A 55,235-nucleotide genomic window follows, 5' to 3' on the forward strand; every position below is an offset into this window, starting at 1 on the left:
GACGTCGAGCGAGGGGGTTCGAGGGCAACTCTTAATTCCGGTCCCGCGCAAGACAACGTAGTTACATGGGTTTGCCGCCGCTACAGTTACCACCAGCCACGACACTCGCGGCCGCACAGGTCTCGAACATTCCGCTGGACGACACGACGATAACGGTCCTCGGCGTAATCGGAATCATCGTCCTGATCGGTCTCTCGGCGTTCTTCTCCTCGTCAGAGATCGCGATGTTCTCGCTTGCAAAACACCGCGTCGACTCGATGGTCGAAGACGGTGTGCCGGGTGCCGAACGGGTGAAGGCGCTCAAGGACGACCCGCACCGGCTTCTCGTGACCATTCTGGTCGGAAACAACATCGCGAACATCGCGATGTCCTCGATATCGACCGGGCTACTCGTCTTCGTCGGCTTCCAACAGGGCGAGGCGGTCGCGATCGCGACGTTCGGGATAACGGCGGTCGTCCTGCTGTTCGGCGAGAGCGCGCCGAAGTCCTACGCGGTCGAAAACACCGAGTCGTGGTCCCTCCGCATCGCGCGGCCCCTGAAATACGCCGAACTGCTGTTGCTCCCGCTCGTCGTCTTCTTCGACTACCTGACCCGCGTCATCAACAAGGTCACCGGCGGACAAACCGCCATCGAGACGACCTACGTCACCCGGGACGAGATTCAGAACCTCATCGAGACGGGCGAGCGCGAGGGCGTCATCGAGGAGGAAGAACGCGAGATGCTCGACCGCATCTTCCGGTTCAACTCGACCATCGCGAAGGAGGTCATGACCCCGCGCCTCGACATGACCGCCGTCCCGAAGGACGCGACCATCGACGAGGCCATCGAGACGTGCGTGCAGGCCGACCACGAGCGGGTTCCCGTGTACGACGGTAACCTCGACAACATCATCGGCATCGTCAACATCCGGAACCTCGTCCGCGAGAAGTACTACGGCGAACGCGGCGTCGGCATCGCCGACATCGTCTCGCCGACGCTCCACGTCCCCGAGTCGAAGAACGTCGACGAGCTGATGGCCGAGATGCAGGACACGCGGATGCAGATGGTCGTCGTCATCGACGAGTTCGGGACCACGGAGGGGCTCATCACCCTCGAAGACATGGTCGAGGAAATCGTCGGCGACATCCTCGAAGGCGATGAGGAAGAGCCGTTCGAGGAGGTCAGCGAGAACACCTACCTCGTCCGCGGCGAGGTCAACATCGACGAGGTCAACGAGATGCTCGACATCGAACTCCCCGAGGGCGAGGAGTTCGAGACGCTCGCCGGCTTCATCTTCAACCGCGCCGGTCGCCTCGTCGAGGAGGGCGAAGAGATCAGCTACAACGACATCATCATCCGCATCGAACAGGTCGACAACACGCGCATCATGAAAGCGCGCATCCAGACCAACGCGGGCGTCGAAGCCGCCGACGGCGACGAGAACGGCGGCGAGAACGGCGACGAGGAAGCGGAAGTCGAGCCCGACACCTAATCGGGACGGTACCCGGTTCGTCTCGGCGGCCGACCGCACGCGGAACTCGTTTTCGACCCGTCGTCCGCGGGACTCACCCGAGAAGCGTAAACGAGAGGAACACGAGCACCAGCGACGCCAGCGCGAGAAACGCCAGTCCGGTCGCGTCGGCGGTGCCGTCGCCGAGCCGTCGTGCCCGTCCACGAAAGCGAATCGCCAGCGCGAACCCGCCGAGCCCGACGGTACCGAAGGCGAACCCGCGGAGCGAGATACCGGTCACGACCGCCATCGCGACGTGGTAGACGCCGAAGACGGCCCAGAGCGCCGAAACGAGAGTGGCGAGCGCGACGCGGAGCGCACGGACGTTCACACGCCGAGTACGCTCGACACGAGCGTAAAGACGCCGTAGCCCAGTCCGAGCGCGAGGGCGAGCGAGCCGACCCACGCGAGGACCGTGTACAGCATTTTCCGCCCGGAGACGCCCGACCCGCCGGCGGCGTAGCCGGAGCCGATGATGGCGCTGACGATAATCTCGTTGAACGAGACGGGGACGCCGAGCGCGACGGCGGTCTGGGCGATGGCGAACGAGGGAATCATCGCCGCGATGGAGCGCCGCGGCCCGAGCGAAGAGTAGTCCTGCGCGAGCGCCTTAATCATGCGCGGCGCGCCGGTCCACGACCCCGCGAGGAGGCCCAGTCCGCCGCCGACGAGGAGCGCCGGAAGCGGGACCGCGACCGCGTCGAGAAGGGGGACGAGCGGTCCGATGGCGAGGCCGACCTGACTGCCGCCGGCCGAGAACGCCACGAGGCCGCCGAGGACGAGCAGGAACCGCCGCTGGCCGCGGGTCTTGTCGGTCGTCACCCACCGGCCGACCACGGCGGCCGCGCCGAGGGCGACGAGGAGTACGGCGGCGACGAACCAGACGGTCTCGCCGAGGCCGGCCACCCCGGTCAGTTCGACCGCGGCAGCCCGGGCGACCGAGGCCGACCCCGACGCGCCGCCGAGGCCGGCGAACTCCATGTTGGCGACGAGCAGCCCGACGATGCCGGCGAGCGCGGGGACGGTCCACCGCTCGGAGACGCCGTCGGCGCGGAGGAGGCGAGCGGTCGCGTACGACGCGCCGCCGCCGACGAAGGGCGTGAGCACCCACAGCGAGACGATCTGTTGGTACTTCGCCCACGCGGGGTCGCCGCCCATGGCGAGGCCGACGCCGACCACCGCGCCGGTGACGGTGAAGGCGGTGGCGATGGGGTAGCCGGCGAAGACGCCGAGCGCGACGAGCACCGCCGCGGTGAGCAGCGCGACGACCGCGGCCGCGGCGGTCAGCGTGACGCCGCCGATGAGTTCGGTCCCGACCGCGTTGGTGACGTTCGCGCCCTGCAGGAACGCCCCGGCGAAGCCGAGCAGGCCGACGATGAAACCCGCGCGCATCACCGAGATGGCGTTGGCTCCGACGGCGGGCGCGAACGGCGTCGACCCAGACGACCCCGCGCCGATTGCCCACGCCATGAACAGGCTGGCGAGCGCGGCGACGACGAACGTGGCGAGCGTCGCGGCGGCTACCACGGGGCGACCCCCCGGCGGTCGTCGGCGTCGGCCGTTGTCCCGTCCATCAGCGGCGGCGCGCCTCGTCGTACCCCTCGCTCAGTCCCAGAAGCGTCCGGCGGACGAGAAGATACCCGAAGAAGACGAAGAGCAACAGCGCGACGAGCAGCCCGACGAACACGGGATTCCCCGCGAGAAAGTCGACGAGGCCGTCTACGACCAGAGGGTCGGTCATGTGGATGGGTTCGGCGGGCACGAGGTATAGCAATTTCGGCGACGCGTCGTGAAAGAATACGAACACTCATGGGAAGCGGCGAGTAACGCCGATTCGATGGCCGACCTCATCCCCTCCAGCCCGGGCGATTCGGACGACGACCGGGGTGACCGAGACCCGCGAGTCATCGGCCTCGACAGCGACGAGGCCGACGACCTGCTCGGAGCCATCTCCTCGTCGACCGCCCGGTCCGTCCTCGCGTCGCTCCACGAGTCGCCGGCGACGCCCTCCGACCTCGCAACCGAGGTCGACACGTCCCTCCAGAACGTCCAGTACCACCTCGGCAACCTCTCGGAAGCGGGCCTCATCGAAGTGGCGGACACGAGGTACTCCGAGAAGGGCCGCGAGATGAAGGTCTACACGCCCGCCGACCGGGCGCTCGTCGTCGTCGCCGGACGCGAGGACGAGACGAAGGGGCTGAAGGGCGCGCTCACGCGCCTCATCGGCGGCGTCGGCGTCCTCGGCATCGGTGCGGCCGTCGTGAACCGACTCGCCCGAGCCGGGTCGATACTTCCGTTCGGCCTCGGTTCCTCGGCCGGCGGCGCGGACGGCGCCGGCGGGTCCGAAGCCGGCCAGAGCGGCGGGTCGGGGGCCGACCTCAACGCGACCCATCAGGCCGATTCGGCCACCACGACCGCGGCGGCCGAGCGGACGCCGACCGCGACGCGGACGGCCACGGAGACCGCGACGGGGACGGCGACGACGGCTGACGGCGGCGGGTTCAGCATCGCGGAGGCGACGACGACCGCGGACTCGACGTCGCAGACCGCGGAGGCGACCCGGACGGCGGTCGAGTCGACGCCGACGGTGACGGAGGCCGCGCGGACCGCGACGGAGACCGCGGCCGCGACGCCGACGCAGACGCCGATTCCGGACGCGACGACCGCACAGACGGCCACGGAGGCCGCGGTACAGCTCACGAGCGCGAGCGGGTCGAACGGGCTCGCGGGGGCCATCGGGTCGCTCTCGCCGGGGACGCTGTTCTTCCTCGGCGGGGTGACCGTGCTTCTCGCGTGGGTCGCGGTGGGCGTACTGCGTGACTAAAACGGCTGTTTGAGCTTACGGTGCGTATTTGATACCGTCACCCGTAGGAGTGAGTACGAGGTCGCGCACAGCCCCGATGACGACGGGCCCCATCCGTGCCCTGCCCCTCACCCCGTCGTCAGCGCGGCCTCGGACTGCCCCCAACAGACCCTCCCCGGTCTGTTCCCGCTGATTCTTCCGGCCCTCCACCGGGCTCCGCCCCGCTATTCGTCGGGGACGATACGGAACGTCTCGAAGGTGTCGCCGTCGACCGTGACGAGTCGCCCGCGGAGCCCGCCGTCCGGCAGTTCCTCCAGTTCCGCGTGGGCCTTGCGGTTGCCCCGCGGTTGGGCGTGACTCCCCGGGTTGAGGAGCGGAATCGGCCCGGTCCCGTCGAAGCCCGGCCGGTGGCTGTGGCCGAAGATGACCGCGTCGGCACCGCGCTCGCGGCCGAACATCGACAGCGCGGTGTTCCCGCCGCGGCGGGTGTGGGTCACCGCGAACTCGACGCCGCCGTAGGTGACGTTCCGCGCCGCGGGAATCCGGTCGCGAATCTCTGAGCCGTCGTTGTTGCCGTACACCGCGAGGAAGCTGTCGGCCTCGTCGACGAACGCGTCGAGGACGGACTCGCGCATGAAGTCGCCCGCGTGGACGACGAGGTCGGCCTCGCGGACCGCGTCGAGGGTTCGGTTAGTCAGTCGATGACCGTCCGTGCTGTGAGTATCGGAGACGACGACGAGCATGCGCCGGGCTAGGACCCGGAGGGATTGAAACCTACCGACTGCGGCGTCGGGTCGGTCGGGACCGGTCGGGGCCGGTGGGGACCGCCGCGGTCGGCGAGCAGTGTCCCGGTTCCGCGTCGGTAGCTCTATCCGGGCGGGGGGAGTGGCCCACGACATGGCAGGCAGTACGTCCGTCGTCGTCGCCGCGCTCTTCGCGAACGGGGCGATTGCGATTCTCAAGTTCCTCGGCTTCCTCGCGACCGGGAGTCCCTCCATGCTCTCCGAAACGTATCACTCCATCTCCGACACCGGCAACCAGGTGTTTCTCCTCATCGGCATCCGCGACAGCAAGCGCGGCGAGACGCAGTCCCATCCCTTCGGTCACGGGAAATCGCAGTTCTTCTACTCGTTTCTCGTCTCCGTGATGCTGTTCGGCATCGCCGGCTGGGAGTCGGCCAAACACGGCTACGACGCCCTGATGCACCCCGCCCACGGCGGGGGCGGTGAGGCGCTCGTCCTCGCCGGCTTCGAAATCGAGCCCGTGTGGGTCAACGTCGCCATCCTCCTCGGGGCGATTGCCTTCGAGAGCTACGCCTTCCTGAAGGCGCACGCCGAACTCCGCCGGCAGATAGAGGAGTACGAGTGGACCGGCCTCGTCGAGGCCTTCCGGCAGACGAGCGACGTGACGACGCTCACGGCGTTCACCGAGGACACCGTCGCGCTCACCGGCGCGGTGCTCGCGCTCGTCGGCATCGGCCTCACCGAGTTCACGGGCAACGAAATGTTCGACGCCGCCGCGGCGCTCCTCATCGGGATACTGCTCATGGGCTTCGCCATCGCGCTCGCGTGGGAGAACAAGCGCCTCCTCATCGGCGAGAGCGTCCCCGTGGACGAGGAACAGGCCCTCCGCGACATCGTCAAAGACGACCCGCGGGTCGTCCACGTCGATCACTTCCGCGCGAGCTACGTCGGCCCGGAGAAACTGCTCGTCGCCCTCGACGTGAGCTTCGACCCCGAACTCGACACCGAGGAGCTGGACGACCACATCACCGAAATCGAGTCCGAACTCAGGGCGGCCGACGACCGGGTGCACTTCGTCTACATCGAACCCGAGTTGTAATCCGAACGACCGAGTGGGCCGCCGCCAGCCGACCGCGACTCACGGCGGCCTCCCGCGGTTCCGTGACCTACCGCGATTCGACCGCGTCGGCGACGAGGTCGACCGCCTTCTCCACGTCCGCCCGCGAGACGTTCAGGTTCGTCGTGAACCGAGTGTGGTACTCGCCGAACGTGCCGCCGAGAACGTCTACGTCCTCGCACAGTTCGACGAACTCGTCGGCCGTCAGCCCCGCGCCCTCGGAGTCGACGACGACGATGTTCGTCTCGGGCGTCGGCACCGACAGCCCGGAGACGGCGTCGAGGCCCTCGGCGAGGACCGTCGCGTTCTCGTGGTCGTCGGCGAGGCGGTCGACGTTGTCGAGCGCGACGAGCCCCGGCGCGGCGATGAGACCGGCCTGTCGCATGCCGCCGCCGAACTGCTTTCTGACGCGGACGGCCTCCTCGATGAACGCCTCGGAACCGGCGAGCATCGAGCCGACGGGCGCGCCGAGCCCCTTCGAGAGACAGAACATCACCGTGTCGACGCGCTCGACCATCGCCTTCGGGTCCTCGTCGAGGGCGACGCAGGCGTTGAACAGGCGCGCGCCGTCGAGGTGGACCGGAATTCCGAGGTCGTGCGCCGCCTCGGCCGCGGCGTCGATATCGGCTTTCGGGACCGCGACGCCGCCGCGGGCGTTGTGGGTGTTTTCGAGGCAGAGGACGCCCGTGCCGGCGACGTGAAGCGACTCCTCGCGGGCGTGGTCGCGGACCTGTTCGGGCGTCGGCGCGGCGCGCTCGCCGGCGTCGTAGGCGCGGACCTGCAGGCCCGACAGCTGGGCGAAGCCGCCGACCTCCCACTTGTAGACGTGCGCCTTCGCGTCCACGAGCGCCTCCTGACCGGGGTCGGCGTGGACGCGGGCGGCGATCTGGTTGCCCATCGTCCCCGACGGCACGAACAGCGCGGCCTCCTTGCCGACCAGCTCGGCGGCGCGCGCTTCGAGTTCGTTCACGGTCGGGTCGTCGCCGTACACGTCGTCGCCGACGGCGGCGTCGCGGGCGGCCTCGCGCATCTCGTCGGACGGGAGCGTGACGGTGTCGCTTCGGAGGTCTATCATGCGCGGAGAGACCCCGCCGACGGAGAAATAAACGGTGGTCCGTCGGGCGACCGCCGCCGGTCGCAATATTTGCGCTTCGAAAGGTGTTTGCCCCGGGGACACACACGACGCGGTATGGACCCGCGCATCCGCGAGCACGCACAGACCATCGTCGACCACTCCACGAGCGTCGAGGCCGGCGACAACGTCGTCGTCTCCGCGCCCGCGGTGGCCGAGGACCTCGTCACGGCCGTCCACGAACTGCTCGGCGACCGGGGCGCGAACGTCGTCGCGATGGACGCGAACCCGCGGTTCACCCGCGCGTTCCTCCGCGCCGGCGACGACGACTACGAGACGCCCGCGCACGTGCTTGCGCTCTACGAGGAGACCGACGTCATCATCCGCGTCCGCGGCGAGACGAACGCGACCGAGCAGAGCGACGTGCCGCCGGAGACGAACGCCGCGTACAAGCGCGCCTACAAGCCCGTGCAGGGCGAGATGCTCTCGAAGCGCTGGTGTCTCACCCAGTTCCCCGCGAAGGGGAGCGCCCAGCTCGCGGGCATGAGCACCGAGGCCTACGAGAACTTCGTCTACGACGCCGTCACCCTCGACTGGGACGCGCAGGGCGAACTCCAACAGCAGTTGGTCGACATCCTCAACGACGGCGACGAGGTCCGCATCAAATCGGGCGACGAGACCGACGTGACGATGAGCATCGCCGGCAACACCGCCGTCAACGACACGGCCGAGCACAACCTCCCCGGCGGCGAGGTGTTCACCGCGCCCGTGAAAGAGTCCGTGAACGGCGAGGTCTACTTCGACCTGCCGCTGTACCGGCAGGGCCGCGAGGTCTCCGGCGTCCGCGTCCGCTTCGAGGACGGCGAGGTCGTCGACTACTCCGCCGAGGGGAACGAGGAGGTCTTAGACGGCGTGTTCGACACCGACGAGGGCGCGCGCTACCTCGGCGAGCTCGGCATCGGCATGAACCGCAGCATCGACCAGTTCACCTACAACATGCTGTTCGACGAGAAGATGGGCGACACCGTCCACATGGCCGTCGGCTCGGCGTACCCCGAGACGGTCGGCGCGGAAAACGAACTCAACGAGAGCGCCGAGCACGTCGACATGATCGTCGACATGTCCGAAGACTCGGTCATCGAAGTCGACGGCGAGGTCGTCCAGCGAAACGGCACGTTCGTCTTCGAAGACGAGTTCTGACCGAGTCGGCGGCTTCGCCCGTTAAGCGGACAACCCGCAACATTTCAGCTCCAGTTTATCGGGCGGTGAATCGACTCGCGTCATCGAGGTTTCCAGTCGAAACGGGAGCCTTCCAGCGGCCGTCGAAAACGGCGCGGAAGCGCGGGCGGAACTCCGGCCGCATCGAGCGAAACTCGGAGTCTCCAGTCGAAGCGGTGCCCTTCCATCTATAGACGGGTGAGTGACAACTATACACACATGCCAGTAGATTTATTTCGACCAGTCGACGAACACGAACCGATGCCAGCGGTTCAGTGTCGAGAGTGTGGGCGCGACGTGGCGGTCCACGAGATAGAGACGGCGACCACGACGACGCCCGACGGTTTCGAGACGCGGTATCGGTGTCCCTACTGCGACTCCGAGATGCGCGACGTAAAAACGCGAATCGTCTGACGGCGTTACTGGTCGAGTTCGAGGTCGAACTGCTCGTTTTCGGAGACTGCGTTGAGCACGACCGACGTGTTGGACTCGCGGATGTCCGCGTCGGTGAGCAGTTTCTTGATCTGGGTGTTCATGCCGTCGGTGTCGCGGAACTTGCCGATGGCGATGATGTCGTAGTCGCCGGTGACCTCGTACACCGAGATCATCTGCTTTTCCGCGCGGAGGCGCTCGGTGATTTCGGGGAGCGCGGAGCCCTCGACTTTCAGTTGGATGACGGCGGTCACGTCGTAGCCGAGCGCGTCGTAGTTGACGCGGGGCGTGTAGCCCTCGATGACGCCCTCGTCTTCGAGGTCTCGCAGGTGGTTCGAGACGGTCGTCACCGACACGTCGAGTTCTTCGGCGAGGCTTCGCAGGCTCGCTCGACCGTCGCCGAGGAGCGCGTTGATGAGCTTCGCGTCGAGGTTTTCGTACGTCATTACATCTACACACCCTCCCGGGGCATTAGAATTTTACGAATATCCAATTCTGTGGCACACCGCGGGGAATTGCATTAAGCGGAAAGGTCTTTATAGTGCGGGTGTTCGAATCGCGTGTTCAGGAAAATGACGGAAGACAACGCACTCACCGACGGCGGCCTGAGCGACGAGGCACAGTCGGTCATCGACGAGATCGAAGAGAAGAATGTCGACTTCCTCCGACTGCAGTTCACCGACATTCTCGGAACGGTCAAGAACGTCTCCATTCCGGCCTCGCAGGCCGAGAAGGCGTTCACCGAGGGGATCTACTTCGACGGTTCCTCCATCGACGGCTTCGTGCGCATCCAGGAGTCCGACATGCGCCTCGAACCCGACCCGTCGACGTTCGCCGTCCTCCCGTGGCGGAAGAAGGAAAACAGCGCCGCCGGGCGTCTCATCTGTGACGTGTTCAACACGTCCACCGGCGAGCCCTTCAGCGGCGACCCGCGCGGCGTCCTCAAGCGCGCGATCGCCCGCGCCGAGGAACTCGGCTATGACGTGAACGTCGCACCCGAACCGGAGTTCTTCCTGTTCGAAGAAGACGAGAACGGCCGCGCGACGACCGTCACGAACGACGCCGGCGGCTACTTCGACCTCGCGCCGAAGGACCTCGCGTCCGACGTGCGCCGCGACATCATCTACGGCCTCGAAAGCATGGGCTTCGACATCGAGGCCTCGCACCACGAGGTCGCCGAGGGCCAACACGAGATTAACTTCACGTACGACGACGCGCTGTCGACGGCCGACAACGTCGCAACCTTCCGGTCCGTCGTCCGCGCCATCGCGTCCGAACACGACCTCCACGCGACGTTCATGCCCAAGCCCATCCCGCGCATCAACGGCTCCGGCATGCACACCCACATCTCGCTGTTCCAGGACGGCGAGAACGCGTTCCACGACGGCGACGACGAGTTCGACCTGAGCGACACGGCAAAGAGCTTCGTCGCGGGTATCCTCAACCACGCGCCCGCAATCACGGCGGTCGCCGACCCGACGGTCAACTCCTACAAGCGCCTCGTCCCCGGCTACGAAGCGCCGGTCTACATCGCGTGGTCCGACCGCAACCGCTCGGCGCTCATCCGCAAGCCGGCCGCCCGCACGCCGGCCGCCTCGCGCATCGAGGCCCGCTTCCCCGACCCGTCCTGTAACCCGTACCTCGCGTTCGCCGCGCTCATCCACGCCGGTCTCGACGGCGTCGAGAAGGGCCTCGACTGCCCCGACCCGGTCCGCGAGAACATCTACGAGTTCGACGAGGAGAAGCGCGAAGAGTACGGCATCGAGACGCTCCCGAAGGACCTCGGCGGCGCGGTCGACGCGCTCGAAGAGGACGAAGTCATCCAGGACGCCCTGGGCGACCACGTCTTCGAGAAGTTCGTCGAAGCCAAGCGCTCCGAGTTCAAGGACTACCTCGTCGACGTCTCCCAGTGGGAGCTCGACCGGTACCTCGAAACGTTCTAACCGTCGCGCGCGCCTAACACGGACTATTTTTTGCCGCCGCCGAACCCGGTAGCTCGCGGACTATTCGGCGAGTGCGCCGGTCCGGAGCAGCCATCATAGACAATAGTTAACACCGGACACATACTACGCTACCCAGTAGACAGATGGCGTCCACACGGAGAACCGACGGCCGGTCGCCCGATGCGGAAACCGCAGACGCGAAGCGCGAGTTCGAGACGGCCCAACGGGTCGCGTTCGAGGCGGAAGGAGTCTCGTTCGAGTCGCGGTACGTCGACCTCGACTCGCCGGCGTGCCGAGTCCACGTCGTCGACGCCGGCGAGCCGAGCGACGAGCCGCCGCTGGTTTTCGTCCACGGCGTGATGAACTTCGGCGCGATGTTCGCCCCGCTGATGGGTCGGCTCGGCGGCGCGCGGATGCTCGCGCTCGACCGCCCCGGTTGGGGCCTGAGCGACGACTTCCGATACGACGCCGACACCCAGCGCCGGGTGGCAGTCGATGTCCTCGACGGGGTGCTCGACGCGCTCGACGTCGACCGCGCGGACGTCGTCGGACATTCGACGGGCGGCTACTGGGGACTCGCGTTCGCGCTCGCGCGCCCCGGCCGAGTCCGCCGACTCGTCGCCGTCGGCGGCGTTCCGGCGTTTCCCGGAACCAGCCCGCCGATTCCGCTTCGGCTGTTCACGCTCCCGATGGTCGCCCGACTGCTCGTCCCGCGGGGACACCCGACCGAGGCGACGGTCGTCGAGCAACTGGCCGCCGTCGGAGAAGACCGGACGATTCGGCGATACCCCGAACTCGTCGCCGCGAGGGTCGCCCACGACCGCAACCCGCGGGCGTCGGCCGTCGGGGTCAGCGAACTTAAGTCGTTCATGACCCTCGGCGGCTGGCGCGCGGGCGCACGGTTGACGCCGTCCGAACTGCGGGCCGTCGAACGGCCGACGACGTTCGTCTGGGGCGACGAAGACTTCCTCGGCACGCCCGAGGCCGTCCGGGAAGCGATCGAATCGATGCCGGACTCGCGGCTCGAAACGCTCGCCTGCGGCCACATTCCGTGGCTCGGCCACCCCGACGCGTGCGCCGACGCCGTCGCCGCCGCTCGGGCGTAGCGCCGCCGAAGTCGGTCGGAGAAGGGACTCAGTCCGCGCGCCGCGCGTTCTCGCCGCCGCCGAATCGGAGTTGCAGACGCGGCGCGAGGAGGATGAACGCGACCACCGCCGCGGTGGCGAGCACCGTCACCGCGACCGGCGCGTCGACCGCGTCCACGCCGACCCAGAGGCCGCCCGCGACGAGGAACGCGACGAGCGCCACCGGCGGCGACAGCGTCGGCAGCGACTCGTGGTCGGCGAGTCGCGTCCAGCCGACGAGGCCGCCGAGCGACCCGCCGAGCGCCGCCGCGGCGTTTTCGGTGTGCCCGGAGAGGCCCGTGGCGAACACCACCGCGAGCGCGAGGACGCTGAGCCCGGCCGCGACGGCGAACAGGCGCGCCGGGTCGAGGTGGCCGGCCGCGTCGGGGTCGTCCGCGGCGGCGACCGAAAAGACCGCCTTCAGGAAGCCGAGGCCGAGGAGGACGCCGACCGCGACGTCGACGCCGTAGTGGACGCCGAGGAAGAGACGCGACAGCGAGACGATGCCGACGACGACCGCCGCGGCGACCAGTCGGCGGCGGCGGTCCCACACGTCGAGAAGCGAGACCGCGGCCCCGTAGACGACGGTCGTCCCGAGGGCGTGGCCGCTCGGAAAGCCGAAGCCGTCGTCCGTCGTGAACGAGACGAACAGGTCCGAAAGCGGCGACGGCCACGCGGGCGCGTCGGCGACGGCCGCGGTCGCCGGTCGCGGCAGGGCGAAGCCGACTTTCAGCGCGGTGACGAGCGCCAGCGACCCGAGCGCGAGGCCGACGAAGGAGGCCGCGGTCCGCCGCGGACGGGCCGTGATTCGGGGGCGACAGAGCCAGTACAGCGACGTGAACGCGACGAAGTAGAACCACTGGTCGCCGAGTTGGGTGACGAGGCCGAACAGGAAGACCAGCGCGTCCGGTGCCTGCGCGAGGGCGTTTTCGCCGAACCCGCGGGTCTGAATCGGGAGTGCGAACCGGAACATCTCAGCCGCGGCGTTCGCGGACCGCGTCGATGGCGCGCCCGGGGACGCCGAGGGCGCTCAGGCCGATGCCGAAGATGACGAACAGGACGTAGAGCCCGAGCGTCGACAGGAAGATGATGAGCATGGCGACGACCGCGATGAGGTCCGACTGGAGGTAGTAGAACGCGCCGAGCGTGAGGACGACGCCGTAGCCGAGCACGAGGTAGGGGCCCCAACCGCGGGCCTTCCCGCGGCGCATCCGGCGGCGGACGTAGCGCTTCAACTCGGCTTCGAGCTTGGGCTTTTCGACCGTCCGGTCGGTCACGTCGTCCTCGAACGCGTCGAGGTCGGCCCGGAGTTCCTCGACCTGCGATTCCAGCTCCTCGATGTCGGGAGCGCCGCGCGGGGAGACGGACGCGCCGGTCTCCGCGTCGCCGGCGTCGTCCGTCCGCGGCCCATCGGTGTCACCTCGGTCGTCGCTCATATCCGTACGAGCGTCATGTCGGCCTCCCGTATGTTGTACCTGCCGGTCCACTCCGGGCGGTCCCCCCGGCGAGTCACGCGGTTCCGCGGGCGGGGCGTCGCCGCCGACCCCCGCGAGGACCGCGTTGACGACCGCGCCCGAAAGCAGGATGAGCCCCGAGAAGTAGAACCACGTCACGAGCAACAGGAGCGTCCCGAGCGCGCCCGCGACCGACGCGCCGGCCACGGACGCGTAGATACCGAAGCCGATGCCGAGGACGGTCCAGCCGACGGCCGCGAAGACGGTCCCCGGCGCGACCTGTCGCGGCGAGAGGTCGGCGTCGGGGAAGACGTAGTACAGCGGGAAGAACGCCGCACAGAGCGTGAGAAGCAACAAGAGCGGCGAGAGCAGTCGGAGGAACGGAACGTCGAGCAGGCCGAGCAGCGCGGTCAGCACCGCGACGCCGATGGTGCCGACGCCGATGCTGGCGAGGGCGATAGCGCCGTCGCGGAGTTGGTCGACCAATCCCCCCGCCTCGGACCCGTAGATGCGCGAGAAGGCGATGTCGAGGCCGCGAAAGAGCTTCAGCGCGCCCCACACCGTCAGCGCGAGGCTCACCGCCCCGACGCTCCCCTGTCCGGTTCGGTCCGTCAGCGCCTCCTCGACGAGGTCCTGTCCGGTCGGGACGAGGTACTGCTCGACGAGCGTCTGGAGCTGCGCCTGCAGCTCCGCGCCGCCGACCGCGGTGGCGACGACGACGCCGAGCACGAGAAGCGGAATCAGCGAGACGAGCGCGTAGTACGAGATGCTGGCCGCGAGAAACGATATCTCCTTCTCCCGAATCGTGTCGACGACCGCCCGCGCGACGGGGACGGCGGTTCGAATCGTGGCGCTCACGTATCCCGGACACGACACGAGAGACAAAGAAGCTACCCGCCGAGACGGCGGGACGGGTCGGTTACGGCGGGGGTCGACGGTCGCCGCTCAGGATACGGGGGCAGGCCGCAGGGTCAGGCTTCGGGGTCGAGCGCGGCGGTCGCCTCGCGTATCTCCGCGACCGTCGCGTCGGTCTTGAACGCGGTGCCGTGGTAGTGGGCGGGCGTGGCGTCGTAGCCGGCGTCGCGGAGCGTTTCGAGGAACGTCTCCATCTTCGAGGCCGACCGACCCCAGAGCTTACAGAGGCGGTGCTGGTCGAAGTGAGTCGGCGCGTCGAGTTCGACCGCGAGCGTGTCGAGGAGCTTGCGGGCGCGCTTGGCGGTGCCGAACTCCTCCGTCACCTCGTCGCGGACGGCCGCGGCGAACGCCGGCTCGGAGACGGGGCCGAGCCAGATGGGACCGGCTTCGAGAATCCGGGTCGAGTCGCAGTTGGCGCACGACTCGGGCGGGTGGGCGATGAGCGAGCGCTCGGCCTCGCGGTGGAGGCAGTCCTCGCAGTGGTAGACGAAGCCGGTCGATTCGAGGAGTTCGTCGGCCTTCGTCGCCCGCTCGTCGAGTTCGAGATACGCCCGCGCGTAGTGGCGCGTCGCGTGCGAGAGAATCGGGACGGCGGCCTTGTCGTAGCGGGCGGCGGTGCGGACCATCGCGCCGAGGAGGGTGCGAAGCCCCATCTCGGGGTGGTAGTCGGTGTTCTGCGGGAGACAGCCGTACTTCCGGATGCCGCTTTTCTGGTGTGCGCCGCACAGCGGGGCGGTGTCCGTGGCGGTGACGCAGACGAGGTCGCGGGTGTTGGCGAAGGCGGGGTCGGCGAAGGGCATCGGCGTGCCGAACGGGTCGAGGTCGACCACGTCGAAGACGGAATCGTACATGAGGGCGTTGGCGTTGCGGTGGACCGCCTCGCCGCCGTTGCCGGCGCGGTCGAGGTTCGACTGGGCGAGTTCGACGGCGTCGGCGTCGAGGTCGGCGCAGGTCACGTCGTAGCCCTCGGCGGCGGCGCGGACGCCCCGGACGCCCGAGGCGGCCATCGCGTCGAGGTAGCTCTCGGCGCGGGGTTCGCGCTCGCGGAAGGCGCGGAGGACGGCCGCGGTGATGTCTCGGTTCAACTCCTGTGTGGGGTTGTAGAAGACATCGTCGCCGGTCCCCGCTGACGCCCCGTCGCGGGCGTCGGGAACCTCGATTTCGACGCCTCCCTCGCTCACGTGCATACCCGCAGTCGCCCGCGCGGGCGGAAACCGGTTGCGATGCGAGTGGGCGACGCGATTGCGGCGGTCGGTCCATCCCGCGGCATCGAATGCGTTTTCACCGCCACCGACGAAGTCGCCGGCGTGGACTCGGCCGACGACTGGCGAGCGGCCCTCGAAGCGGCCGGGCGGCTCTCGCCGAACATCGTGCAGGCCATCGTCGACGCCCACGGCGACCGGGGCGTCACGGCCATCGAGGCCGTCTCCGAGCGGCGGGTAAAGCGCTACCGCGACTTCGACGTGGTCGTCGGCTACGACGACGAGTACGTGGTCGAAGACCGGGGCTGTACCTGCAAGGACTCCCAGTACAACCTCGACCCCGACGAGGGCGAGCGCTGCTGGCACGTCCTCGCGGTCGACGTGGCCGAGGCGCTCGGCGAACTCGACCACCACGACATGTGGTACTCGGACGTGCGGGAATTTCTGTAATCACACTTCTCAACGACGCGCCCGTTCGGCCCGTCTCCGCGCCGCGGGAACGACCACAATCCTTTCCGAACCGCGCCGCGAACCTCGGCCCAACGGATGGCTGATTTCGACCTCTCTATCGACGAAAAACGGGTGTACGCGGACAAGTCCGGCAAGCAGACGGCGTACGTCGCCGCGGGCGTCGGGGTCGTGACCGTCGACGTCTCCGACGACCTCGTCGGCGGCTTCCGCATCGACCGCCGGTGTACCGCGCGGGACGCCGCCGGGTCGCCCGGGGAAGTCGCCGTCGCCACCGACGAGGACGTACTGCTCGTGCAGGGCGACGACTACCACGAACTCGACTTCGGCCCCGCGACGGCCGTCGGCTTCCACCGAAATCGCGTCGTCGCCGCCGACGGGGACGGCCGCGCGGCTCGCTTCGACGAGACCGGGTGGACCGACCTCGGCGAAGTCGGGGCGGTCCGCGCCCTCGACGGAAGTCTCGTCGCGGCCGACGACGGCGTCTACCGCGTCGGCGACGACGGCGTCTCGCACGTCGGCCTCGACAGCGTAAACGACGTGTCCGACCCCGCGGGCCGCCTCGGCGGGACCGAGGGAACCCCGCTCGCCGCGACCGACTCGGGGCTGTACGCGCTCGGTAACGGCTGGATGGACGCGCTCGACGGGGCGTTTTCGGCGGTCGCGTCGATGCCGGACGGCCGCGCCCACGCGGTCGGCCCGGACGGCGTCGTCGCGCGCGACGAGGAGTCGGGGTCGTGGGACGACGCGCCGATTCCGCCGGACGAGACGGTCGTCGCGCTCGCTCACGACGCCCGCGCCGCCTACGCCGTCACCGACGCGGGGAGCTTCTGCGTTCGACTGACCGGGGGCGACTGGCGGACGCAGGTGCTCGGGTTGGACGCGGTCGGCGTCGCGGTTCGCTGACACGCGACGGGGCTGAACGCAACGAAAAGCGGTTTTACCCCCCACGAGAGACGAACGGGTATGCTCGTACCCGGCGCATCCTCGCAGGCACTCGCGGCCGCGCTCGCCGACGAACTCGGCGAGTCGCTCGCGGCCGTCGAGTACGACCGCTTCCCCGACGGCGAGACGCTGGCGGCGGTCCCCGGTTTCGACGCCGACGCCGCCACCATCGTCGCCAGCACCGCCAGCAACGACGCCTACGTCGAACTGCTCCAACTGCAGGACGCCGTCCGCGAGGCCGGCGCGTCGGCGGTCACGACGGTCATCCCGTACATGGGCTACGCCCGACAGGACAAGGCGTTCGAGGCCGGCCACCCGGTTTCGGCCCGCGCGGTCGCCCGCGCCGTCAGCACGACGACCGACCGCGTCGTGCTCGTCAACCCCCACGAGGACGCCGTCTCGGAGTTCTTCGACGCGCCCGTCGACATCGTCGACGCCGCCGGGCGACTCGCCGAACCGCTCCCCGAACTCGACGACCCGCTGTTTCTGTCGCCCGACTCGGGGGCCATCGGCATCGCAGAGACCGTCCGCGACGCCTACGGCGAGGGCGAGACCGACTACTTCGAGAAGGTGCGCCACTCCGGGACCGACGTGGAAATCACGCCGAGCGACGCCGACTTCGCGGGCCGCGACGTGGTCATCACCGACGACATCATCGCCACCGGGTCGACCATGAGCGAGGCCGTCGCCGTGCTCGCCGACGGCGGCGCGAAGCGCGTCTTCTGTGCGACCGTCCACCCGCTTCTGGCTCGCAACGCCCGCACGAAACTCGCCCGCGCCGGCATCGAACGCGTCGTCGGCACCGACACCATCGAGCGCGACGTGAGCGAGGTGTCCGTCGCGCCCGCTCTCGCCGCCGAACTCGAACGCTAACGAACCACACACTCTCTCGAAACGGTTTTGCCAGTCCCCGCATCTCGGGATACTATGGGACGCTACGGAAACATCGACTACCCGCGGATGACCAAGACCGGCCTCGGACTGGGGCTCGCGCTGTTCCTGTTCGGCGCGCTCGGCGCGAAAGTCGCCCTCGCCGTGAGCGGCGGTCCCATCCCCGGCTGGGAGCGCACGCTGTTTTTCGACGCCGAGTGGCTCGGCATCGCGCTGGTGCTGTTCTCGCCGATTATCTTCGGCATCGTGCTCCCCCTGACGGAGTAGATGGCCGACGCCGACCCGCGGTTCCCCGACGCCGACGAGACGCTCGTCCTCGAACCCGACTGCGCGCGCTGTCCGGCGCTCGTCGACTGCCGAAACCGCATCTCGTGGGGCGTCGGCCCCGCGGACGCGACGGTGATGGTCGTCGGCGAAGCGCCCGGCGCGGGCAACCCCGACGCCGACCGCTGGCGGGGCGGCAACTGGACCGGGATGTCCTACACGGCCCGGCACTCGGGCCGCCGCATCCGCGAGACGATGGCCGCCGTCGGCTACGAGTCGGGCGTCTTCTACACGAACGCCGTCAAGTGCTTCCCCTCGGACGGCGAAGGGTCGAACCGCGCGCCTACCGCCGCGGAAAAGGCGAACTGCCGCGACCACCTCGTTTCCGAACTCGAAGCCGTCGACCCCGACGTGGTGGTCCCGACCGGCCGCCACGCGACCGAAAGCGTCCTCGCGCTCAACGACGCCTCGCTGGACGGCTTTCTCGACACCGTGCTCGAACCCGTCGAGAGCGAGCGGTTCGGCTACACCGTGATTCCACTTTTGCACCCCTCCTACCGAGACGTGTGGCTGTCGCGTCTCGGCTACGAGTTAGACGAGTATCTGGCCAACTTGGAGGCGTTGCTTCCCGAGCGGTAACCCACCGATTATTGCGCAATTCAATAGACGTATTGCGCAATCTGAGATGGATTGCGCGCAATATCAACTAGTTCGCCGAGGGAACTGCGGGAGGTCGCGCAATCGAGGATCGATTGCACGCGATTGCGTGCAATTGCGTCTCGCACAGAAGCGTTACCCTCCCAATCGACGGGGAGTTGTCGGTGAATTCTCTCTACCGGTGCCGACGGCGAGACAGACGAACCGAGCAGCAGACGAGACGGCACGCACGGACCGGTCCGAACTTTCTTTTTCTCGCCAATCGACGTGCCACGTATGTCCGACTGCATCTTCTGCGCCATCGTCGACGGCGACATCCCCGGCCGAATCGTCCACGAGACCGAGCACACGCTTGCGTTCCTCGATGCCAACCCGCTCGCGCCCGGCCACACGCTCGTCGTGCCGAAGGAACACCACGCCCGCCTCGACGAGGTGCCGGGCGGCGCGGCCGCCGACCTCTTCGCCGCCGTGAACGACCTCGTCCCGCGCGTCGAGGCGGCGGTCGACGCCGACGGGACGAACGTCGGCATCAACAACGGCCCCGCCGCCGGGCAGGAGGTCGACCACGTCCACGTCCACATCGTCCCGCGGTTCGAGGGCGACGGCGGCAGTCCCATCCACGCCGTCGCGGGCGAGCGACCCGACCTCTCCGACGAGGAACTGGACGACATCGAGGCGTCCATCTCGGGCTGAAGCGACCGTTCTCGTTCCCGTCAACCCCGCCTTTCACCGCAAGTGTCGATATGAACACATATATGGCCGCCGCAAGTACCGCCAGTCGTGACAGTCCTCCAATCGTTTCGAACGGCCCTCCAAGTCGTCACCGAGACGCCCGTGCTCGTCGCGTTCGCCCTCGCGTTCGGGGCCATGGGCGCGTTGAACAACGCCTCCGGCCTCGTCAGTGTGGTCGGGACGATTCTGCTCCTGTTCGGCTCACCGGCGCTCATCGGCGCGTTCTACACCGTCATCGACGGCGCGCGACCCGGTTCCGACACCGACCTGCGCGCGTCCACCGCGGCACAGCGCTACTACGTCAGCCTGCTCGGCGCGAGCGTCCTTTCCGGCCTCGTCATCATGATCGTCGCGATGGTCGTCGGCGGCGGCGTCGTCGGCTACATCGGCTTCGACCGGCTCAACGCGGTCCTGAACGGCTCCGCGACCCTCACGCTCGTCGAACTCGCCGCCGCCGGGGCGGCCTTCGTGGTCCTCGCGGCGGTCATCTACGTCTTCACGTTCTTCGACACCGCCGTCGTCTTCGACGGGAAGACCGCGGGCGGGTCGCTCAGCCGAAGCGTGAATTTCGTCTTCGGGAACCTCCGGCAGGTCGTCGGCTACGCGGTCGTGGCGACCGTCGCCACCTCGGTCGTCGACCTGCCGGTGCTCTGGTTCGTCACCCTCGACGGGGCGACCACCATCGCCGGCGCGGTGACGGCGTTCCAAGCGCCGATGTCCGGGGTCGATATCGCCGTCGTGGCCGTCACCTCGACGGTCACCACGCTCGTCGGGCGGACCTACAAGGTCTGTTTCTACCGGGCCTGTACGGACGCCGCGCCGGGGGCGGACTCGGGGTCGGATTCGACCGACGGCGAGTGGATGGCGTAGTTCCGTATCCCTCGCGCACTCGTCGCCGCAGAGTGCTCAGCTCTATCGGCGAGTACATCCGTCGCTGAGCCGCGGGTGACACCGATCGCGTTTCGAGGGGCAGAGACAAAAAAGAGACAGGCGGCCGGCGAGCGGCGGCGCTCGCAAGCGTAAAATCGAAGCCAAAAGCGGGAGGTGGGGAGGCGCGTCCCGCGTCAGAACTGCATGTAGGTGACCGAGCTTATGGTCTCGGCCAGCGAGTCGCGCTTGGCGACGGCCGCGTCGGTGCGGTCGGTCAGCGCGCCCTCAACGGCTTCGACGAGGGGGTCGACAGGTTCGTGAATCTTGACCAGTGCTGATACTTGGGGAACCACAGCACTACTTGAATTTGAGTTATCTGGCTTCACCCCATATCTCAACCACATCACAACGCGAATTCAGTAGAGATGTCTAAGGAGTATATGTTTTCTAGGTATATCTGCTCAATATCTGTATAATATGTATGGATGTAGCTGTCGATCGTCTCTCGATTCGGGTCAGCACCCTCAATTCGATCACCACGCATATACTGAACTAACTCACGTGGAATTTCACACTCAACTTGCCAGTATGTGCTAAACCGATGCCGCCCGAAATGGCTCGTCACTGCTCGATGATTCTCGGTCTCATCGTACGCTGGCCTGAACACGCTGGTCCACACGCGGTTGATAGCCTCTGGGGTGATTTTCGAAGCTGTCGTGTGACTCTGAAACACCCACTGATTCCCAGTGTCAGGCCGTACCAATAAGTGCTGCACGACTGATTGGTACACCTCGTCGTCTAGTGGGAGCAGCCGTGCTCGGTGTGACTTATTTCCCTGTTCTTCGTATCTCGACGGGATAAAAACCGTCCGAGAGAGGTTCTCAACGGCGGGATTCGACCCGATTTCAGGGTATGCTGTGTTCAGTTCCTCATGGTCAACTGCGAGATTTTCTAGTCTGAGGTTACTCACCTCACCCGCTCGTAAACCCAGTTTGAGTTGCAGGACGACAATCAGACGATCACGGACATCAGTAATCGTGCGGACAATTTCACCGAGGCGAGATGGCGAAATTCGCGGTGGGTCTTTGGAAGGAGGCTGCGACAAATCCGTTGTCGCGAACACGTACTGGAACGGATTGTAACGAGAATCATGCGGGAACACTGAATCGGCCTGCCAGTAGCGATACACTCGATTGAGCCGGTGGAGTCGCGTCCGAAGTGTCACAGGCTTCAACTCCCGCGTTGTGAGACAGTTCTCTACGTACCGGAGGATGTGGTCTTCGCTTGGGCACGCTGGGTGACGTCCCAGACTTGCCATATGGCTAGTCCACTCGTCGATAAGTTGCTGGTATGCTTGTCTGGTTCGGGGTGCAGGATTGTCTGGCTCAAGGCCACACCGCAAGAAGACCTCGAATGGATCCACCTCCAGCGCTTCGAAGGTTGACTCGTACACCGACAAGGGATCACGCTCTCGTCCGAATGCGGCTCCAATTCGGTCACGAAGCGCATTGCTCGTTGATTCACGGTCGTCGTTCATTGCGGTCCACCTCTCGATGTCACCGTTCGAGTCTTCTTCGCCCACAGAGCTTTTGCCGTAGGATAGCTCGCTGCCGCCATCCACACAGGGTGATACACGTGTGGGTACCTTGGATGCCGCTGGAGCCACGTGAAAAACTCCTCAACACGGATCCAGTATTCGGAGTAGACTGTGTTGAGCGTCCGTGTCTCTGCTAGCTCTGCAAGCCACGCTTCCACGTCAGTCGGTCTTGCACATGCATGGTGTCGACCTCGTGACTCCATGTGCGACTTGAATGCGGAGCCTGCTTTTCGCAACGTTGCACGGTACGAGTTCGAGTCGAAATCAGGGTTCCGGGACTTGATGAATTCGTCCCATATATCTCGTCCTTCAAACGTCGATTCAAACCGTTCAAGTCGCGAACGAAAGGGGACATCATTCAGTTGTTTGTAAATGCCTATCCGCCGACGTACGTCAGTTGGTTTCCGTTGAGTCATGCGAATTCGGCCACTTCAGGCAGCCGACAACCCTGTCGGCTGCCCATAAAATCAGTAACTCCGACGCAAAGAGTGAGTGTACTATACCGTCAATACAGGGCATGGGTGTATCCGCAACAAGTCGTTCGTGGGGCGTCTTCGACGTCAGTTTTCGAGTGGTTTCTGACTGGTCGTTATAGCTGTAAATACCCGCGATAGACACTGAAGTGCCTGAGTTAGTGAATTTCGAACTGGTCGTCGACGCGGGTTCTATACTGCCTCGAAATTCCGTATTGTCAGTACACCCCGACGTAGGTGGGGTGTATCGGGAATATAGCGGTTTGCTGTCCCACTTGAATGACCCATAGATACTAACAGGAGATCAGAGCTAACCATCATTGACTGAAAGCGTCGTAGATAGTTTTTCAGCATCGCTCGGCTCAGTATTCGACTTCACGTCGACGGCTCAATAGTGGTGTCTAACGACTGTTTCACGACAGCACTACTGCGATGGCTGGCTACACCCCTGTTCAAACCTTATATTTCGGGTACACCCAATCAGTGTACTCAAAGCGAGGCGATTGGGGACCATCTTGAGATGAAACGGAGGTTGTGGTTATAGGAGGTGTTTTTATAACTTTACCTCAAGAATGTCATCGAGGAAATCGACGACAGGGATCTCCTCTATTGGGGCGTCGCAGGAATAGAGAGGGTTGCCAAACCTCGTCCCTCAATCCGGCTTGCTCCAAGGGAATTAGATTACGTTACGGCTGGCAAGCAACGGCTCAGGTCGCGCGGTAGACGTCGCCGCGGGGCTCGTAGATGTCGCCTTTCATCTTGAGCTTGTCCAGCTGGTCGTTGACCGTCTTCTCGTCCATGTTCAGCTCGCTGTTGGCGCGTTCGAGGACCTCCTCGTGGGGTGCGCCCTCATCGTACTCCTCCTGCATGGTGCGGATGAGTTCGAGCAGGTTCTTGATGCGGTCGCGCTGGGTCTTCGAGCGACCCGTCTCGACGATGTCGGCGTCGAACTCGCCGGTCTCGGGGTCCATGCCGATGTCGCGCAGGCAGGACTCGACGATGCCCGTGACGCGCTCTGCGTCCTCGCGGGTCACCTTGTCCGAGAGGCGGACGCGGGCCGAGGCCTCGCCGAGGCGGACGAGCGCTTCGAGCTTCCGGGCGGTCACCGGGACGGGCGCGTCCTCGTCGGCGCCGCGGGCGCGGAAGTCGACGTAGAAGTCGCGGATGACCTGCTTGGCCTCGTCGGTCATCGTCGGGTAGCAGGTGCGCTTCGCGTAGGCGATGTACTTGCGCAACAGGTCCGCGTCGATGGTGGGCGCGACCTCGTCGGTGACGGCGTCGACCTGCTGTTCGGTGAACTCGGAGTTGGCGACGTTCGTCCGCTGGGTGTTCAGCTCGCCCGCGTAGTTGGTCTTGAGGATGTGGTCCGCGAGCTTCGAGTCCTCGTCGGGGTCGGGGTCGTCGGTGACCGTGAAGATGAGGTCGAACCGGGAGATGAGCGCGGGTTCGAGGTCGATCTGCTCGCCGATCGGTTCGTACTGGTCGAAGCGGCCGTACTTCGGGTTCGCCGCGCCGAGGAGCGAACACCGCGATTTGAGCGTCGCGTTGATGCCGGCCTTGGAGACCGAAATCTGCTGTTGTTCGAGCCCCTCGTGCATGGCGGAGCGGTCCTCGGGTCGCATCTTGTCCAGTTCGTCGACCGCCGCGATACCCTTGTCCGCGAGGACGAGCGCGCCGGCTTCGAGCGTCCACTGCTGGCCGTCGCCGAAGTCGTCGCGGACGGCGGCCGCGGTGAGACCCGCCGAGGAGGAACCCTTACCGGAGGTGTAGACCGACCGGGGAGCGATGTGGCGGATGTACGATAACATCTGGGAGTTGTGCGAGACGAGCCCGTTAGAAACGTAGCTGTGGGTGCCTTCGACTTCGAGGTCGTACACCCACTCTTCGGCGGGTTCGACGCGCTCTATCGACTCGATGCGCTCCCAAGCGACGTTGCCGTCTACGAGCGACCGGAGCCCAGAGACGCGGTCCACGAGCGAGCGGCCCCCGTCAGCGACCGCTCGTGCTTCTTCGTCGTCTCGATTCTGTAGTGCGCCTTCGAACGCCGAGACGACGCGAGCGAGACTGCCACGACTCGGGTTACGGTCACCTCGTTCGTAGTGCTGGTACGTCGAGCGCGGAAGGCCACACTCGGCCTGCGTGAGTCCGAGTGCCTCGCGGAGTTCACGAAGCTCTCCGCCGGCGGGAATCAAATCGGTGTTCGTGTTCCCGTTCGTTCCTCCGAACTCGGCGGTCGCGAGCGATTTCCGCTCGGTCACGAATCCGATTTCGTCGACGTACGTCTCGAAGTCGTCGCCGCTGATTCGGAGCCGGTAGCTCCCGTTGTGTCGCGGGCGCAGTTGCGACCGGATACCAGCGGTGAGCAGGAGCGTCCGAACGTCTTCGAGGAGTTCGCGACTCATCGAGGCGACCGTTATCTCTCGTTGACTCGCCGAGACGTGACCTTCGCCTTCGATGAGCGCGCGAAGGAACGCCCGGCCGGTGTCCGCGCTCGCCGACATGAGCTGTTCCGGGATTCGCTGCTCGGCCGAGCCCGCTAGGAGCGTCGGGGAGAGGTTTTCGAGGAAGCTAACGAGCTCCCCGGACCCACAGATGACCTCACGCGCGCTCTTTCCTTCGTGTGGGGTCCGCTCGAAGTAGTTGACGCCGAGACGGTCGAACGCGTCCGCCACGTCGTCGAGCACTTCGCGGTCGTTGTTCGTGACGGAGACGAACCCGGTCGCATCGTCACGCTGTTCGACGTACCCCTCAGCGACGATGTAGCCGACGAGCCGAGCGAGCCAAGGTTGCCACTCGTCCGGGAGGTCGAGTCGAATCGCGTTGTGCGATTTCGACCGCCGGAAGTCGACGTCGAGTTCGTCCCGACCCGTCGCCGGAAGCGAGCGCGGTGCCGCGAGGAATGCGCCTTCGGTTAGCTCGTCCGCCCTCACCGCGGTCGTCATCCCGTCGGTACGGGTGAACAACGGGTGGGACGGGGTGACCTCGATTTCGCGGCCGGTGTTCGTCTGGATACGGAGCATTCGGTCCGGGGCCTCTCGCTTCCAGACTTTCGTCGCCTGTCGCGGCGTGAGCGTTCCGTCGGGACCGAGCGATGGGACGGTGAAGTCCGCAGTGTCCCAAACCCCATCATCGATGGGTTTCGGGTCATCGAGGTTCGATTCGACCAACGCTCGAATCGGCACGTCTCTCCCGTCAGCGAGCGTCACACGAGTGTCGCCGTCGACACACTTCCCGGTACCGGGGTCCCCTATCAGCAGCATGTGCAGGTCGCCGCGAATCCGCGAGCCGTCGGGGAGGTGTTTCGTGACGCCCGAAAACAGCTGGAGAATCATGGCCATCTTCTCCTGTTCGTAGCCGTAGATGGCGGGCGCGACGGACTCGACCATCTTCTCGTAGATGGCCGGGTCGTTCGAGAGTTCGACGATTTCGGCCACGTCCTCGTCGGAGATCTCCATGTCCTCGAACTCCTCGTCCTCGATGGTGAGCGAGATGCCCTCCATGTAGTAGTCGAAGACGGGCGTCTTCTCGTTGCCCGATGTCTGCTGTTCGATGTGGAGGACGCCGACGGCGGTGACGTGGTCGCCGGCGGTGACCTTACCGGTCACGTCGTCCGAGAGGTTGATGTCGATGTTCTGCGGCGTCTCGCCCCCGCGCAGGCCCTCGGGGGACTCCTGGACGCGCAGTTTCTGTGAGTCGACGAAGTTCGACTGGTCGAAGTCGATGCGGAACGGCCCCTGACGCTCGCATCCCTGGCACTCGTGGGGTTCCTGAAAGCCGCCGTCTCCCTGCGGGATGTAGCTCATCGTCCCGCAGCGCTGGCACTCGAAGGCGGCCTCCGTGATTTTCGGGCGCACGTCGGTCGCCTTCCGGACGATTCCCTGCACCGAGATGAGCGTCCCGATGTGGTCGTCGTTGACCCGGATGTTCCGGATGTCGACCGTCTCGGGGAGGTTGCGCATCCGGACGTGGGCCTGCCCGAGTTTCACGTCCGCGGGGAGGTCGAACAGGCGCAGGGCCTCTTCCGCGTACTCCTGGAACTGCCCGGGCTTCGTGATGTAGTCGTCCGCGAGCTCCGCGTCGAACCGATAGAGGTCGTCGTAATCGATGTACAGCGACCGCTTTTCCTTCGGGTACTGCTGTGCGAGCGTCCCGATCTCCTCTCGGTAGTAGTTTCGGTAGAACTCGATGAACCGCTCCGTCAGGTCTCGGTTCTGGGGGGCCTGCGCCATCGCACAGGGGTATGTCCCCAAGTGGTTAAGAACCTTCGTCGTCTGACCGACCGCTACAGTGACACGTCGGTCTCGATGTCTTCGGTCGCCTCGCGGAGGCCGTCGCGGCGGGCGTCCTCGGCCAGCCGGTTCGAGAGGTCGTCGTCGGTCAACAGCTCCGCGAAGTCGTCGCGGAAGCGGTAGTTGGCCCGGCTCGAACGGATGTCAGCCTCGGCGACGGGGCGGCACTCGGAAACGACCTCGACGGGCACGTCGAGCCGCTCGGCGATGGTCTCGTCGTCCGCGCCGTCGACGAGCAGGCTGTCGAAGCGGTCGGCGTCGAACGGGAACTCGCGGTCGGCGTCGCGGACGAGGTGGAGGTCGAACCGGGCGGTGCGAACCGCCTCGGGCGACGCGTCGAGTTCGACCGCGAGGTCGGCGTCGGCGTCGCCGTCGAAGAAGCCGACGACGAGGGAGACGAGCGCGTCGTCGTCGAACTCGGTGTCGAACGCGTAACGCTCGCGCATCGTCGCCACGATGTCGCGGACGCGCTCGCGGACCGCTTCTGGGTCGTCCACGTCGGCGAGCGACCCGCGCGACTCGGACTGCTGTTCGGTCACGGTGTCCGACCCGGTCGCCTCGATGAAGATGTCGCGGAGTTCGGCGGTCTTTTCGTCCATACCCGGGAGATGGCACGTCCAGCGTCTTTAATGATGCTGACCCGAGAGCCGCCCGAGCGCCGGGGAGACGGCTCGAACCGTCTGACGAGCCCCGAACCGGCTCCCCGCCCGCGAACTCTGTAAACCGATAGGTTAAACTGGGTTTACGAGACAGCGACTGGCATGGCAACCGAACGCGAGTCTGTCGAACTCGTCGGCGACGAACTCGTCGGCAACATCGCCCGCGCCGCCCTGTTCGCGGCGCTCATGGGCGCGGGCAGTTACGTCTCGTTCCCGAACCCCGTCTCGCCGATTCCGGTGACGATGCAGGTGCTCGTCGTCTTCCTCGCGGGCATCTTCCTCGGCCCTGTCTGGGGCGGCGGCTCCATCGCGCTCTACCTGGTCGCGGGCGGCCTCGGCGCGCCGGTGTTCGCCGGCGGCTCCGCCGGGTTCGCGCCGCTCGTCGGCCCGACCGCCGGCTACCTCTGGTCGTACCCCGTCGCCGCGGCCGTCGTCGGCCTCGTCGTCCACGGCGGCGTCAGCGTCGGCGACTACCGCGTGCGCACCGTCCGACTCGTCGGCGCGATGGTCGCCGGCACCGTCGTCGTCTACGCCTTCGGGACGCTCGGATTCGCGTACGTCCAAAGCGTCGGCCTCGAATCCGCCTTCTGGACGGCCTCCGCCGCGTTCATCCCCGCCGAGGCGTTCAAAATCGCCGCCGCGGTCGGCATCGTCCGCTCCGACGCCATCGCCGCCCAGTAGATGATTCGCGTCGACGGCCTCGTCCACCGCTACGGCGACGCAGTCGCGGTCGACGGGGTCGACCTCGCCATCGACGACGGCGAGTGCGTCGTCGTCGCGGGCGCGAACGGCTCCGGGAAGACCACGCTCGTCCGCCACTTCAACGGCCTGCTCGACCCCGACGAGGGGTCTGTGTCGGTCAACGGTCGGTCCGTCTCGGACCACCTCGTCGCCGCCCGGACCGCCGTGGCGATGGTGTTCCAGCACCCCGAGGACCAACTGGTCGCGGCCACCGTCGGCGCTGACGTGGCGTTCGGCCCGGAGAACCTCGGCCTCGACCGCGACGAAATCGACCGCCGCGTCAGCGAGTCGCTCGCCGCGGTCAACCTCGACGGCCGCGAGGACGAGCGCGTCGACGCCCTCTCCGGCGGCGAGGTCGAACGCCTCGCCATCGCCGGCGCGCTGGCGATGCGTCCCGACCACCTCGTCTTGGACGAACCGTTCACCGGCCTCGACGAACCCGCCCGGCGCTCCGTGCTCGCCCGCCTCCGCGACCTCCGCGCCGCGGGGACGAGCCTCGTCGTTGTCACCCACGACCTCCGCGACGTGGCCGAGTTGGCCGACCGCGTGGTCGTCCTCGCCGACGGCGACGTCGCCCTCGACGCCGCGCCCGACGAGGCCGCAGACCGCCTCCCAGACCTCGACGTCCGCCCGCCGTGTTGACCTACGAGCCGGGCGACAGCCTCGCCCACCGACTCGACCCGCGGACCAAACTCGCGGTGCAGGTCGCCTTCGCGGCGGCCGGCTTCGCGCACACGACGCCCGCCGGGCTCGTCGTTCTCGGCGTCGTCGCCGCGGGCTGTCTCCGCGCCGCCGACGCGTCGCCGGTGGCTGCCACTCGGGACCTCAAATACGCGATTCCGTTCCTCGCGCTCGGCCCGGTCGTCGAGGCCGCCCGCCTCGGCGCACCGTGGTTCGACCCCGAGGCGGCCGTCGACCCGGCGCTCGCCAGCGTCCGCGTGCTGCTCGTCTTCTTCGTCGCGGCGGCGTACGTCAGGACGACGCCCGTCCGCGAGTCCCGCGCGGCGATTCAGCGGCTCGTGCCGGGTCGCGTCGGCGTCGCGCTCGGCGTCGGCGTCGCCCTCGTCTTCCGGTTTCTCCCCTTGGTCCGCCGCGACCTGCGCCGCGTCCGCGAGGCGCAGGCGGCCCGCCTCGGGAGCGAACGACGGCTGGACGAACGGCTCTCGCTCGTCGCCGCCGGCGGCCTCCGGCGGTCGTTCGCGCGGGCCGACGCGCTCGCGCTCGCCCTCCGCGCGCGGTGTTTCGCGTGGAACCCGACGCTCCCCGAGATTCGGTTCGGCCGGCGCGACGCCCCCGGACTCGTCCTCGCCGCCGCGCTCGTCGCGAGCGCCGCGCTCTGAACCGAGGACCCGCACAATCCGCCGACCGGCGTGCAGTGGGTGGCAAGATTTAACCCTCCGTTCTCCGGTGATTGATTATGGACTTTGCGGCACAGGCGGATGTTACGCGGGAGACGTTCTGGACGATCAGTCCCGTCGGCGAGGCGCTCTTCTACGGCCTCGCCGCCATCGCGTCGCTCGTGTTCCTCTACGGGGTGTACGAGCGGTTCGCCCGGTACGCGCGCGGCGGCGAGGACCCGTTCGACCGGCTGTCCGACCTCCCGGGGCGGACGGTTCGGGCGGCGAAGGTGGTGTTCTCCAACGAGAAGCAGTTCGAGCGCGACCGGTTCGCCGGCGTGATGCACGCGTTCATCATGTGGGGGTTCCTGACGCTCCTCATCGGGACGACCATCCTCGCCATCGACATCGACGTGTGGCGGCGGGTGACGGGCAGTTCCTTTTTCGTCGGCGACTTCTACCGCTCGTACTCGTTCGTCATGGACCTCATGGGTCTCGCGTTCGTCGTCGGCGTCGGGATGGCGCTGTGGCGGCGCTACGGGGTCCGACACCCGCGGCTGTGGGGCAAACACACCGGCTTCGAGGACGCCGTGTTCGTCTGGACGCTCTTTTTGCTCGGCGTCGGCGGCTACGTCCTCGAAGGCGTCCGCATCGTCGGCACCGACTTCCCCGACTTCGAGACGGTGAGCTTCGTCGGCTACTTCGTCGCCGTCGTGTTCGAGGCCGCGGGCATGGGGCAGGGCCTCGCGCAGACGCTCTACTGGTTCGGCTGGTGGTCCCACGCGCTCCTCGCGTTGGCGTTCGTCGCCGCCGTCCCCTACGCCAAGCCCCTGCACATGCTCACCTCCTTCGCCAACGTCGTCACCGCAGACGAGAAGGCCGGAAAGCGCCTGCCGGCGGTGCCCGCGGACACGCCGCCGGACGAAATCGGCTACGTCTCCGAGGACGACTTCTCGTGGAAGGCGATGCTCGACATGGACGCCTGCACGAAGTGCGGCCGCTGTACCGACGCCTGCCCGGCGAAGGCCTCCGGCCGCAACCTCGACCCGCGGGACGTGATTCTCGACCTGAAAACCTACCGCGAGTCGGTCGACGCCGGCGGCGACTCAATCGACATCGTCGCCGACGGCGGCACCTCCGTCGTCGACGCCGAGTCGATGGAGTCCTGCATGGCCTGCATGGCCTGCATGGACGCCTGCCCGGTCGATATCGAGCACCTGACGCACTTCACCGAGATGAACCGCCGGCTCACCGAGACGGGCCAACAGCAGGAGCCGGTCCAGGAGGCGATGATGAACATCTTCCAGAACGGCAACGCCTTCGGCGACCCCCAGCGCAAGCGGCCCGACTGGACCGACGACCTCGACTTCGAGGTGCCCGACGCCCGCGACGAATCGGTCGAGTTCCTCTGGTACGTCGGCGACTACCCCTCCTACGACGAGCGCAACCGCGCCGTCGCCCGCTCTTTGGCCCGCATCTTCGAGGAAGCGGGCGTCTCCTACGGCATCCTCTACGAGGACGAACAGCACGACGGCAACGACGTGCGCCGCGTCGGCGAGGAGGGCCTCTACGAGATGCTCGTCGAGGACAACGTCGCCGCGATGGCCGACTGCGAGTTCGACAAAATCGTCTGCACCGACCCCCACTCGTACAACACGTTCAAAAACGAGTACCCGGAGATGGACGACTCGTTCGACTATCCGGTGTACCACTACACCCAACTGGTCGAGCGCCTCGTCGGCGACGACCGCCTCGACCTCGCGGGCGACGAACTCGCCGCCCAGACGGTGACGTACCACGACCCGTGTCACCTCGGCCGCTACAACGGCGAGTACGAAGCGCCCCGCGAGGTCATCCGCGCGACCGGCGTCGAACTCGCCGAGATGCCCCGCAACCGCGACCAGTCGTTCTGCTGCGGCGGCGGCGGCGGCGGCCTCTGGATGGACCACGAAGAGGAGTCGAAGCCGTCCGAAGAGCGCCTGCGCGAGGCGCTCGACGACACGACCGGCGGCGTCGAGCGGTTCGTCGTCGCCTGCCCGATGTGCGCGACGATGTACGAAGACGGCCGCAAGACCGGCGACTACGAGGACGACATCGACGTCGTGGACATCGCCGAACTCGTCGTGGAGGCGCTCGACGCGAAGGCCGCCGCGACGACGGAAGCGGGCGCAGATACGACGCCCGCGTCGGCCGACTGAGTCGGCGGCGCGGCCGAGTTCTTCGATTTATTCTACGTCCAAGCGGTCGAGGGACTCGCGGATGACGCCCGCCGACTCCCGGAGCGCGGCCGTCTCGGCTTCCGAGAGGTCGAACTCGTGGACGTCGCGGACGCCGCCTTGGTTGACGGTACACGGGAGGCTCATGTAGACGTCGTCGATGCCGTGTTCGCCCGAGACGAGCGTCGAGACGGTGAGGATGGAGTTGTCGTCGCCGAGGATGCGTTCCGTGGTCGCGGCCACCGAGCGGGCGACGCCGTAGTTCGTCCGCTCCTTGCGCTCGATGATTTCGTAGGCGGCCTCGCGGACCTCCGCTTCGACGCGGGCTTTGAGCGCGTCGACGTCCTCGACGCCGTGGCTGGTGGCGTACGATTCGAACGGGATGCCGCCGAGGTTCGCCGAACTCCAGACGAGGACCTCGCTGTCGCCGTGCTCGCCGACGACGTAGGCGTGGACGTTCGCCGGGTCGAGGTCGAACTCGCGGCTGAGCGAGTGACGGAACCGCGACGTGTCGAGGACGGTCCCCGAGCCGATGACGCGCTCGGCCGGCAGGTCCGACACCTTCCACGTGACGTACGAGAGCACGTCCACCGGGTTGGTGACGATGAGCATCACGGCGTCGTCGTTCAGTCCCTCCGTAATCTGCGGAATCATGTCGGCGAAGATGTCGGCGTTCCGCTCCATCAGGTCGAGGCGGGTCTCGTCGGGCTGCTGGCTGGCTCCGGCGGTGACGATGACCACGTCGGCGTCCCAGCAGTCCTCGTAGTCCCCCGTCCGCACCCGGACCGGCGACGTGAAGTACGAGCCGTGGTTGAGGTCCATCGCCTCGCCCGCGACGCGCTCTTCGGCGATGTCGACGAGGATTATCTCGCCCACGAGACTGCTCTCCATCAGCGCGAACGCCGTGCTCGACCCGACTGCGCCCGCACCGCCGACGACCGCGACCGTACCTTTGCCGCGTTCAGTGCTCATACCGGTCGTTCGGGCGACGGCTTGATAAAAACAGAGCTCCGTTTCGAAGAACTGGGAGTACTACTCCTGTAACAGATGATAATTTGTGAGATACCGGTCGGTAGCGGGCCATTTTTTGAAATGAAGAATAATCGGAGTCGCCGAACCGTCGCACCGGTACCACGCCGACCGTCGCGGGTGCGGTCGCCCGCCGCCCGCGACGCTATTCGCGGTCGTACTCCTTCTTGAAGCCGCGGAACTCGGTCCGGTGGGCCTCCTCGTCGGCGAGGATGGTCACGGCGAGGTCCTCGGTGACGGGGTCGTTGGCCTCCTCCGCGGCGTCGATGAGCGCCCGGTAGGTCTCGATGGCGTCCTCCTCGGCCGCGAGAACGCCGTTGATGACGGCGAGCACGTCCGTGCTGTCCTCCGGGGGCTGGAGGTCGTGCTGGCGCGCCTCGAAGGACGCCGAACCCGGCGGCTTCTCGTCGAGCTGCTTCAGCCGGTTCCCGAGTTGCTCCGCGTGGGTGAGCTCCTCCTGAATGTCGGTCTGGAGGGACTGTTTTATCTCCTCGGCCCGGACGCCGTCGAGGACGATGGAGTTCGTCATGTAGTTCATCACCGTCTCGATCTCGTCCTGATAGGCGCGCTTCAACAGCGCGGTCACGTCCTCAGACATAGCGACTTCGTATTGACGCTCTGGCAACAAATAGCTGTTCGCCGCGGCGGGCCGACCGGGTGGCCGACGCGTCGGCGTCGGGGAAAATCGGCGTGCGAGACGGGTCGGCGGCGCGGGAGGTTCAGTCTTCGAGCGCGACGAGTTCGACGACGTAGCCGTCGGGGTCTTTCACGAACGCCGCGCGTGCGTTCGCCGGGTCGATGTCGACCGGCGGCTTGACGACCTCCGGCGACTGCGCCTCGACGATGTCCTCGAACGCGCGGTCGGCGTCCGCGACCTCGACCGCGACGTGGTCGATGCCGGCGGGTTCGACGCGGGCCGCCGAGGTCGGGTCGTACTTGAACTGCAGTTCCATGTCGGTGTCGTCGCTGCCGACGTAGACGTTCCGGACGCCGTCGAGTTCGAACTCGTTGGTCTGTTCGAGACCGAGGTCGGCGTAGAAGTCGAGCGTGGCGTCGATGTCCGAGACGACGAGGGCGGTGTGGATGAGACCCATGGCCGACGCGACGCGGCCCGGAGAGATAACGTCTGGTCTTCGCGTCAGGCCTGCCGCGAGGCGTCCACGTCGATGGCGTCGACGGGGCAGATGTCGACACAGAGCATGCAGTCGATACACTGGTCTTCGTTGGTCGGTTCGACCTTCCGCTCGCTCACCGGGTGGTCGGGCGTGTCGACCCACGTGAACACGTCGACGGGGCAGTTTTCGAGGCACGCACCGTCCGCGAGACAGATGTCGTAGTCGACGGCGACGTGGGTGCCGTGGACGCCGAGTTTCGCCGGCGGGTCGACCGGTCCCCAGACGGCGACGCCGTTTTCCTCGCCCGCACGTTCCCGGTTCTGGTCGAAGTTCGAGTCGATAGCCATCGCCGGGCGTTGGCCGCACCGCGTACTAAAACGCCCGCATCGGCGACGCGAGAAATCGGGGACTGCGCCGGGGACGGCGAAAGGAAAGCAGCGAACTGGGCGTCGGACGGACGACTATACCCGCGCGGCCTCGATGTGTTCGAGGACGCGCGAGATGTGGTGGTCGTCCCGGGCGGGTGCCCGCTTCCGATAGGTTCGGAGGGCGTCTACGAGATAGTCGAGTTCGGCGCTGTCGAAATCTTCGTCGCCGGCCTCGACCCGCGCGAGCAGGCCGGGGGCCGGCGTCGGCTCTTCGTCTGCATCGACCGCCCGCTCGATGGCGTCGAGCAACGCGGCGTGGACGACCCACGTCTCTTCGCGAGAGAGGTCGAGCGCCGTCGGACGGTCCTGGGCCGATGTGGTCATTGTGGGGCCTCTATCGTATCCTATGGGCGGGGAGATATAAATGTATGTGTACTGTTGTCATGCGTCACGCACGACCGCGAAAGCCACGGGGGCGTCCGCTCCCAAGTTCTAGTGGAATGCTTCGATTCCCGTCAGGTCCGCGCCGAGGACGAGCGTGTGGATGTCGTCGGTCCCCTCGTAGGTGTAGACGGTCTCGATGTTCTCCATGTGGCGCATCGGCGAGTAGTCCGTCGTGATGCCGTTGCCGCCGAGCATCTCGCGGGCGGTTCGGGTCACCTCGCGGGCGACGCGGACGTTGTGACGCTTCGCCATCGACACCTGCTGGTGTCGCAGGTCGCCGCGCTCTTTGAGGTCGGCGAGGCGGTGGGCCATCAACTGCGCGTTCGTGATTTGGGTCGCCATCTCGGCGAGTTTGCCCTGCTGGAGTTGGAACCGAGCGATGGGGCCGCCGAACTGGTCGCGGTCCTTCGCGTACTGACGGGCGTCCTCGAAGGCGTCGCGGGCCGCGCCGACGACGCCCCACGCGATGCCGAACCGCGCCTGCGTGAGACACGAAAGCGGCCCCTTCATCCCCTCGACGCCCGGGAGCACGTCCTCCTCGGGGACGCGCACGTCGTCGAGGCCGATTTCGCCCGTGACCGACGCGCGCATCGAGAGTTTGCCCTCGATTTTATTCGTCGTCACGCCGTCGCGGTCGGTCTCGACGAGGAAGCCGCGGACCGGCGACCCCTCCGCCGACGCGTCGCGCGCCCAGACGACCGCCACGTCCGCGATGGGCGAGTTCGTAATCCACGTCTTCGAGCCGTTGAGGACGTAGCCGTCGGCGTCGCGCTCGGCTCGGGTCTCCATCCCCGACGGGTCCGAACCGTGTTGCGGTTCCGTCAGGCCGAAACAGCCGACCGCCTCGCCCGACCCGAGTTTCGGAAGCCAGCGCTCTTTCTGCTCGTCGGAGCCGTAGGCGTGGATGGGGTAGATGACGAGCGACCCCTGGACGCTCGCCATCGACCGGAGGCCGGAGTCGCCGGCTTCGAGTTCCTGCATCAGGAGGCCGTAGGCGCGCTCGCCGAGACCGGGGAGGCCGTAGCCGTCGAGATTGGGCGCGTAGAAGCCGAGGTCGCCCATCTTCGGGATGAGCTCGGTCGGGAACGTCCCGGCCTCGTAGTGCTCGCCGATGTCGGGTTTGACCTGCTCGTCGACGAAGCGCCGGGCCTCGTCGCGGACGAGTCTCTCTTCGCCGGTCAGGTCCCCCTCCAATTCCAGATAATCGAGCATGACAGACTCTGCGCTCGGCGCGGTGAAAAGCGATTCGCCCGGTCGAGCGTTCGGGGAGACTGACGGACGAAAATCGGGGACAGAAGCGACTCGGTTGCGGTTCGATTGCGACGCGGGACCCTCGCGGCGGCCGGCGACGCTCAGGCCGCCGATTCGACCGAGCCGGCGTTCGTTCGATTCACGTAGCCGACGAAGTTGTCGAACAGGCGCTTGGCCTCGCAGGCGTCGGCGTAGTTCTCCGGCGTGATGCCGTCGACGACCGACCGAAGTCGCTCGTCGGGCAGGAAGTCTTTCTGCCTCGCGATGTCCTCTGCGGTGTCGGTGTCGTACTCGGGGTGGAACTGGACGCCGAAGGCGTGGTTCCGGCGGAACGCGTGGACGCCGAACTCGTTTTCGGCGAGGAGGTCCGCGCCCGGCGGGAGTTCGCTCACTCGGTCGCCGTGGGAGGTGAAGACGGTAAAGCGCTCGCCGATGCCGGCGAGGATGTCGCCCCCGTCGTCGCCGCGGGTCCGCTCGACTTCGTTGTAGCCGAGTTCGAACGCGCCCATGTCCTCGACGGTGCCGCCGAGGGCCGCCGCGACGACCTGGTGGCCGAAACAGACGCCCAAGAGGGGGAGACCGCGCTCGTCGGCGTCGGCGACCCACGACACGAGGTTTCGAATCCACGCCTCGTCCCAGTAGACCGACGACGACGAGCCGCTGATGACGACGCCGTCGTAGTCGAAGTGGTCGGGGAGGCGGCCGTCGGTCACGTCGAACTCGACGAGGTCGGCGTCGAGTTCGCGCCTGAAGTTTCGTGACGTGCTCGAATCGCCGTGGGAGGCGTCCAAGAACGCGAGTCGCGGGCGAGTCATCGTGGGGAGACAATCGGTGCGGCTCTAAAGAAGTTGCGCCCGGACCGGCCTCTGCCGGCACCTGCGACGGGTCGCGTCTGCGGCGAGCGCGTCGTCTTCGCGCCGGAGCGACGCTCAGTCGTCGTCGAGCGATTCGAGAAAGGCGATCAGCGCGTCGTTGACGAGCCGCGACCGCTCGACGGTGACGAGGTGGCGCGCGCCCGCGAACGACTCGAACTCGCCGCGCGGGAGCCCCTCGGCCAGCGCGCGACCGCCCTCGACCGGCCAGACCGGGTCGTCGTCCCCGTGGAGGACGAGCGTCGGGACCGTCACCTCGTACAGCGGGCCGGCGTCGTAGTCGGCGACCGCGGCGGCCTGCGCCGCCCACGCCTCGGGGGCGGCGTCCTCGCGTTCGCGCCACGAGACGAGTTGCTCGACCACGTCGGGCTGTTCCGCGCGGAACGCCTCGGAGAGCGCCGGCGCGAGCGACTCGCGGAGCGCCGCCGGGTCGTCGGGCGCGGCGGAGAGCGGTTCGGGGTCGATACCGTCTCCCGAGGCCGCGGTGCCGACGAGGACGAGGCTCCGAACGCGGTTCGTCGTCCGCGCGGCCTCCAGCGCGACCAGCCCGCCGAGACCGAACCCGACGAGGTGGGCCTTCCTGACGTTCGCGTCCGCGAGGACGGCCACGAGATCGGAGACGAGCGTCTCGACCGAGTACGGTCCCGCGGGGGCGTCGGAGCGGCCGGCCCCGCGGAGGTCGGTCACGAGGCTCTCGTAGGGGCCGGCGACGGCGGCGTGTTGCCAGCCCCACTGCCACGCGCCGTAGCCCGCGTCGCCGACGAAGGCGACCGTCTCGCCGTCGCCCTCGCTGTCGTAGTACAGTTCGACCCCGTCCGCGACTGCCGTGGGCATACCGGAGGCTCGGCGGGCGAGCGACTTAGGGCGTCCGTCTCGGGGACGCGGAGAAAGCGAAAACGAGAGCGAAAGCGAACCGGGGCGGGTCGCGCGACCGACGCAGGCGTTCGGGCGTTCAGGCGTTCAGGCGTTCAGGACCGTCCGCAGCACGTCGGGAGCCTCGTCGAGCGCGTCGTCGAGCGCGTCCACGTCGGGGCCGCCGCCCTGCGCGAAGTCCGCGGGGCCGCCGCCGCCGCCGCCGACCTTGCCGGCGAGTTCGCCGACGACCTGCCCGGCGTTGATGCCCACGTCGTCGGGGACGCCGACGACGAACTGGGCGCTCCCGCCCGCGGCGGAGCCGAGAACGGCGACCTTTCCCTCCTCGACCAGCGCGTTGGCGGTCGCGCGGAGTTCGTCCGCGTCGCCGTCGAGGCGCTGGACGACGACGGGCGTGCCGTCGATGTCGATTTCGTCGGCCCCCGCCGCGGCGCGCGCCTCGGCGAGTTCCGTCTTCAGGCGGTCGATGGTCTTGCCGCGGGCCTTCCACTCGGTGAAGAAGCGCTCGGCCGTCTCGGGCACGTCCGCGGGGTTCACGTCGAGCACGTCGGCCGCGCCGTAGAGCGCGTCCTCGGTGCGCTGGGTGGCCTCGATGGCCGCGTCGCCCGCCGCGAAGACGACGCGCTCGACGCCGTCCTGCACGGGCTCCGTGGTCAGCACCTTGATGGCCCCGATGTCGCCGGTGCGCTTGACGTGGGTGCCGCCGCAGGCCTGCACGTCGGTGCCGACGTGGATGAGGCGAATCTGCTCGCCCGGCGGGATGCCGCCCTGATAGAGGTCGAAGCCGTACTTGTTCTCGGCGTCGCGGCGGTCCGGCCACTCCTGTTTGACCGGGATGTTCCGCATCACGAGTTCGTTGGCGACGCGCTCTATCCGCTTGACCTCCTCGCGGGTGATGCGCTCGTAGTGGGTCACGTCGAGCCGCGAGCGGTCGACGCCCTTCGACGCGCCGGCCTGCCGGATGTGGTCGCCGAGGACCGTCCGGATGGCGTGACCGATGACGTGGGTCGCCGTGTGGTGGCGCATGAGCCGACGGCGGCGCTCGGCGTCGAGCTGGCCGCGGACGAACTCGCCCTTACCGGGGTCCTCGTCGGTGCGGTGGAGCACCACGTCGCCCACGATCTGCACGTCGGTCACCTCGACGGTCGTGTCGTCGGTGGCGAGCGAGCCGTGGTCGGCGGGCTGGCCGCCGCCTTCGGGGTAGAACATCGTCTGGTCGAGCACCACGTCGTAACCCTCCTCGCGCTCGAACACGTCGAGGACGACGGCCTCGAACTCGGTGCGCTCCTGGTCGTCGTAGTAGAGCTTGTCCGTCGCCGGCAGGTCGCCGAGGCGGTCGTCGCGCTCGGCGGCCTCGGCCTCGCCGTCGACCTGCTCGTGGCGGTCGGCGACGAGCGAGTAGAAGTCGTCGGGGATGTCGACGGTCGCGCCGCGCTCCTCGGCGATCTCCTGCACCATGTCGGGTTGGATGCCGTGGGAGTCGTACAGTTCGATGAGCTCGTCGACCGGGATGGGCTCGTCCTTGTCGGCGTAGTCGTCGGCGAGCTGTTGGACCTTGCGGGAGCCGCGTTCGAGCGTCTTTCTGTACTTGCGCTCCTCGCTGCGGACGATGTCGCGGATGGTGTCGCGGTTCTGGTAGTCCAGCCGCTCGGCCTGCATGTCCACGAGTTCGTCGAGCGGGGCGTCCACGCCGAGGTTGTCCACGAGGCGCTTGGTGCGCCGGAGGACCATGCGGGCGAGGTAGCCCGTGCCGACGTTCGAGGGGACGATGCCGTCGCCGAACATGTACGCGAGGGTGCGGCAGTGGTCCGCGATGGCGTAGATGTCTTCGAGCGGGCGGAGCAGAGACGTGAGTTCGGCCTCGTCGACGCCGAGTTCGCCCGCGACCTCGGCGCGCGCGGTGGCGAGGTCGTCGATCTCGTCGATGTCGAGGTGGCCCGAGAGCTTCGCCGCGCGGTGGATGAGTTCCTCCTCCTCGTCGGTGTGCTCGATGCCGACGTTGTCCTTCAGGAACTCTATCATGTCGGGGTAGACGGCCTCGTACACCGTCGGCGTCCCCTGCGACACCCACGTCCACCGTTCGAGGCCGTAGCCGGTGTCGACGATGTAGGTGTCCATCGGCGAGTAGGTGTTGCCGTCCTTGAGTTCGTAGTCGCCGTCGGGGTCCTGCTTCATCGACATGAAGACGAGGGTGGCGAGTTCGGCACCGCGGTAGAGGACTTCGAAGGCGGGACCGGCGTTGCCGCCGCCGACCCACGGGTCCTCGATGTAGGTGATTTCGGAGATGTCAGCGCCGAGCGACTCGAAGAACTCGTCGCAGAGGCGGACCGTCTCGTCCTTCCAGTAGACCTCGCCCTCGTAGGCGTACTTGTCGCCGGCCTCCTCGCGGGCGTTGAACGCGTGGTGGGCCATCATCTCGAACGCCATCGTGTGGCGGCCGGTCTTGCCCACGTTGTCGATGTCCTGCATCCGGATACAGGGCTGGGAGACGGTCAGCGGGTTGGCCGGCGGCGGCGTCTCGCCGGACGTGACGAGCGGCTGGAAGTCGTAGATAGAGGCCTGCGTCAAGAGCACGTCGTCGCGCCAGCGGTTCGCGGCGACCGGGTAGGGGTCGATGCGCTCGTGGTCGTGGTCCTCGAAGAAAGAGAGGAACTTCTCGCGCATCTCTTCGAGGGTGTACTCCTCGTCGAAGCCGGGGTTGTCGATGAAGGTGTAGTCGTCGGCGGGCGGTTCACCGCAGGTCTCGCGGTCGGGGTCTCGTGTCCAGAAGTGGACCCCCGTCACGGGGCACTGCTTCCGGTAGAAGCCCTCCTCCTCGAAGTAGTCGAGGCGGTACTCCGCTTCGAGTTCGCTCATTGCCAAACTCTGGTCTACGGTCGGGTAAAACAGTTCCGGGAAATGGGCGCAGACGCCCGATTCCCCTCAATTTCGCCCGCACGGGCCGCGTCGTTCTTTTCCCTCCCGAACCAACGAGGAGTATGGAACTCGCCTCGCTCCGGCGTCGACCGGCGGTCGAACTGCTCGCGTGGGTCGTCCTCGCGCAACTCGCCGGCGCGCTCGGGAGCGTCTTCACCGTCACCGCCGTGGGGTCGTGGTACGCGACCCTCGCCCGCCCGTGGTTCGCCCCGCCGAACTGGGTGTTCGGCCCGGTCTGGATAACCCTCTTTACCCTCATGGGCGTCGCCGCGTGGCTCGTCTCCCGGCGCGACCACCCCCGGCGCGAGCGCGCGCTCGCCGTCTTCGTCGGTCACCTCGTCGTCAACGTCGCGTGGTCCGCGGCGTTCTTCGGCCTGCGGTCGCCCGCGGCCGGTCTCGCGGTCATCGTCGTCCTCCTCGCGGCGATTCTGGCGACGATGCGCGAGTTCGTCGCCGTCGACCGGCGCGCCGCCGCCCTCCTCGTCCCCTATCTCCTGTGGACGGGGTTCGCCACCGTACTCAACTACGGCTTCTGGTCGCTTAACTGAGCAATCCGGCGGGGTCGAAGCCCCGCTCCGCCGATTCAAACGGCTCGCGGCGTGTTCTTGCTTATTGGGAACATGCCGCAACGATTATAGTTCTCGTTGCCGTTCGATAGGAGGACTGCCGTGCACGCGAGGGACCCAACGGTTTTCGTGGACGACGACCCCGACGATATCGACCTCGGCGACGGGGTCACGGTGGCGTCACCGAGTGACGAGAGCGGCCCGAGCGACGCGGCGTGCGTCGTCGTCACGGACCCGGACGCGGAGGTTCCCTGCGACGTGCCGACGGTGCTGTACACCGACGCGCCGCCCGAGGACGTCGAGCAGCCCGAGCGATTCGACGCCTACGTCAGCCGCGGCGACCGCGCGGCGCTCGAATCGCAGGTCCGCTGGCTGCTCGCGTCCGCCGACGACGCGGGCGCGGGGCGGGACGCCGAGCGGGCGGTGGAGCCGAGGAACGACCCCGAGTGGGACCGCCTCAAACGGCTCTACGAGGGGACGACGGAGCTCATCGCCGCCGAGACGGTCGAGGAACTGTACGAACGCGCCATCGGACTCACCGAGGACATCCTCGAATTCGACAACACCTCGTTTTTCCGCCACGACGGCGAGGGGTTCTACGTCGTCGCCAACAACGACGACATGGCCGGACTGGGCCCGATACCCAGCGACATGGGCCTGCTCGGGGAGACGCACCGAACCAAACGCTCGTTTCTCGTGGACGACGTGCGCGACCACCCGGAAGCCGACCCCAACGACCCCGCCTATCGCTCGGCGGTGAGCGTCCCCGCGGGCGACGACGGCGTGTTCCAAGCCATCTCCAACGAGGTCGGCGCGTACGACGAGACCGACCTCACGCTGGCCGAACTCCTCGTCTCCTACGTCTCCGAGACGAGGAGCCGCATCGAGTCCGAAGCCGCCCTCAGAAAGAGCCGCGAGCAGATAGAGCGACTCCACCGAGGGGCCACCGAACTGGCCGCGGCGACGAGCCTCGACGAACTGTTCGAGCAGACCGTCGAAATCACCGACGACATCTTGGAGTTCGACATCAGCTACGTGGGCGTCGTCGAGGACGGACACATCGTCCCGGCGGCCATCTCGTCGGACGCGCCGGCCGACGGCGCGAAGCGCGTTTCGCTCGACGACGGCGGCATCGCGGCCGAGGTGTTCCTGTCCGGGACCACGGACATCACGGACGACGTGCGCGACCACCCCGAGGCGCGGCCGGTCAAGCGGATGTACCGCGCCGTCCTGAGCGTTCCAATCGGCGACATCGGCGTCTTTCAGGCGACCGCGTTCACGCCCGCCGCGTTCGACGAGCGGGACGCCGAACTGACCGAACTCCTCATGGCGCACGTCGTGGTCACCGCCGAGCGCATCCGCGCCGAATCGCGGCTCAGAGACGAGCGCGACCGCTCGACGGCGCTGTTCGAACACGTCTCCGACGCCGCCGTCGCCTACGACGTGGAGGGCGGCGCGCTCACCGTCCGCGACGTGAACCGGGCGTTCCAGTCGGCGTTCGGCTACGACGCCGCCGACGTGGTCGGAAGCGACCTCCTCGGGCGAATCGTCCCGCCGGAGCCGGACCCGAGCCCGGTTCCCGAGCCCGGGGCCGACGAGACCATCCCCGAACTCCTCGTCGCCACCGGCGGGAGCTACCGCGGGGAGGTCCGCCGCCGGACCGAGGGCGGGGTCCGCGAGTTCATCCTGAACGTCGTCCCGCTGTCGCCCGGCGAGGAGCGCGGGGCCGGCTACGCCATCTACACCGACATCACGGAGCGGAAGACCCGCGAAAGCGAGCTAGAGCGACAGAACGAGCGGCTCGAAGAGTTCGCGAACATCGTGAGCCACGACCTGCGGAACCCGCTTTCGGTCGCCCGCGGAAACCTCGACCTCGCCCGCGAGACCGGCGAGGAGACGCGGTTCGACACCGCCGAGCGGGCGCTCGAACAGATGGAACAGCTCATCGACGACCTGCTGTCGCTCGCCCGCCGCGGCCAGCTGGTCGACGAGACCGAGCGGGTCGACCTCCCGGCGGTCGCCAAACAGGCGTGGGCGACGACCGAGACCGCCGACGCCGAGTTGGTCATCTGCCAGTCGGTCGTCGTCGACGCCGACGAGGACCGCCTCGTCGAACTGCTGGCGAACCTGTTTCGGAACGCCGTGGAACATGGTTCCACGGGCAACCAGACTGCGTCTGGTGACGCCGTCGAGCACGGCTCGACGGGCAGTCGGACTCCGTCCGACGACGCCGTCGAACACGGCGGTCGCGGCGTGCGCGTCGAGGTCGGCGGCGTCGACGGCGGCTTCTACGTCGAAGACGACGGCCCCGGCATCGAGCCCGAGCGCCGCGACGAGGTGTTCGAACCGGGCGAGACGACCGGCGACGACGGTATCGGCTACGGCCTCGCCATCGTCGAATCCATCGCCGAGGCCCACGGCTGGACGGCCATCGTGACTTCGGGGACGGCGGGCGGCGCACGCTTCGAGTTCCGGGCGTGACGGGCGAGTGAAAACGAGCGGAGAGACCGGAGACGACCGGAGACGACCGGGGACCGCGGCGGTCGGCGCGGCCGGTTCAGTGTACCGAGTTCAGTTCTGCGAGAGCGCGAGCGACGCGAGGAGCGCTTCGAGTTGGACCTGCTCGTTCGCGCCCTCGGAGATGCGGTAGTCGGCCTCGCCGATGCGCTCCATGAGGCGGACGGCCTCGCGCTCGTCGAGGTCGAACTCCCAGACCGAGCGGTGGAGCTGGTCGATGATGTCGCCGCCGGCCATCCCGGTGTCGACGATGAGCGTCTCCAACTGCTTGCGCGCGGCCGTGAACTCGCCGTCGATGGCGTCCCGGACCATCTTCTCGATGTCCTCGGGGCGGGCGGTCGAGGTAATCATGTAGACGGCTTCTTCGTCCACGACTTCGCCGGTCGTCGCGGCGGCCTGCAGGGAGTTGATGGCGCGGCGCATGTCGCCGCCGGCGGCGTAGACCAGCGCGTCGAGGCCGTCTTCTGTGACCTCGATGTCCTCGGCCGCGGCGATGTCGCGGACCTGCTCCGCGACGGCGTCGTCGCCGAGCGGGGAAAAGCGGAACACCGCACAGCGCGACTGGATGGGGTCGATAATCTTCGAGGAGTAGTTACACGAGAGGATGAATCGGGTGTTGTCGGAGAACTGCTCCATCGTCCGGCGGAGCGCCGACTGCGCGTCGTTCGTCAGCGAATCGGCCTCGTCGAGGAAGATGACGCGGTAGTCGTGGCCGCCGAACGACGAGCGCGCGAAGTTCTTGATGCGGTCGCGGACCACGTCGATGCCGCGCTCGTCGGAGGCGTTGAGTTCGAGGAAGTTGCCGCGCCAGTCGTCGCCGTAGATGGCGCGGGCGATGGCCGTCGCGGAGGTGGTCTTGCCGACGCCCGCCGGCCCCGCGAACAGGAGGTGCGGCAGGTCGTCGCGCTCGATGTAGCTCCGCAGGCGCTCGACGATGTCGTCCTGTCCGTAGACGTCGTCGAACGTCTGCGGTCGGTACTTCTCGATCCAGATTTCACGACCCGCCGGGGCGTCGCCCGACTCCGCGGCCTCGCTCATATCCGTTCTACCGGCCGCCCCGCACATAAACCGTGCGAGACGGAGAGCGCCCTCAGTCGACGCCGAGCCGACGGACTGAAACCCGCGCCCGACCCACGCCCGACCATGAACGTGACCGTCGAGGTCGTCGGCGAGGAGACCAGCGAGGTCGCCGTCGGCGACGACGGGACCTACGCGGACCTCGTTCGGGCGGTGGACCTCAGCCCCCACGAGGTGACCGTCCTCGTCGACGGCCGCCCCGTCCCCGAAGACCAGCCCGTCGAAGCCGACCGCGTGAAGGTGCTCCGCCTCATCAAAGGCGGGTAGTGGGCGCATGGACGACACCCCGAAGACCGACGGCGACACCACCGAAGACGACGGCATCCGCGTCCGCGAGGGCGACCCCGCCGAACTGGTGGCCGTGATGCGCGTCCTCGACGCCGGACTGCTCGAAGCCGACGCGGGCGAGGTCCGCGACCGACTGGCCGCCGGAGGCTGCCTCGTCGCCGAGGCGTCCGGCCGGGTCGTCGGCGCGCTTGTGCTCGACGGCGACTACGTCGACGCCGTGGCCGCCTCGCCGAGTCGCCGCGGTCGGGGCGTCGGAACCGAACTCGTCCGGGCGGCGCTCGACCGTCGGGGCCGACTCGTCGCCGACTTCGACGGGGGCGTCAAGCAGTTCTACGAGTCGCTCGGATTCGACATCGAGGAGCGAAACGGCGACGAGAGGCGATTTCGCGGCGTCCTGCGCGGCGAGTGACGGCCGCGCCGCCGACTCCGAAAAGTGATAATAGTTAACAACCGACACAGATTTACCCGCCGGTCGTCAAGGGCTAGGGAGTCAAGCCCATGGCAAAGCGAGACCGGAGCGACCGTATCCTGACCGATTGGGACCGCGTTTTCGAGGCGCTCGCGGACCCGTCGCGCCGCTACGTGCTGGAGTACCTTCACGACCGGACGGAGCCGGCGTCGGTGTGGGACCTCGCGGTCGCCCTCGCGGTGCGGACGACCGATCTCCCGCCCGACGAGGTGGACGTGCGGGTCGTCCGGCAGGCGGAGGTCGGCATCGTCCACGTTCACCTGCCGAAGCTTCGGGCCGCGGACCTCGTCGAGTCGGCGGGCGACGGTGTCTCGCTGACCGACCACGCGGAGACGCTCCCGCTTTTCACGCCGGCGTACCGCGGGGTCGTCAGGCCGGTCGGCGACGAAGAAGAGAGACGAGAGCTCTGAGGGGTCCGCTCAGACGAGCGGTTCGACGAGTTCGCGGCCGGCGTCGAGGAGCGCCGAGACCGCGTCTTCGGTCCCGGCTTCCGCGTAGACGCGCATCTTCGGCTCCGTCCCCGAGGGGCGGACGAGGAGCCACGAGCCGTCTTCTAAGAGGAGTTTGAAGCCGTCGAGCGTGACGACCTTGGCGATGTCGCGGCCGGCGACCGTCTCGGGGAGCGCGTCCTCAAGGTCGTCGATGACGCGCGCCTTCTCGGAGTCGGGGCAGGCGACGCTTATCTTGTCGGCGACGATTTCGCCGTGTTCGGCCTCGATGCGGTCGAGACGGGCGTCGAAGTCCTCCTCGGCGGTCGCGGCGGCCGCGAGCAGGCCCATGAGCACGCCGTCCTTCTCGCGGACGTGCCCGCGGACGGAGAAGCCGCCGGACTCCTCGCCGCCCATGAGCGCGTCGTGCTCGCGCATGCCGTCGGCGACCCACTTGAAGCCGACCGCGGTCTCGAACACCTCCTCGCCGTGGGCCTCGGCGATGCGGTCGATGAGGAACGTGGTCGAGACGGTCCGGATGGCCGGGCCGGAGTCGGATTCGAGCAGGTAGTCGTAGACGGCGGCGAAAAAGAGGTTCTCGTCGAGGACGCCCCGGTCGGGCGTGGCGATGCCGATGCGGTCGGCGTCGCCGTCGTTGGCGACCCCGAGGTCCGCGTCGTGTTCGGCCATCGCCTCGGCGAGGCCGTCGAGGTTCTCCGCGGAGGGCTCCGGCGAGATGCCGCCGAAGTCGGCGTCGCGTTCACAGCGCAGGCGGACGACCTCCGCGCCGGCGGCTTCGAGGAGCGCGTCGGTGACGCCGCGACCGCTGCCGTGCATGGCGTCGTAGACGACCGTGAGACCCGAGAGATCGTCGCCGACGAGGTCCATCGCGTGGTCGGCGTGCGGGGAGACCACGTCCACGCGCTCGATGGTCCCGCGCTCGGACTCGGGCAGGAGGTCCGGCTCGGCGAGTCGCTCGGCGACCGCGTCGGTCACGTCGGGGAGCGCCGGCGCGCCGTCCGAGGGGATGAACTTCACGCCGTTGTACTCCGGCGGGTTGTGCGAGGCCGTGACCATGAGCGCCCCCGAGAGGCCGCGGTCGGCGATGGCGTAGGCGACCAGCGGGGTCGGGCAGTCCCGCTCGGGGAGGAGCACGTCGAAGCCGTTGCCGGCGACGACCTCCGCGAGCGACTCCGCGAAGCCGGGGGAGGTCTCGCGGGCGTCGTAGCCGACGAGCACCGGCGCGGTGAACCCCTCGTCGGCGAGGTAGTCCGCGACCGCCTGTCCGACGACGCGGACCCGGTCGTCGGTGAAGGTGTCCAGCGTGGCGCGCCACCCGTCGGTCCCGAATGAGATTTCGTCCATACGCGAACCACTCCGCGGCGGGGCAAAAAACTACGTTACGAGCCAAATAGAGTCGGGCCGTGCGGCGGCGGCGACCCGGCGGGAACACGCCGACCGCGACGCGACTCCGACGCGGCCCCGACCCGCTCACGACGCGCTCACGACTCGACGAGCCGCAGTTTCTCCCGGCGGCGGAGCTGTTTGATCTCGTACTCGCGGGACATCGCCGCCGACTTCGACTCGAACGCCTCGACGTGGACGAGTTCGACCGGGGTCCGGCCGCGGGTGTACTTCGCGCCCTCGCCGGCGTCGTGTTCGGCGACGCGTCGCTCCACGTCGGTCGTGTACCCGGTGTACAGCGAGCCGTCGCTGCACTCGATGACGTAGACGAAGTGCACGAGAGAACGGTTCAGGGGCGCGGGTATGAACCCTGCGCCCGACCTCGCGCACGGGGAGTTGGCTTCGCGTGGTGGTCTTTTGTCGCTTCAGTGGTCATGCGGTGCGGGCACGCTGTCGAGCGACCTCCGCGATACCCGCGTTCGCCGAGCAGTTGGGACAGGCGAGCACCTGCCCGTCCTTGTCGGCGAACACGCGTGCGAAGCGCTCGGAGACGTGTGACCCGCAGTGGTCACAGACTGGCATTGTTGCGGTCCGGCAGCCACCAAGCCGGTGTGTGATACACAGTACCCCACCCATATGAGGGCTTCGCGCGTGTGCGTACGCACGCGAAATCGCGCACGACCCCGGAAGATCTCCGAGGAGCGCCCACTCAGGACCGGTCAGGCGTCGTCGTCGCGGGCGTCGGCGACCGCGCGGGCGATGAGTCCGGCCTGCGCGCCGGCGATGTAGCCGGCGTCGACGTTCACCGCGGAGAGCACGGTACACGACTGGAGCATCCCGAGGACGGCGGCCTCGCCGTCGCCGCCGTGGCCGTAGCCCGTCGAGACGGGCAGGCCGATGACCGGCGTGTCGACGAGGCCGGCGACGACCGTGGGAAGCGCGCCCTCGCGGCCGGCGGCGACGACGACCACGTCGGCCTCGCGGAGCGTGTCGAGGTGGTCGAGCACGCGGCCGAGGTGGGCGACGCCCACGTCCTCGATTCGCTCGACGGCCGCGCCCATCTCGCGGAGGACGGCGGCCGCCTCGCCCGCGGCCTCGGCGTCGGAGGTGCCGCCGGTGGCGATGGCGACGGTCGCGTCGAGGTCGGGGCGCTCGAACTCCGGGGCGGCCGCGACGACCGTCTTCGCCCGGGCGTCGCGGTCGATGTCGGCGTCCGGGAGGGCGTCGGCGACCGCCTCGGCGTGGGCGGTGTCGGCCCGGGTGACGAGCGCCCGCCCGCTCGTTTCGACCGCCGCGACGGCAAGCGTGGCCGTCTCGTCCGGCGTTTTTCCCTCCGCAAGAATCGCTTCTGGGACGCCGCGCCGGGTCTCTCTGGCGGCGTCGAACCGTCCGGCGTCCGTCGTCGCGTACCCGGAGAGTCGTACCTCGGCCTCGGCGGGCGAGAGCGAACCGTCCGCGACCGCCTCCAAGATGTCGCGCATGCCCGCACGTTGGCCCGAGGCGTACTCATACCCGTCGTTCCGCCCTCGCGGGGGCAAAGCATATATAAGTGGAGATTGTTCCCGAGAAATCCGTCCTCATAGAAGCGCCATAACCCCCAAATCCGGCGGTATTAACGTCCAATATAGGAAAGTTTATTAAAGGAGAATCGGTAGAACATTCTGTATGGCAGACCTCATTGTCAAGGCAGCCGTCAAGGAAGCGCTCAAGGACAAGAACGTGGCCTCGGACTTCTACGACGCTCTCGACGAGGAAGTCAAGGAGCTTCTCGAAGACGCTGCTCGCCGCGCTGAGCAGAACGACCGTAAGACGGTCCAGCCCCGCGACCTGTAAACTCGGTCTTTAGACCTCTCGTTCTTTTATCGCCGCCCGACGAGCGCCGGCTGTGCCCCCCGAAGGAAGTCGACTCGCCCCGCGAGTCGAGCCGGTCGAAGGCGTCCGTTCGAGCGGCGGACCACTCGGTCAGTCCCAGACCCGTTCGAGCGCCGGACCAACCGAGTCAGAACTCGGTCACGTCGACGCCGTCGTCGGTGCCGACGTAGACCGCGTCCGCGAGGCCGACGAAGATGCCGTGTTCGACCGCGCCGGGGAGCGACGCGAGGGCGGCCGCGAGCGACTCGGGGTCCGAAACCGTCCCGAACTCGCAGTCGAGAACGAGGTTCCCGTTGTCGGTGACGACGGGGCCGTCCTTGCGCTCTGCTCGGCGGAGCGTCGCCTCGCCGCCGAGGTCCGAGACGCCCGCCGCGACGGTCGTCCGCGCCGACGGAAGCACCTCGATGGGAACCGCCTGCGAGAGCGTCTCCGCGGTCTTCGAGGGGTCCGCGATGACGAGGAATCGGTCGGCGAAGGCGTCGACCACCTTCTCGCGGGCGTGGGCCGCGCCGCCGCCCTTGACGAGCGCGCCGTCGGCGAGGGCGACCTGGTCGGCCCCGTCGATGGCGAGGTCGATGGCGTCCACCTCGTCGAGGTCGACGACGGGGATGCCGCACTCGCGGGCGAGTTCGCGGGCCGCGAAGGAGGTCGGGACGCCCCGGACGTCGAGGCCGTCGGCGACGCGGTCGCCGATGGCGCGGATGGCGAACGCGGTGGTGCTGCCGGTGCCGAGCCCGACGACGGCCCCGTCTTCGACCGCTTCGACCGCCGCCGCCGCGGCGCGGCGCTTCTGCGCGTCGGTTCCGCCGGTAGTCTTCATGGCTCAGCCGACTCGGCCGGCGAGTAAAAATGGTCCTGAATCGACGGCGTCAGAGGCGGTCTAAGACCGCGTCCGCGTCGTAGGCGAGCGAGATGGCGCGGGTGCGGCCGCGTCCCTCGATTTCGGTGTAGCGCGCCTCGATGACGCCCAGTTGGTCCAGTTTGTTCACGAGTTCGGAGTAGCGCGTGTAGCCGAGGTCGGTCTCCTCGTTGAAGGCGTCGTACACCGCGCCGGCGCGCTCGCCGTCGTACTCGGCGACGACCCGGACGAGTTCGCGCTCGGGGTCCGAAAGCCCCTGCAGACACCGCGAGAGGTGGACGTACTTCGACTTGTCGTAGGCCGCCTCCACGTCCTCCATGTCGACCGTGCGGGAGGCGCGCATCTCGGCGTGGAGCCCGGCGCGGCGGAGCAGGTCGATGCCGACCCGGAGGTCGCCGCTGTCGGCGGTGAACTCCGCGACCTGGTCGAGTTCGGGCGCGCCGATGACGTCCTCGTGGAAGCCGCGCTTCGACCGGCCGCGGAGGATATCGACGATTTCGTCCACGTCGTAGCGGGGGAAGAACACCTCCTCGGGCCGGAAGACGCTCTGGACGCGCCCGTCGAGTTCGTCGATGACGTCGAGCGAGAGGTCCGACGAGATGATGATGACGCCGATGCGCGCGCCGGAGTGCGCCTCGTGGGCGCGCAACAGCGAGTAGAGCGTGTCGGACGCCTCGTTCTCGTAGAACAGGTAGTTCACGTCGTCGAGCGCGACGACGAGCACCTCGTCGTCCTCGACGAGGCGGTCGGTTATCTGGCCGAACAGCTTCTTGAACGAGATGCCCGACGACGGGGGTTCGTACTCGAAGATGTGCTCGAAGACGCGCGAGAACACCGCGTAGCGCGTCGAGTCGACCTGACAGTTCACCCGGACGGTCCGGACGCCCGACTGCGTGCCCAACTCGCCGAACAGCTTCTGGACCGCGGTGGTCTTGCCCGTCCCCGGCGGCCCGCGCACCATCGTGTTCAGGGGGCGAGAGCCGCGGACCGCGGGCCGGAGCGCGTACTTCAGGCTCCGCAGTTGGCTCTCGCGGTGGTTGAACGTCTCCGGAACGTGGTCGATTTCGAAGACGTGTTCGTCGCGGAACACCGTCTCGTCCCACGACAGCATCCCCTCTTCGGGGTCCTCCCTCATCGAGTAAAGTACCACGCGCGGGGGACTTAATCGTTTACCGCGGCGGCGTCCGACGGGGGGCGGACGGACGCGTTGTCTCGCTCGCACCCGCCCGCGAGAGGCGGTCGGCGTCGTCGCCACGGTCCGGTGGGAGGTCGCGAGCCGGTACGTCACTTACTGAAGGAGCCGAACGATTCGGTAGCCGATGGCGACGAGCAGAATCAGCCCGACCGCGCCGATACCGAGCACGACCGGCGAATCGGCGGTCTGCGAGAACGCACCCAGCGCCGGGAGCACGAAGACGGACAGCACGAGGAACCCGCCGAACACCAGAAACAGCAGGTACACCGCGGTCCCGAGCACGTCCCAGATGGCGTTTTTCGTGGCGTGGTAGACGAGGTCGTACTGCTGTCGTTCCTCGGGGGAGAGCGAATCGGAGGGCACGGGCGGAGTTGTCGGCGAATCAAGATAAATCGTGCGTCGCCGCGGGCGAGGGCGTCAGTCGAACTTCTCCAGCAGTCGCCCGTAGAAACTCGTCTCGTTCTCGCCGGCCAGTTTCTCCACGATGAGCTCCGGGGTCGAACGCGCGAGGTGGTCCTTCACGGGCGAGCGGTTGACGACGAGTTCGCCGTCTTCCAGCCCGACCGCCTCGATGCCGTCGACCGCGACCGACACGTCGGCGGCCTCGCGGATGCCGCCGGCGAGGTGGGAGACGAACACCGCGGCCGCGCCCTGTTCCGCGAGTTCTTCGAGGATGCCGGCGATGATTTTGGCCGACGCGCCGGGTTCGGTGATGCTCTCCAGTTCGTCCACGAGGACGAGTCGGTCGGCCGCGCCGTCGGTGAGCGCGGCGAAGTCGCGGAGCGTGCTCTCGAAGGCCCCGGCGTCGAGGGTGCCCTGCGACTTGGCGTAGTAGTGGAGTTCGGAAAACCGCGAGAGCCGGACCGAGTCTGCGGGGACGGGAAGCCCCATGTGCGCGAGGACGACGACGAGGCCCACGAGGTCGAGCGTCGAGGTCTTGCCACCGCTGTTGACGCCCGACAGGAGCGTGACGCCCGACACCTCGTAGTCCACGGGGTCGACGGCCGCGAAGTCCACGTCGAGGAGGGGCGAGCGGCCGGCCTCGATGGCGAACGAGCCGGCACCGTCGTTTCCGGCCGCGCCGGTGAACTCGGGGAAGACGCAGTCGAAGTCGCGGGCGAACCGCGAGACTGCGAGGCGAACGTCGAGTTCGAGCGCGTCGCGGACCAGCGTCTCGACGGGGTCGCGCAGGTCGCCGAGGTCGGCCGCGAGGTCGGCTTTCAGCTTCGCGGCGCGGCGGTCGCGGGCGGCCTTCAGTTCGGTTCGGAGCCGGCCGACGGCCTCCTCGTCGTGACCGAGCGGGAACGACGGGTCCTCGGGGAACACCCGCTCCGTCAGGTCGGCCTCGCCGGGGCGGAGCGACAGCGACTCGACGAGGTGGTCGCGGGCGGCGGCCAGCGCCTCGTCGAACTCGTCTTCGAGTTCGCGCGACAGCAGGGAGTCGACGCGCGCGCCCTGTTCGACCAGCGAGAGGAAGTCGGTCCCCTCGATGGTCACGTCGCGCTCTCGAATCGCGTCGCGGAGCCGGTCGTTGGCGACCGATTCGGCGGTCGAGACGGCGGTGTCGAGGTCGTCGACCGCGTTCGAGAGGCGTTCGAGTTCGTCGTCGCCGAGGACGGTCCCGTCGTCGGCCAACCGGGAGAGCGCGTCGCGGAGGGCGGCGAGGTCACAGGGCGGGTCGAGACCGGCGGTCTCGTGGACCGCGGCGGCCGCCTCCAAGGCCTCGCGGTTCGCGGCGAAGAAGGCGAGCAGTCGCTCGGGGACGACCTCGTCGGTCCGCTCGGCGGCGTCGGGGAGCACGCGCACGTCGCCCTCGACGTCGATGCCGGCGAACGACTCGTCCAGCACGACCACCGTGGAGTACGACCGCGCGAGTTCGGCGATGTCGCGGCCGTTCTCGACGACCTCGATGGAGAGTTCGGGGAACGCCTCCTTGGCGGCGGCGTAGCGCTCCGCGTCGGCGGTGGCGAGACAGCGCTCGCGGACGCGCCGCGGCGTCGGGTCCGCGAGGGGTTCGACGCCCGACAGCGCCGCGAGCACGTCGGGGTCGGGATCGAGGTCGGTCGCGTCGGCGGCGAACGCCCGGACCTCCTCGATGCGCGAGGCCGACCCGGTGGGAAACAGCGTCTCCAGTCGCTTCTCGGCGTACGTCGTGACCGTCCGCGCCTGCAGGAGACCGAGCGCGTCGCGGTAGAGTTCCGAGGCGCGGTCGGTGGCGAGGAAGCCGCCGGGGTCGCCGTGGTCGCGGCGAATCGCCCCGCGGGCGATGGCCGCCGCCCGGCCCTCCGTGAGCCCCGGTGCCCGCGCGAGCGCCGCCACGTCGCCGTCGGTGAGCGCCCGCTCGGCGTCGTCGAGTTCCGCGAGCGCGGCGGCGGTCTTCTCGCCGACGCCCGGGATGGTCTCGAAGTCCATTCGGGCGGACCTATCGCGGCATAGGACAAAAAGTCGCGGGGTGGTGACCGCGGGACGACGCGCGGGTCGTGCCCGCCGAGAGAGCGTCTGTCGCGGCCGGTTCGCCGACTCGTGGGGCCTTCGCGGTCGTTCGCGCCGGGGGCGAGGGGCTTTTGCCCGTCGGCCGGGAAGGGAGGCCATGAGCGAGCGAGACGTCGCGGCGAAGGCAGACGCAGTACGCGAGGCGCTCGCGGAGCGCGAGAGCGTCCTCATCGCCTTTTCGGGCGGCGTGGACTCCAGCGTGGTCGCGGCACTCGCCCACGAGGCGCTCGGCGAGAACGCGATCGCCTGCACCGCGAAGAGCGAGACCCTGCCGGACGCCGAATTGGACGACGCGAAGCGCGTCGCCGAGGAGATCGGCATCGAACACCTGACTGTCGAGTTCTCCGAACTGGACAACCCCGACTTCGTCGCCAACGACGACGACCGGTGTTACCACTGCCGGACGATGCGCCTCGGCCGGATGTACGAGGCCGCCCGCGACCGCGGCATCGAGGCCGTCTGCGACGGGACAAACGCGTCTGACCCCGGCGAGGGCCACCGCCCCGGCCTCCGCGCCGTCGAGGAGTTGGAGGTGCTGTCGCCGCTTCTCGCCCACGACATCACGAAAGCGGAGGTCCGCGCCATCGCCGACGACTACGACCTGTCGGTCGCCGACAAGCCCTCGATGGCCTGTCTCTCCTCGCGGATTCCGACCGGGCTCGAAGTCACCGAGGAACGGCTCTCGCGGGTCGAGCGCGCCGAGACGATTCTCCGGACGTGGGGCTTCGAGCAGTTCCGCGTCCGCGACCACGACGGCCTCGCCCGCATCGAAGTCGCGCCGGAGGAACTCGACCGCGCCCTCGACGCCGACTTCGTCCGCGCCGCCCGCGACCACCTGAAGGACGCCGGATTCGACCACGTCACGCTCGACTTCCACGGCTACCGGACCGGGAGCGTCAGCCCCGCCGGGGAGGCGAACGCCGAGGCCGACGACGAGCTCCTCGTGGACGACGTGTTCGCGCAGGACTACCCGATGCGGAAGTAACCGAAAAACGAAACCGCGGCTGCACCGCGAGTCGGCCGCAGAATACCTACGTCGTCAGAAATCGCGTCTCGTTCTCGGCGACGACGTGGACGAGCGGTTCGTCGCCCTCGTCGCTCAGTTCGACTTCGAACTCGCAGATGCCGCCGTTGTCGAGCGGTTGCGACAGCATCGACTCGACGATGTCGAGGCCCTTCACCTCGCCGAGCGACAGCCGAATCGGCGCGCCGTGGCTGACGACGAGCACCGTCTCGTCGAGTTCGAGCGAATCGGCGAGGCCCTCGCGAGCGTTGAGGACGCGGCGGCGGACCTCGACGAGGCTCTCGCCGCTCGGGGGGCGTTCGCGGGCGGCGGGTGCGCCGACCGCCGAGAGGGAGTACTGCGGGTATCGGTCGGTGAGTTCGTCGAATTCGAGCCCCTGAAACGACCCCACGTCGCGCTCGCGCCACGCCGAATCGAGGACGGGTTCGAGGCCGAGTTCGCGGGCGACGGGGCGGGCGGTCTCTTGGGCGCGTTCGATGTCGGAGGAGACGAGGCGGTCGACCTCGTAGGTGTCCGCGACGTG

57 protein-coding genes (1 of these 57 running past the window's edge) are annotated in these 55,235 nt (G+C 67.9%); 25 read left to right on the forward strand and 32 right to left on the reverse strand.

Annotated elements, in window-relative coordinates; genetic code table 11:
• The first annotated feature begins 65 nt into the window (after positions 1 to 65).
• Positions 66 to 1,472 carry a hemolysin family protein gene (locus FY251_RS04760; protein ID WP_148413690.1) on the forward strand — a complete coding sequence of 469 codons (1,407 nt, stop codon included), beginning with the start codon at positions 66 to 68 and terminating at the stop codon, positions 1,470 to 1,472.
• 73 nt (positions 1,473 to 1,545) lie between these two features.
• Here FY251_RS04760 and FY251_RS04765 read toward each other — a convergent pair whose 3' ends face one another.
• From FY251_RS04765 to FY251_RS22455, 3 genes are read right to left on the reverse strand one after another with little or no spacing between them, the layout of a single operon-like run.
• Complete coding sequence (locus tag FY251_RS04765) at positions 1,546 to 1,821, reverse strand: hypothetical protein (RefSeq protein WP_148413691.1); 276 nt, start codon at positions 1,819 to 1,821, stop codon at positions 1,546 to 1,548.
• The gene (locus FY251_RS04770) at positions 1,818 to 3,017 is read right to left on the reverse strand and encodes an inorganic phosphate transporter (RefSeq protein WP_148413692.1); all 1,200 of its coding nucleotides are present in this window, start codon (positions 3,015 to 3,017) and stop codon (positions 1,818 to 1,820) included. The genes FY251_RS04765 and FY251_RS04770 overlap by 4 nt, the downstream gene beginning before the upstream one ends.
• A gap of 46 nt (positions 3,018 to 3,063) precedes the next feature.
• The gene (locus tag FY251_RS22455; protein ID WP_167321013.1) at positions 3,064 to 3,231 is read right to left on the reverse strand and encodes a hypothetical protein; all 168 of its coding nucleotides are present in this window, start codon (positions 3,229 to 3,231) and stop codon (positions 3,064 to 3,066) included.
• Between the two features lie 96 nt (positions 3,232 to 3,327).
• Between FY251_RS22455 and FY251_RS04775 the strand changes: the two genes are divergently transcribed.
• Positions 3,328 to 4,314: a winged helix-turn-helix domain-containing protein gene (locus tag FY251_RS04775; protein WP_148413693.1), complete on the forward strand. Its 987-nt coding sequence runs from the start codon at positions 3,328 to 3,330 to the stop codon at positions 4,312 to 4,314.
• A gap of 203 nt (positions 4,315 to 4,517) precedes the next feature.
• Here FY251_RS04775 and FY251_RS04780 read toward each other — a convergent pair whose 3' ends face one another.
• Positions 4,518 to 5,036, reverse strand: a complete 519-nt coding sequence (locus FY251_RS04780) for a metallophosphoesterase (protein WP_148413694.1) — start codon at positions 5,034 to 5,036, stop codon at positions 4,518 to 4,520.
• A gap of 154 nt (positions 5,037 to 5,190) precedes the next feature.
• Between FY251_RS04780 and FY251_RS04785 the strand changes: the two genes are divergently transcribed.
• Positions 5,191 to 6,135, forward strand: a complete 945-nt coding sequence (locus tag FY251_RS04785; RefSeq protein WP_148413695.1) for a cation diffusion facilitator family transporter — start codon at positions 5,191 to 5,193, stop codon at positions 6,133 to 6,135.
• A 67-nt stretch (positions 6,136 to 6,202) separates the two neighbouring features.
• Here FY251_RS04785 and FY251_RS04790 read toward each other — a convergent pair whose 3' ends face one another.
• Positions 6,203 to 7,228, reverse strand: a complete 1,026-nt coding sequence (locus FY251_RS04790; RefSeq protein WP_148413696.1) for a low specificity L-threonine aldolase — start codon at positions 7,226 to 7,228, stop codon at positions 6,203 to 6,205.
• 114 nt (positions 7,229 to 7,342) lie between these two features.
• Here FY251_RS04790 and FY251_RS04795 point away from each other — a divergent pair, with 114 nt between their 5' ends.
• Both FY251_RS04795 and FY251_RS22460 read left to right on the forward strand, forming a co-directional pair.
• Complete coding sequence (locus FY251_RS04795; protein ID WP_148413697.1) at positions 7,343 to 8,425, forward strand: aminopeptidase; 1,083 nt, start codon at positions 7,343 to 7,345, stop codon at positions 8,423 to 8,425.
• A gap of 279 nt (positions 8,426 to 8,704) precedes the next feature.
• Positions 8,705 to 8,857, forward strand: a complete 153-nt coding sequence (locus tag FY251_RS22460) for a hypothetical protein (protein ID WP_167321014.1) — start codon at positions 8,705 to 8,707, stop codon at positions 8,855 to 8,857.
• A 5-nt stretch (positions 8,858 to 8,862) separates the two neighbouring features.
• Here FY251_RS22460 and lrp read toward each other — a convergent pair whose 3' ends face one another.
• Positions 8,863 to 9,321, reverse strand: a complete 459-nt coding sequence (gene lrp, locus FY251_RS04800; protein ID WP_089779760.1) for an HTH-type transcriptional regulator Lrp — start codon at positions 9,319 to 9,321, stop codon at positions 8,863 to 8,865.
• 126 nt (positions 9,322 to 9,447) lie between these two features.
• Here lrp and glnA point away from each other — a divergent pair, with 126 nt between their 5' ends.
• Both glnA and FY251_RS04810 read left to right on the forward strand, forming a co-directional pair.
• The gene (gene glnA, locus FY251_RS04805; protein ID WP_148413698.1) at positions 9,448 to 10,818 is read left to right on the forward strand and encodes a type I glutamate--ammonia ligase; all 1,371 of its coding nucleotides are present in this window, start codon (positions 9,448 to 9,450) and stop codon (positions 10,816 to 10,818) included.
• Positions 10,819 to 10,961: 143 nt separating this feature from the next.
• On the forward strand, positions 10,962 to 11,924 hold the full coding sequence (locus tag FY251_RS04810) for an alpha/beta fold hydrolase (protein WP_148413699.1): 963 nt from the start codon (positions 10,962 to 10,964) through the stop codon (positions 11,922 to 11,924).
• 28 nt (positions 11,925 to 11,952) lie between these two features.
• Here the strand turns inward: FY251_RS04810 and FY251_RS04815 are convergent, their stop codons facing one another.
• The 3 genes from FY251_RS04815 to FY251_RS04825 all read right to left on the reverse strand — a co-directional run bounded on the left by FY251_RS04815 (position 11,953) and on the right by FY251_RS04825 (position 15,498).
• Entirely contained in the window at positions 11,953 to 12,915 is a 963-nt protein-coding gene (locus FY251_RS04815; RefSeq protein ID WP_148413700.1) for a phosphatase PAP2 family protein, read from the reverse strand.
• Position 12,916: 1 nt separating this feature from the next.
• Positions 12,917 to 14,254 carry a YihY/virulence factor BrkB family protein gene (locus FY251_RS04820; protein WP_148413701.1) on the reverse strand — a complete coding sequence of 446 codons (1,338 nt, stop codon included), beginning with the start codon at positions 14,252 to 14,254 and terminating at the stop codon, positions 12,917 to 12,919.
• Positions 14,255 to 14,367: 113 nt separating this feature from the next.
• The gene (locus FY251_RS04825) at positions 14,368 to 15,498 is read right to left on the reverse strand and encodes a tRNA (guanine(26)-N(2))-dimethyltransferase (RefSeq protein WP_148413702.1); all 1,131 of its coding nucleotides are present in this window, start codon (positions 15,496 to 15,498) and stop codon (positions 14,368 to 14,370) included.
• Positions 15,499 to 15,618: 120 nt separating this feature from the next.
• Here FY251_RS04825 and FY251_RS04830 point away from each other — a divergent pair, with 120 nt between their 5' ends.
• The 7 genes from FY251_RS04830 (at position 15,619) to FY251_RS04860 (ending at position 20,340) form a co-directional block, all read left to right on the forward strand.
• Positions 15,619 to 15,963, forward strand: coding sequence for an SWIM zinc finger family protein (locus tag FY251_RS04830; protein ID WP_089779959.1), 345 nt, complete (start codon positions 15,619 to 15,621; stop codon positions 15,961 to 15,963).
• A 96-nt stretch (positions 15,964 to 16,059) separates the two neighbouring features.
• Complete coding sequence (locus FY251_RS04835) at positions 16,060 to 16,887, forward strand: hypothetical protein (RefSeq protein WP_148413703.1); 828 nt, start codon at positions 16,060 to 16,062, stop codon at positions 16,885 to 16,887.
• A gap of 60 nt (positions 16,888 to 16,947) precedes the next feature.
• Positions 16,948 to 17,799, forward strand: a complete 852-nt coding sequence (locus FY251_RS04840; RefSeq protein ID WP_148413704.1) for a ribose-phosphate diphosphokinase — start codon at positions 16,948 to 16,950, stop codon at positions 17,797 to 17,799.
• A 54-nt stretch (positions 17,800 to 17,853) separates the two neighbouring features.
• Positions 17,854 to 18,084 (forward strand): hypothetical protein, encoded by a 231-nt coding sequence (locus FY251_RS04845; RefSeq protein WP_148413705.1) that lies wholly within the window; start codon positions 17,854 to 17,856, stop codon positions 18,082 to 18,084.
• Positions 18,085 to 18,720, forward strand: coding sequence for a uracil-DNA glycosylase family protein (locus FY251_RS04850; RefSeq protein ID WP_148413706.1), 636 nt, complete (start codon positions 18,085 to 18,087; stop codon positions 18,718 to 18,720).
• Between the two features lie 294 nt (positions 18,721 to 19,014).
• Positions 19,015 to 19,431 carry an HIT family protein gene (locus tag FY251_RS04855; RefSeq protein ID WP_148413707.1) on the forward strand — a complete coding sequence of 139 codons (417 nt, stop codon included), beginning with the start codon at positions 19,015 to 19,017 and terminating at the stop codon, positions 19,429 to 19,431.
• Between the two features lie 87 nt (positions 19,432 to 19,518).
• On the forward strand, positions 19,519 to 20,340 hold the full coding sequence (locus tag FY251_RS04860) for a hypothetical protein (protein WP_148413708.1): 822 nt from the start codon (positions 19,519 to 19,521) through the stop codon (positions 20,338 to 20,340).
• A 194-nt stretch (positions 20,341 to 20,534) separates the two neighbouring features.
• On the opposite strand, the gene FY251_RS22465 is transcribed toward FY251_RS04860, so the two are convergent.
• The 4 genes from FY251_RS22465 to FY251_RS04875 form a co-directional block, all read right to left on the reverse strand.
• Complete coding sequence (locus FY251_RS22465) at positions 20,535 to 20,693, reverse strand: hypothetical protein (protein ID WP_187367356.1); 159 nt, start codon at positions 20,691 to 20,693, stop codon at positions 20,535 to 20,537.
• Positions 20,694 to 20,743: 50 nt separating this feature from the next.
• Positions 20,744 to 21,877 carry a site-specific integrase gene (locus FY251_RS04865; RefSeq protein ID WP_148413941.1) on the reverse strand — a complete coding sequence of 378 codons (1,134 nt, stop codon included), beginning with the start codon at positions 21,875 to 21,877 and terminating at the stop codon, positions 20,744 to 20,746.
• 1,240 nt (positions 21,878 to 23,117) lie between these two features.
• Positions 23,118 to 26,639 (reverse strand): LAGLIDADG family homing endonuclease, encoded by a 3,522-nt coding sequence (locus FY251_RS04870; protein ID WP_148413709.1) that lies wholly within the window; start codon positions 26,637 to 26,639, stop codon positions 23,118 to 23,120.
• Positions 26,640 to 26,692: 53 nt separating this feature from the next.
• Complete coding sequence (locus FY251_RS04875) at positions 26,693 to 27,298, reverse strand: conditioned medium-induced protein 4 (RefSeq protein WP_148413710.1); 606 nt, start codon at positions 27,296 to 27,298, stop codon at positions 26,693 to 26,695.
• A gap of 162 nt (positions 27,299 to 27,460) precedes the next feature.
• Between FY251_RS04875 and FY251_RS04880 the strand changes: the two genes are divergently transcribed.
• The 4 genes from FY251_RS04880 (at position 27,461) to FY251_RS04895 (ending at position 31,634) form a co-directional block, all read left to right on the forward strand.
• On the forward strand, positions 27,461 to 28,039 hold the full coding sequence (locus FY251_RS04880) for a biotin transporter BioY (protein ID WP_148413711.1): 579 nt from the start codon (positions 27,461 to 27,463) through the stop codon (positions 28,037 to 28,039).
• On the forward strand, positions 28,040 to 28,741 hold the full coding sequence (locus tag FY251_RS04885) for an energy-coupling factor ABC transporter ATP-binding protein (RefSeq protein WP_148413712.1): 702 nt from the start codon (positions 28,040 to 28,042) through the stop codon (positions 28,739 to 28,741). It abuts the gene before it with no gap.
• Positions 28,735 to 29,439 carry an energy-coupling factor transporter transmembrane protein EcfT gene (locus tag FY251_RS04890; protein WP_148413713.1) on the forward strand — a complete coding sequence of 235 codons (705 nt, stop codon included), beginning with the start codon at positions 28,735 to 28,737 and terminating at the stop codon, positions 29,437 to 29,439. The genes FY251_RS04885 and FY251_RS04890 overlap by 7 nt, the downstream gene beginning before the upstream one ends.
• A gap of 77 nt (positions 29,440 to 29,516) precedes the next feature.
• On the forward strand, positions 29,517 to 31,634 hold the full coding sequence (locus tag FY251_RS04895) for a (Fe-S)-binding protein (protein WP_148413714.1): 2,118 nt from the start codon (positions 29,517 to 29,519) through the stop codon (positions 31,632 to 31,634).
• 27 nt (positions 31,635 to 31,661) lie between these two features.
• Here FY251_RS04895 and FY251_RS04900 read toward each other — a convergent pair whose 3' ends face one another.
• The 9 genes from FY251_RS04900 to alaS form a co-directional block, all read right to left on the reverse strand.
• Complete coding sequence (locus tag FY251_RS04900; RefSeq protein ID WP_148413715.1) at positions 31,662 to 32,624, reverse strand: L-lactate dehydrogenase; 963 nt, start codon at positions 32,622 to 32,624, stop codon at positions 31,662 to 31,664.
• Positions 32,625 to 32,826: 202 nt separating this feature from the next.
• Entirely contained in the window at positions 32,827 to 33,279 is a 453-nt protein-coding gene (locus tag FY251_RS04905; protein WP_148413716.1) for a ferritin-like domain-containing protein, read from the reverse strand.
• A gap of 121 nt (positions 33,280 to 33,400) precedes the next feature.
• Positions 33,401 to 33,775, reverse strand: coding sequence for a VOC family protein (locus FY251_RS04910; RefSeq protein WP_089779804.1), 375 nt, complete (start codon positions 33,773 to 33,775; stop codon positions 33,401 to 33,403).
• Positions 33,776 to 33,819: 44 nt separating this feature from the next.
• Positions 33,820 to 34,143 (reverse strand): ferredoxin family protein, encoded by a 324-nt coding sequence (locus FY251_RS04915; RefSeq protein ID WP_148413717.1) that lies wholly within the window; start codon positions 34,141 to 34,143, stop codon positions 33,820 to 33,822.
• 114 nt (positions 34,144 to 34,257) lie between these two features.
• On the reverse strand, positions 34,258 to 34,548 hold the full coding sequence (locus tag FY251_RS04920) for a hypothetical protein (RefSeq protein WP_089779808.1): 291 nt from the start codon (positions 34,546 to 34,548) through the stop codon (positions 34,258 to 34,260).
• 108 nt (positions 34,549 to 34,656) lie between these two features.
• Positions 34,657 to 35,820: an acyl-CoA dehydrogenase family protein gene (locus FY251_RS04925; RefSeq protein WP_148413718.1), complete on the reverse strand. Its 1,164-nt coding sequence runs from the start codon at positions 35,818 to 35,820 to the stop codon at positions 34,657 to 34,659.
• A gap of 140 nt (positions 35,821 to 35,960) precedes the next feature.
• Positions 35,961 to 36,674 (reverse strand): type 1 glutamine amidotransferase, encoded by a 714-nt coding sequence (locus tag FY251_RS04930; protein WP_148413719.1) that lies wholly within the window; start codon positions 36,672 to 36,674, stop codon positions 35,961 to 35,963.
• A 114-nt stretch (positions 36,675 to 36,788) separates the two neighbouring features.
• Complete coding sequence (locus tag FY251_RS04935; protein WP_148413720.1) at positions 36,789 to 37,565, reverse strand: alpha/beta fold hydrolase; 777 nt, start codon at positions 37,563 to 37,565, stop codon at positions 36,789 to 36,791.
• Between the two features lie 126 nt (positions 37,566 to 37,691).
• Entirely contained in the window at positions 37,692 to 40,460 is a 2,769-nt protein-coding gene (gene alaS, locus FY251_RS04940) for an alanine--tRNA ligase (protein WP_148413721.1), read from the reverse strand.
• Positions 40,461 to 40,582: 122 nt separating this feature from the next.
• Between alaS and FY251_RS04945 the strand changes: the two genes are divergently transcribed.
• Positions 40,583 to 41,068 carry a TspO/MBR family protein gene (locus FY251_RS04945; protein WP_148413722.1) on the forward strand — a complete coding sequence of 162 codons (486 nt, stop codon included), beginning with the start codon at positions 40,583 to 40,585 and terminating at the stop codon, positions 41,066 to 41,068.
• Between the two features lie 147 nt (positions 41,069 to 41,215).
• Positions 41,216 to 43,567: a GAF domain-containing protein gene (locus FY251_RS04950; protein WP_187367351.1), complete on the forward strand. Its 2,352-nt coding sequence runs from the start codon at positions 41,216 to 41,218 to the stop codon at positions 43,565 to 43,567.
• A gap of 90 nt (positions 43,568 to 43,657) precedes the next feature.
• Here the strand turns inward: FY251_RS04950 and FY251_RS04955 are convergent, their stop codons facing one another.
• Positions 43,658 to 44,641, reverse strand: coding sequence for a replication factor C small subunit (locus FY251_RS04955; RefSeq protein WP_089777267.1), 984 nt, complete (start codon positions 44,639 to 44,641; stop codon positions 43,658 to 43,660).
• A 105-nt stretch (positions 44,642 to 44,746) separates the two neighbouring features.
• On the opposite strand from FY251_RS04955, the gene samp2 reads away from it, so the two are divergent.
• The 3 genes from samp2 (at position 44,747) to FY251_RS04970 (ending at position 45,847) form a co-directional block, all read left to right on the forward strand.
• A complete protein-coding gene (gene samp2 / locus FY251_RS04960; protein WP_148413724.1) occupies positions 44,747 to 44,947 on the forward strand; it encodes a ubiquitin-like modifier protein SAMP2 in 201 nt (66 codons plus the stop codon).
• Positions 44,948 to 44,954: 7 nt separating this feature from the next.
• The gene (locus FY251_RS04965; protein ID WP_148413725.1) at positions 44,955 to 45,377 is read left to right on the forward strand and encodes a GNAT family N-acetyltransferase; all 423 of its coding nucleotides are present in this window, start codon (positions 44,955 to 44,957) and stop codon (positions 45,375 to 45,377) included.
• An 89-nt stretch (positions 45,378 to 45,466) separates the two neighbouring features.
• Positions 45,467 to 45,847: a helix-turn-helix transcriptional regulator gene (locus FY251_RS04970; protein ID WP_148413726.1), complete on the forward strand. Its 381-nt coding sequence runs from the start codon at positions 45,467 to 45,469 to the stop codon at positions 45,845 to 45,847.
• A gap of 9 nt (positions 45,848 to 45,856) precedes the next feature.
• On the opposite strand, the gene FY251_RS04975 is transcribed toward FY251_RS04970, so the two are convergent.
• The 4 genes from FY251_RS04975 to larB all read right to left on the reverse strand — a co-directional run bounded on the left by FY251_RS04975 (position 45,857) and on the right by larB (position 48,750).
• The gene (locus tag FY251_RS04975) at positions 45,857 to 47,230 is read right to left on the reverse strand and encodes a phosphoglucomutase/phosphomannomutase family protein (RefSeq protein WP_148413727.1); all 1,374 of its coding nucleotides are present in this window, start codon (positions 47,228 to 47,230) and stop codon (positions 45,857 to 45,859) included.
• Positions 47,231 to 47,367: 137 nt separating this feature from the next.
• Entirely contained in the window at positions 47,368 to 47,607 is a 240-nt protein-coding gene (locus FY251_RS04980; protein WP_007275531.1) for a GIY-YIG nuclease family protein, read from the reverse strand.
• A gap of 94 nt (positions 47,608 to 47,701) precedes the next feature.
• Positions 47,702 to 47,851: a hypothetical protein gene (locus FY251_RS22470; RefSeq protein ID WP_187367346.1), complete on the reverse strand. Its 150-nt coding sequence runs from the start codon at positions 47,849 to 47,851 to the stop codon at positions 47,702 to 47,704.
• Positions 47,852 to 47,988: 137 nt separating this feature from the next.
• Complete coding sequence (larB, locus tag FY251_RS04985; RefSeq protein WP_148413728.1) at positions 47,989 to 48,750, reverse strand: nickel pincer cofactor biosynthesis protein LarB; 762 nt, start codon at positions 48,748 to 48,750, stop codon at positions 47,989 to 47,991.
• Positions 48,751 to 48,934: 184 nt separating this feature from the next.
• Here larB and FY251_RS04990 point away from each other — a divergent pair, with 184 nt between their 5' ends.
• Positions 48,935 to 49,102 (forward strand): DUF1931 family protein, encoded by a 168-nt coding sequence (locus tag FY251_RS04990; RefSeq protein ID WP_004045310.1) that lies wholly within the window; start codon positions 48,935 to 48,937, stop codon positions 49,100 to 49,102.
• A 166-nt stretch (positions 49,103 to 49,268) separates the two neighbouring features.
• Here the strand turns inward: FY251_RS04990 and rpiA are convergent, their stop codons facing one another.
• The 4 genes from rpiA to FY251_RS05010 form a co-directional block, all read right to left on the reverse strand.
• Positions 49,269 to 49,961, reverse strand: coding sequence for a ribose-5-phosphate isomerase RpiA (gene rpiA, locus FY251_RS04995; RefSeq protein ID WP_148413729.1), 693 nt, complete (start codon positions 49,959 to 49,961; stop codon positions 49,269 to 49,271).
• Between the two features lie 49 nt (positions 49,962 to 50,010).
• Positions 50,011 to 51,135, reverse strand: coding sequence for an ORC1-type DNA replication protein (locus tag FY251_RS05000; RefSeq protein WP_089777260.1), 1,125 nt, complete (start codon positions 51,133 to 51,135; stop codon positions 50,011 to 50,013).
• Positions 51,136 to 51,288: 153 nt separating this feature from the next.
• On the reverse strand, positions 51,289 to 51,558 hold the full coding sequence (locus tag FY251_RS05005) for a hypothetical protein (protein WP_148413730.1): 270 nt from the start codon (positions 51,556 to 51,558) through the stop codon (positions 51,289 to 51,291).
• A 54-nt stretch (positions 51,559 to 51,612) separates the two neighbouring features.
• Entirely contained in the window at positions 51,613 to 53,607 is a 1,995-nt protein-coding gene (locus FY251_RS05010) for an endonuclease MutS2 (protein WP_148413731.1), read from the reverse strand.
• Positions 53,608 to 53,785: 178 nt separating this feature from the next.
• Between FY251_RS05010 and larE the strand changes: the two genes are divergently transcribed.
• On the forward strand, positions 53,786 to 54,673 hold the full coding sequence (gene larE / locus FY251_RS05015; protein WP_148413732.1) for an ATP-dependent sacrificial sulfur transferase LarE: 888 nt from the start codon (positions 53,786 to 53,788) through the stop codon (positions 54,671 to 54,673).
• A 46-nt stretch (positions 54,674 to 54,719) separates the two neighbouring features.
• Here larE and FY251_RS05020 read toward each other — a convergent pair whose 3' ends face one another.
• A protein-coding gene (locus tag FY251_RS05020; protein WP_148413733.1) for a histidine phosphatase family protein crosses the window boundary here: on the reverse strand, positions 54,720 to 55,235 show its 3' portion. It continues 123 nt past the right edge of the window; the window shows 516 of its 639 coding nt (coding positions 124–639); the start codon falls outside the window, past its right edge; the stop codon is at positions 54,720 to 54,722.

This window comes from Haloferax sp. KTX1 (genome assembly GCF_902410085.1).
Lineage (GTDB): Archaea > Halobacteriota > Halobacteria > Halobacteriales > Haloferacaceae > Haloferax > Haloferax massiliensis.

Excerpts from the sequence above, each read along its gene's own strand:
- FY251_RS04970 (WP_148413726.1), top strand. The coding sequence starts at position 45,467 with ATGGCAAAGCGAGACCGGAGCGACCGTATCCTGACCGATTGGGACCGC.
- FY251_RS04865 (WP_148413941.1), bottom strand. The coding sequence starts at position 21,877 with ATGAACGACGACCGTGAATCAACGAGCAATGCGCTTCGTGACCGAATT.
- FY251_RS04775 (WP_148413693.1), top strand. The coding sequence starts at position 3,328 with ATGGCCGACCTCATCCCCTCCAGCCCGGGCGATTCGGACGACGACCGG.
- FY251_RS04910 (WP_089779804.1), bottom strand. The coding sequence starts at position 33,775 with ATGGGTCTCATCCACACCGCCCTCGTCGTCTCGGACATCGACGCCACG.
- FY251_RS04905 (WP_148413716.1), bottom strand. The coding sequence starts at position 33,279 with ATGTCTGAGGACGTGACCGCGCTGTTGAAGCGCGCCTATCAGGACGAG.
- FY251_RS04965 (WP_148413725.1), top strand. The coding sequence starts at position 44,955 with ATGGACGACACCCCGAAGACCGACGGCGACACCACCGAAGACGACGGC.
- FY251_RS22455 (WP_167321013.1), bottom strand. The coding sequence starts at position 3,231 with ATGACCGACCCTCTGGTCGTAGACGGCCTCGTCGACTTTCTCGCGGGG.
- FY251_RS04815 (WP_148413700.1), bottom strand. The coding sequence starts at position 12,915 with ATGTTCCGGTTCGCACTCCCGATTCAGACCCGCGGGTTCGGCGAAAAC.
- FY251_RS22470 (WP_187367346.1), bottom strand. The coding sequence starts at position 47,851 with ATGCCAGTCTGTGACCACTGCGGGTCACACGTCTCCGAGCGCTTCGCA.
- FY251_RS04870 (WP_148413709.1), bottom strand. The coding sequence starts at position 26,639 with ATGGCGCAGGCCCCCCAGAACCGAGACCTGACGGAGCGGTTCATCGAG.
- FY251_RS04920 (WP_089779808.1), bottom strand. The coding sequence starts at position 34,548 with ATGACCACATCGGCCCAGGACCGTCCGACGGCGCTCGACCTCTCTCGC.
- FY251_RS04780 (WP_148413694.1), bottom strand. The coding sequence starts at position 5,036 with ATGCTCGTCGTCGTCTCCGATACTCACAGCACGGACGGTCATCGACTG.
- FY251_RS04875 (WP_148413710.1), bottom strand. The coding sequence starts at position 27,298 with ATGGACGAAAAGACCGCCGAACTCCGCGACATCTTCATCGAGGCGACC.
- FY251_RS04885 (WP_148413712.1), top strand. The coding sequence starts at position 28,040 with ATGATTCGCGTCGACGGCCTCGTCCACCGCTACGGCGACGCAGTCGCG.
- FY251_RS04795 (WP_148413697.1), top strand. The coding sequence starts at position 7,343 with ATGGACCCGCGCATCCGCGAGCACGCACAGACCATCGTCGACCACTCC.
- FY251_RS04900 (WP_148413715.1), bottom strand. The coding sequence starts at position 32,624 with ATGAGCACTGAACGCGGCAAAGGTACGGTCGCGGTCGTCGGCGGTGCG.
- glnA (WP_148413698.1), top strand. The coding sequence starts at position 9,448 with ATGACGGAAGACAACGCACTCACCGACGGCGGCCTGAGCGACGAGGCA.
- FY251_RS04975 (WP_148413727.1), bottom strand. The coding sequence starts at position 47,230 with ATGGACGAAATCTCATTCGGGACCGACGGGTGGCGCGCCACGCTGGAC.
- FY251_RS04855 (WP_148413707.1), top strand. The coding sequence starts at position 19,015 with ATGTCCGACTGCATCTTCTGCGCCATCGTCGACGGCGACATCCCCGGC.
- FY251_RS04895 (WP_148413714.1), top strand. The coding sequence starts at position 29,517 with ATGGACTTTGCGGCACAGGCGGATGTTACGCGGGAGACGTTCTGGACG.
- larE (WP_148413732.1), top strand. The coding sequence starts at position 53,786 with ATGAGCGAGCGAGACGTCGCGGCGAAGGCAGACGCAGTACGCGAGGCG.
- FY251_RS04880 (WP_148413711.1), top strand. The coding sequence starts at position 27,461 with ATGGCAACCGAACGCGAGTCTGTCGAACTCGTCGGCGACGAACTCGTC.
- FY251_RS05000 (WP_089777260.1), bottom strand. The coding sequence starts at position 51,135 with ATGAGGGAGGACCCCGAAGAGGGGATGCTGTCGTGGGACGAGACGGTG.
- FY251_RS04915 (WP_148413717.1), bottom strand. The coding sequence starts at position 34,143 with ATGGCTATCGACTCGAACTTCGACCAGAACCGGGAACGTGCGGGCGAG.
- FY251_RS04935 (WP_148413720.1), bottom strand. The coding sequence starts at position 37,565 with ATGCCCACGGCAGTCGCGGACGGGGTCGAACTGTACTACGACAGCGAG.
- FY251_RS04930 (WP_148413719.1), bottom strand. The coding sequence starts at position 36,674 with ATGACTCGCCCGCGACTCGCGTTCTTGGACGCCTCCCACGGCGATTCG.
- FY251_RS04825 (WP_148413702.1), bottom strand. The coding sequence starts at position 15,498 with ATGCACGTGAGCGAGGGAGGCGTCGAAATCGAGGTTCCCGACGCCCGC.
- FY251_RS04810 (WP_148413699.1), top strand. The coding sequence starts at position 10,962 with ATGGCGTCCACACGGAGAACCGACGGCCGGTCGCCCGATGCGGAAACC.
- FY251_RS04790 (WP_148413696.1), bottom strand. The coding sequence starts at position 7,228 with ATGATAGACCTCCGAAGCGACACCGTCACGCTCCCGTCCGACGAGATG.
- larB (WP_148413728.1), bottom strand. The coding sequence starts at position 48,750 with ATGCGCGACATCTTGGAGGCGGTCGCGGACGGTTCGCTCTCGCCCGCC.
- alaS (WP_148413721.1), bottom strand. The coding sequence starts at position 40,460 with ATGAGCGAACTCGAAGCGGAGTACCGCCTCGACTACTTCGAGGAGGAG.
- FY251_RS04845 (WP_148413705.1), top strand. The coding sequence starts at position 17,854 with ATGGGACGCTACGGAAACATCGACTACCCGCGGATGACCAAGACCGGC.
- FY251_RS04850 (WP_148413706.1), top strand. The coding sequence starts at position 18,085 with ATGGCCGACGCCGACCCGCGGTTCCCCGACGCCGACGAGACGCTCGTC.
- lrp (WP_089779760.1), bottom strand. The coding sequence starts at position 9,321 with ATGACGTACGAAAACCTCGACGCGAAGCTCATCAACGCGCTCCTCGGC.
- FY251_RS04990 (WP_004045310.1), top strand. The coding sequence starts at position 48,935 with ATGGCAGACCTCATTGTCAAGGCAGCCGTCAAGGAAGCGCTCAAGGAC.
- FY251_RS04785 (WP_148413695.1), top strand. The coding sequence starts at position 5,191 with ATGGCAGGCAGTACGTCCGTCGTCGTCGCCGCGCTCTTCGCGAACGGG.
- samp2 (WP_148413724.1), top strand. The coding sequence starts at position 44,747 with ATGAACGTGACCGTCGAGGTCGTCGGCGAGGAGACCAGCGAGGTCGCC.
- FY251_RS05010 (WP_148413731.1), bottom strand. The coding sequence starts at position 53,607 with ATGGACTTCGAGACCATCCCGGGCGTCGGCGAGAAGACCGCCGCCGCG.
- FY251_RS04760 (WP_148413690.1), top strand. The coding sequence starts at position 66 with ATGGGTTTGCCGCCGCTACAGTTACCACCAGCCACGACACTCGCGGCC.
- FY251_RS04955 (WP_089777267.1), bottom strand. The coding sequence starts at position 44,641 with ATGAGCGAGGCCGCGGAGTCGGGCGACGCCCCGGCGGGTCGTGAAATC.
- FY251_RS04835 (WP_148413703.1), top strand. The coding sequence starts at position 16,060 with ATGGCTGATTTCGACCTCTCTATCGACGAAAAACGGGTGTACGCGGAC.
- FY251_RS04945 (WP_148413722.1), top strand. The coding sequence starts at position 40,583 with ATGGAACTCGCCTCGCTCCGGCGTCGACCGGCGGTCGAACTGCTCGCG.
- FY251_RS04925 (WP_148413718.1), bottom strand. The coding sequence starts at position 35,820 with ATGCTCGATTATCTGGAATTGGAGGGGGACCTGACCGGCGAAGAGAGA.
- FY251_RS22460 (WP_167321014.1), top strand. The coding sequence starts at position 8,705 with ATGCCAGCGGTTCAGTGTCGAGAGTGTGGGCGCGACGTGGCGGTCCAC.
- FY251_RS04840 (WP_148413704.1), top strand. The coding sequence starts at position 16,948 with ATGCTCGTACCCGGCGCATCCTCGCAGGCACTCGCGGCCGCGCTCGCC.
- rpiA (WP_148413729.1), bottom strand. The coding sequence starts at position 49,961 with ATGAAGACTACCGGCGGAACCGACGCGCAGAAGCGCCGCGCCGCGGCG.